The organism is Chryseobacterium sp. MHB01, from assembly GCF_034651565.1.
Lineage (GTDB): Bacteria > Bacteroidota > Bacteroidia > Flavobacteriales > Weeksellaceae > Chryseobacterium > Chryseobacterium nepalense.
In genome coordinates this window covers 1-57,671 of sequence record NZ_JAYEDA010000006.1, presented here as the reverse complement: position 1 = coordinate 57,671, position 57,671 = coordinate 1, and the positions used below count along the sequence as shown (strand labels likewise).

Here is a 57,671-nt window from a genome sequence, read left to right as displayed (position 1 = left end):
AATTTTATTAAAATTTATAATCACTTATTAACTTTTACTTTAAGTATTTACAGACTTTAATTTAAACCAGATTTAAGATAAGACAGGCCCAATAAGGCATCACAGGAATTGAACTATTTTTTTTATTGCACACAGATGTGATTTGATTCGTATTATTTTGATTTTTTAATTCTAAAATCTTATTTGCCATTAATTTTCAGAAACCAATATTTTGCTTTTTGCGATTATTTAGAATCATCCCAAAATAGTTTTTTACGATAATTATCATATACATTATAAGAAAGCGTTTTATCAAAAAAAACGTAAATTTGCCACGCTTATGTTACAGTATTCCAACATACATCAGACATCTAATTTTGCCGTACTTTCCATTAGCTATGAAAAAGCTGATGTAGAAACAAGAGGCAAATTTGCATTCTTTGACGAAAATATTAAAAATTTTGTCACCCGTATTCATAATGAAAATTTAGGGGACGCCTTTGTTGTTTCTACCTGTAACAGAACCGAAATTTATACTACCACATCTAATTACCTGCTGGTTGCTGAAGAATATTGTAAAACAATCGGGGTTAATCTGATGGATTTTCTCCAGTTTGCCAACATTCTTACCAAAGAAGAAGCTTTGGCCCATCTTTTCAGAGTAGCGGCCGGACTGGAAAGCCAGATCATCGGTGATTTTGAAATTATCGGGCAGATTAAAAAAGCATACAGCAGATTCAGAAAAGAAAGACAGAATTCCAATCCTTATCTTGAGAGGGCTATCAATGCGGCCATTCAGATTTCAAAAAGGATTAAAAACGAAACCGGAATTTCCAATGGTGCGGCTTCCGTATCATATGCGGCAGTTCATTATATTCTTAACAACCAGAAAAGACTTACCGAAAAAAACATTCTTCTTCTGGGAGTAGGAGAAATAGGCCAGAATACGGTGGAGAATCTCGTAAAGCACGTGTATCAGCCTAAAATAAAAATCGCCAACAGAACACAGGAAACTGCTGAAAAAATTTCAGAGAAATATCACATTCCTCATATTGATTATACTGAATTTGATCAGGAGCTGAAGCAAACAGACATTCTCATTGTAGCAACCGGCGCAAGACATCCTATCGTCAATAAATCTCATTTCCCAAACGGAAAAGAAACACTGGTCATCGATCTGTCTATTCCGAATAATGTGGATAAGGACGTTACGGAAAACAAAAATGTAACCCTGATTGATGTTGATGAACTTTCAAAGCAGATCCAACAGACGATTCAGCAGAGGGAAAAGGAGATTCCGAAAGCTGAAAAAATTATCAAGGAACTGATGAAAGATTTTCTTGAATGGGAAAAAAAGAGAAAGCTGGCTCCCAATATTCATCATTTCAAAGCCGTTCTCAAGAACATGGAACGCAATGAAATGCATAATTTTTACAAAAAAAATAAATACATAAACATCACGGATATGGAACTTTCTGATAAAATGATCCAGAAAATTACCAACCGTTTTGCAAAATATATCATCGATAATCCGTTAAAAGCCGAAGAAATTAGTAAATTAATGCACGAAATATTAGTTGAACAACCAAACAACGAATTCAATGAAAAGCATTAGAATCGGAACCAGGAATTCCGCATTGGCACTTTGGCAGGCAAGAGAAGTTGCGAGACATCTTCAGAACAATAATTATTTAACGGAAATCGTTCCTATTGTATCATCCGGCGACAAAAATCTTACTCAGCCTCTTTATTCACTGGGAATTACCGGCGTTTTTACAAGAGACCTTGATGTTGCCTTATTAAACGATGAGATCGACATTGCTGTACATTCTTTAAAAGATGTTCCCACGAATCTTCCTCAAAATCTTGAGATCGTATCTTATCTGGAAAGGGATTTCCCTCAGGATGTTCTGATCCGTAAAGAATCTGCAAAAAACAAGGAACTTCACGAGCTTAAACTGGCAACAAGCAGCTTGAGAAGAAGAGCTTTTTGGCTTAAAAATTTTCCTAATGCTGAATTTTCAGACATCCGTGGAAATATCCAGACCAGACTCCAGAAACTGGAAGATGGTGATTTTGATGCTACCATTTTATCGTTGGCAGGAATTAAAAGAATGAAAATGGACATCGATTATGAAATGCTTCCGTTTTTAATCCCGGCTCCTTCACAAGGGGTAATTGCAGTTGCGGGTCATGCAGACAAAACAGAAATCAACGAAATCGTAAGACGGTTTACCAATCATACAAACACCCAAATCTGCGTGGAAATGGAAAGAAATTTTCTTAATACACTGGAAGGTGGCTGTACGGCTCCCATCGGAGCTTTTGCCGAAATTTTTGAAGATCAGATCCGTTTTAAAGCGGCACTTTGTTCTTTAGATGGTAAAAATTGTATTTCAACCGATGAAAATTTCGTGTACAACAACGAAGAAAACTTCGGAAAAAATTTCGCTAAAGTTGTTTTGGAAAACGGAGGAAAAGAACTGATGGCAGAAATTAAAAATCAGATTTAAAATTCCATTATTCTTCAGGCTTAAAGCTAAAAAATGAAAATCTTATTTACCAAAAATATAGACCGAACGATTATATCCAAAGAATTAGGAGATGATATCGCGGTTGATTGTATTGAGGTGATAAAAACAACTCCTGTACAAATTCATCCTTTTGACCTGAAAGATTATTCAATCATTTTTACCAGTGTAAACGGCGTGGATTCATTTTTCAGAAATGGCTTTAGACCCGATGAAGATTTTACTGCAAAAAACTACAACAAGATTTACTGTGTAGGGGAAAAGACGAAAAAAGCGGTAAGGAAATACGGCTTCGGAACTTTCAAAGTACTGAAAAATGCAGATACCCTTTCAAAATTTATTACCGCAAAATGCCAGCATGAACGTTTTCTCCACTTCTGCGGAAACCTGGCCATAAGTGTTTTAGACAATGATCTTCCGCTGCAAAATATTAAATATAAAAAAGTTGTCGTTTATAACACCGAAGAAATTAATCCGGTAATAACTGAAAAATATCATGCTGTCGTATTTTTTAGTCCGAGCGGAGTTCGTAGTTTTGCAAAGCAGAATTCACTGGAAAATATAACGCTGATATCCATTGGTGAAACCACATCCCGTGAAATCAGAAAACACAGTTCAGTACCCGTTTTAACGGCTGAAGGTAATACTCTTTTATCTCTTTTTAAGCTGATACGAAAAGAAATTTTAAACAAAAACTGATATACAATTGTTCATTACCGACAATTTTATTTAATAGATTATGATTAAAAACGACCTATATTTAAAAGCGCTTCGCGGAGAAACCGTAGAAAGACCTCCTGTATGGATGATGAGGCAGGCAGGAAGATATTTGCCGGAATTTATTGCCCTTCGCGACAAATATGATTTCTTCACAAGATGTCAGACTCCCGAGCTGGCTTCCGAAATCACCGTACAGCCGATCCGAAGATTTCCGCTGGATGCAGCCATTTTGTTTTCGGATATTTTGGTGGTTCCGCAGGCGATGGGAATCGATTTTAAAATGAAGGAATCAGTAGGTCCGTGGCTTGATACGCCGATCAGAACGATGGAACAGGTTCAGAATGTTGCCGTTCCTGATGTGAATGATACGTTAGGCTATGTTTTTGATGCTATTGAACTGACTTTACAGAAATTAGATAATGAAATTCCGTTGATCGGTTTTGCAGGCTCTCCCTGGACCATCCTTTGCTACTGTGTGGAAGGAAAAGGAAGCAAAGCTTTTGATATTGCCAAATCTTTCTGTTTTACACAGCCGGAAGCAGCCCATTTGTTACTTCAAAAAATTACAGACACTACTATTGCTTACCTGAAAAGAAAAGTTGAAAAAGGAGTGTCTGCCGTTCAGGTTTTCGATTCCTGGGGCGGAATGCTTTCTCCGGCAGATTATCAGGAATTTTCATGGAAATATATCAGCCAGATCGTTGAAGCATTAAGTCCGCTGACGCATGTTGTGGTTTTCGGAAAAGGATGCTGGTTTGCACTGGAAGATATGGTACAGTCTCCGGTTTCCGCGTTAGGCGTTGACTGGACGATTAAACCTGAATTTGCAAGAACGTTAACCAATCACACAATGACGCTACAGGGAAATTTTGATCCTGCAAGATTGCATTCAACTCCTGAAACAATCAAAAAAATGGTGACTGAAATGATCAACCGTTTCGGGAAAGACCGATATATTGCCAATTTAGGCCACGGAATTTTACCAAATATCCCTGTTGAAAATGCAGAAGCGTTTATCAGAGCGGTGGTGGATTGGAAACCAAATGCTGAGTTTTAAACTCCCACAGATTCTCACTGATTAACACAGATTTTACAGTGTTATTCCGGAGAAATTCAAATAATAAATAAAACACCCTTTCAGCAATTGAAAGGGTATTTTTATGAGTAAAATAATTAATAATTAGTTGATTTCTGTAACGAAATCTTCTTTCGATTTTCTTATTTTGGTAAGGTTTACCAGCCAGTCGTTCGAAGGATCTCTATATCCCAAGGCAGTAAGAGAACGCTTTTTAATCCTTTTTCCTGTAGATTTAAAATTTTATCCACTTCTTCCGGAACAAAACCTTCCATTGGTGTAGAATCTACTTCTTCAAAAGCCGCTGCGATAATCGCTGCACCAAACCCGATATAAGCCTGTTTTGCGGCATGCGTAAAGTTTTCTTCAGCAGGTCTTTGCGGATACATTCCCAACAGCATCTGTCTGTAGTTTTCCCACCCTTCGTTTTCAAAACCTCTGATTTCATTTGTCAGATCAAACATCCTGTTGATTCTGTCTTCGGTATAATTATCCCAGGCTGCAAAAACCAAAAGATGTGAGCAATCCGTAATTTGCGGCTGGTTCCATGCATGAGGTTTTATCTGTTCCTTAATTTCCTGATTGGTAATGACAATAATTTCGAAAGGCTGCAGACCGCTTGATGTAGGGGCTAGTCTTGCCGCTTCCAATATTTTATCCACTTTTTCCTGTGGCACTTTCTGACCGTTCATTGCTTTGGTAGCATATCTCCAGTTCAGTTTTTCAATTAATTCCATAAATTAAATTTTAGCAGAACAAAATTAATTCATGTGCCATAAATATGGATAAATGATTTTTAAATTTGAAATATTGCTAATATCTATTAAACAGGACTATTCGTACTTTCTGCCGGACTTGAAATCTGGTCTGCAAAATACTGCTCGAGATCTCTCAACGTTTCCGGATTGGTCTGGATATCTTTTACCAGCTGGCCTTTATTTACCACAACAATTCTGTTGCAGACTTCCGTTGTGTGCGAAAGATCATGACTGGAGATAAGGAAAGTAACACCCTCCTGTTTTGATAATTCTTTAATGAGGTTTTTAAGTTTGATCTGCGTGGAAGGATCCAGGTTGGCAAAAGGCTCATCGAGAATGATGATTTCAGGATTTCCGATAATGGCGCCAACAATTCCCACTTTTTTCTGGTTCCCTTTAGAAAGGTCACGGACATATTTCCCGGAATTTAAAATTTCACCGTTGAAAAGATCATGAAACTGTTTTAAAAACTCATCAACAGAAGCTTTGTTTTGGCCTCTTAGCTCCCCGATAAAGTAGAAATACTCTTCCGGAGTAAGATAACCGATCAGGAAAGAATCGTCCACAAAAGCAGAAACTTTGTTTTTCCACGCTTCAGATTCGTGTACTTTTATTCCGTCGATGCTTACGAATCCTGTTGTTGCCTGAATCAGATCAAGCATCAGGCTGAATAGCGTGGTTTTTCCAGCACCATTATTTCCTACCAAACCGAAAGTTTCACCATTCGGAATTTCAAGATGTTCTATATTTAAAACGGTTGCTTTGCCGTATGTTTTTGTTAAATTATTAATTGTGATCATATTAGTCTTTATTTTTGAATGCTTCTAATGTACTGTATTTTTCTACCTTATAATGTTTTACGATAATATCGAATATTTTTTCTCTTAATAAAAATCCTATTAATCCCAAAACAGCAATGCTTATCACGCCGGCCTCAATTCCGAGAGAATATTTTACGATTGCAAATACAACCATCGGTAAGAATAATTTAGGAATCAGCAGCAGCAAAGATTTCATATTAAAGCTGTTTTTCTGCCCGAACCTCTTTTCTTTTGCATTCAGGTCAATCTGCATTTTGTTGAATGCCCCGGACCAGAGTGTAAACTGAGAATTGACCCCAATATTATAAATTCCTGCCGCAAAAAAAGTAAGGTACATATCCCATCCGAAATAGACGTAACACAACGCCAGAATGATCGAAAAGCCTGTTACGATATTCATCAGCCACCATTTTGCTTTCAAATATTCTTTGTAAGGAACATTCAGGGTCATCATTAATGGATAATATGAACTGTCGAAAGCAGGAACCCGCTGTCCGAACATAAACTGAAATCCTCCCGTTACAAACAATCCCATAAACATCATCATGGCCGGTGTTTTATAAATAGGTGAAGAGAACATCAGTAATCCGTAGAAAAGAAACAGAAAACTGCCCCAAACAATTCCTTTGGTAACTTTATTCCGTTTTAGTAATTTAATATCATTGTTGATGAATGTTCCAATGGCTCCGTATTTATTCAGGAACATGATATTTTCTGTTTTCCCGACCTCTTTTTTAACTTCCAGCCCCTGATCCAGATAAAATACCTCTCGGATATGACTGAAGCAGATTTTCCATAAAGCAGAAAACAATACAACGGAAATTACTACAAAATAAGGTCTTTCGTAAAAATTAAAGAAAAACTTTTCAGAATAATCCAGAACAGGAACAATATTATAATAACCTAATGCTGCCACTCCCGTAAAAATACAGCCGACAACAATGGCAACGATCTCTTTATCATTAAAAAGAATATTGATAAAATTGTTCAGATAAAATAACAGTGAAATTCCTACCAGCCATGCCACGACACCCGATGCATTATATCCATTGAACAATGCGATAATGGCAAAAGTGATCAGAAACAGGGAATTCAGCCAGCTGAAAGCAGACAGAAAAGTTTTACCCATCATATAATTGACCAGCGTTTTCTTAGGAATATTAAGGGTAAGAAAAGGCTTGATGTTTTGTGTGGGTAATTCCTGCCAGATGTATTTCACAATAAGATCTACCGCCCAGGCCACGATCATAAACCTGGAAACCACTTGTATCGGGTTCTGATGCATTTCCTCCTGAATGTAAAAGAATGCACCAAATGCTCCTCCCACCAAACATGCCATAAAATAGAGAATTCCGATAAAGCGAAGAATTTTCATCGCGAGGTTGATTCCTAAAGAACTTCCTCTAAAAAAACTTTTGAACTCTAATTTCAGGAATTTTATAAACATAGTTATCTTTTATTACATTAGTTCTTATAAAGATATAATTGTTACAATTTTTAACTTTTAATCAAGATGTATTTTACAGTAATCAAAATAACCCTGCTTAGAATCACCCGACACCTACGGAAGTTCCCAACAGTCTGCGTAGGTCTTCAGCAGTTCTCCGTTTGTTTAAAACATTTTGCAGGGAACCAACGGAGGTCTCCGGAAGTCTCCCGCAAGTTGCAGGAAACCAAACAACATCTCCGGAGGGTTCAAACATATTGTTTGTAAGCTCAGGAGATTTTAGCTGTATAAAAAGAGATACAGGCTATCATTCTTCAGGAGTTTAAACGTATGATTAAAATGTTGATACTATATTTAGACCCTTTCAGGATGACAAACTAAATTAAAAAAAAGACCTCTGAAAAATTCAGAAGTCCTTATATTTTAAAATAAATTCAAATTTATCCGATTAATTCCTTAGCCTGCGCCAACGCTGCTTCTGTAATTTTACTTCCGGAAAGAAGCTGGGCTATTTCGTTGAGCTTCTCTTCATCACTCAAAGAAACGATGGTGGATTGTGTTCTTCCGGCCACATCCTGCTTCACCACTTTATAGTTGTTGTTTCCTTTTGCAGCCACCTGAGCGAGGTGAGAAATGACGATCAGCTGCATATCGGCAGACATTTCGCGCATCAGGTTTCCGATCTCTTCCGCTACTTTTCCGGAAACGCCGGTATCGATTTCGTCTAAAATTAAGGTCGGAAGCTCATCACTCTCGGCAATAATTTTCTTTACAGCCAGCATCACTCTCGATCTTTCACCACCGGAAATGGCGGTCTGAATAGGTTTTAAAGGAAATCCGGAATTAGCCTGAAACAACAGCTGAATATTTTCTTTCCCGAATTGATTGAAATCAGCGGTATCCTGCAATTCAATATCTACTCTGGCTTTCTCAAGGCCTAATTTTTTGAGTAAAGCTTCTGTTTTCTTAATAAAGACAGGAATATATTTTTTCCTGTTTTTTGACAATGTGCCGGATAACGTCTGAAGTGATTTTTCTTTTTTAGCAATATTCTTCTGAATATCTTCAATCTGGGATTCCAGTTCCGATGCTCCCTGCTGCTCTCCTGACAGCTGATCCCTGATCTCTATTAATCCGGAAACATCTGTAACATTATGCTTTATAAAAAGGCTGTTGATCCTGTTATTTAACTCAATTAATAAGACCAGATTTTCCGGGTTCACTTCAATGTTTTCTGCTTCATCCTCCAGTTCGGAAATGATATCTTTTAATTCCACGAAGGAAGTTTCCAGCCTTTCATTAAGCTCGTTAAAACTTCCTGACACTTCCGCAATCCTGGAGAGTTTGTTTTTAGCTTCATTAAAAAATGAGAGAATTCCTACTTCTTCCTGATGAAATCTTGATAACACCTGCGCAAGATTATCGGAGATCATTTCTGCATTTTCCTGGATGGAAAGCTGGTTCTGAAGCTCTTCATAATCAACATCGTCCAGGTGGAGCTCTTCAAGCTCATTCAGTAAAAATGTTTTATAGTCGCTTTCCTTATTAGCCTCTGAAAGTTGTGTCTGAAGTTTTTTAAGCTGTATTTTAAGACTTTGAAAATCCGAAAATTCATTCTGATAATCCTGAATGGTCTGTTTGTTTTCAGAAAGTCCGTCAATAATTTTGAATTGATATTCTGCGGTAAAAAGATTTGAAGTTTCAAATTGGGAATGAATATCGATCAATTGGGAAGACAATTCCCTTAAAACATCCAGTGTTACCGGAACATCATTAATAAAAGCCCTGGATTTTCCTGAAGGCAGAATTTCTCTTCGGATAATGGTCTGATGTTCATAATCCAGATCATTTTCGATAAAGAATTTTTTAAACTGATTATTTAAAGCAAATTCGGTCTCAACAATACTTTTTTCTTCTGCTTTTGAGATCGATTTTACATCTGCCCTTTCTCCAAGGATCAGTCGCAAAGCACCCAAAATGATAGATTTTCCGGCACCAGTTTCCCCGGTAATCACCTGAAGACCGTTATTTAAAGACACTTCAAGGGTGTCGATAAGGGCAAAGTTTTTAATGTATATTCTCGAAAGCATTGATAATAGCGGTTACTTTAGCTATTGCAAATATAGAACATTAGATTTCAGGATTCAAGTGAAGATTACTGTTTCCATTTGTTCCAGCGGGATTCTGTGCTTTTAGGAGAAAGTATGATCAATTCGTTTTTAAGATCTGCCAAAACGATCCCTCCATTGTTCCCGGAATTAAAAATATTAAAGATCTCATCAGCCTTCGTATCCATAAAAAGATTAAAAAAATAGGCCTGCTGGAAAGAATTTTCATATTGCCTTAACTGCATTAAAGCATCAAAAATCACTTTTTTAGCTGCAGTCTGGTCCTGATTAAAAAGATTATCAAGTCCTGCTCTGTGATAAGAATAGATGGTTGCACGCAGCTGGTTCCAGTTCGGGCTCATTATTTCTTTGATTAAAATAGAACGGCTTCTCGGTTCATTAATCTGCTTCCAGCCATCGTACGTATTCTGAGATTCTCCGTTCTGGGCAATTTGCTGGGCTTTCTGAAACCATTGCGTTCCTGCCATCGACTGAAAACTGTCTGCATCAACTCCTAGGATTACATAAACATAAAAGCTGATCACATCAATAAGATTTTTCCCGGAAAACTGTCTTTCGTTGAAAATAAGATTTTCATTTTCCACGTAATCAAAAGAAAAACGCTGATCCTGAAGATTGAGAAGCGGAGATTCATAAGTGGTATTATACACCGGGCGAACTGCCTGTACGACAATGCTTCCCCTAAATCTGTTTCCGTCTCTTTCGCTGATAACAATCGCAAAATTTGATTTTATCTTTTCAAAATTCTGAAGCCTTTTTCCTGTCCAGCTTGTATTATTAATGAAATCCCTGAGGCTTTTTTCCAGCGCTTTGTATGCCGACTGGTTACTTCCGCCCAGCTGTTGGGCATTCACCTGCACGGTAGCCAGCAACTCCTGGGAGAAACTTTGGCTGAATAAAAACAGAATTAAAAATATGCTTAAAAATTTTTTCATTTTTATAGTAAAGATTGAGAACGGAAATTTATTAAAATTATTTTAAAATTTGAGCTTCAATACAATCCAGAATATCTTTAGCGACATCTTCTTTAGATTTCAGATCAAATTCTTTCTTTTCCGTTCTGGTAAATATTTTTATTTTATTGGTATCGTTCTTAAATCCGGCGCCTTCATCACGCAAGGAATTCAAAACAATCATATCCAGATTTTTCTTTTCAAATTTTGCTTTGGCGTTTTCTTCTTCATTCTGGGTTTCAAGCGCAAAACCAACTAAAAACTGCCGCGTTTTCTTCTCGCCCATGGTCTTAAGAATATCCGGATTTTTAACCAGCTCTATCGTTAAATATTCATCATTTTTTTTAATTTTTTCCTTAGCAACTTCCTTAGGAGCATAATCTGCAACTGCTGCACTGGCAATTCCAATATCAACAGTATCATAAAATTCAAAAACTTTTGCCAGCATATCTTTTGCCGAAGTCACTTTATGCAGTTCAATACTTTTATTGATCGGTTTCTCAGAACTTGGTCCCGAAATCAAAATGACTTTTGCTCCTCTTTTTGAAGCTTCCTCTGCAAGGGAAAATCCCATTTTTCCCGATGAATGATTCCCGATGAATCTTACGGGATCAATCGCTTCGTAGGTAGGCCCCGCTGTAATTAAAACGGTTTTGCCTTCGAGTGTTTTTTTAGTATTTACATCAAAAAAATCTTCTATTGTCCGGGCAATGGTTTCAGGCTCAGACATTCTTCCCTGTCCGCTCAGTCCACTTGCCAGTTCGCCGGTTTCGGCAGGAATTACAATATGCCCGAAGCTTTCCGCCAGTTCGAGATTTCTTTTGGTTGAAGGGTGTGCATACATATCGAGGTCCATTGCTGGAGCGATAAAAACAGGACATTTCGCTGACATATAAGTCGCAATGACAAGATTATCACACATCCCGTGAACCATTTTGGAAAGAGTACCCGCGGTACAGGGCGCAACAATCATCACGTCTGCCCAAAGTGCCATTTCCACATGGCTGTTCCAGGTTCCGTTGTCACTGTAAAAATCTGAATATACCGGTTTTTTGGAGAGGGTGGAAATGCTAAGCTTGGTTACAAAATGTTCAGCATCAGGTGTTATGATGACCTGTACTTCTGCTCCTTTTTTAATAAAATCCCTGATCAGAAAGTGAATTTTGTACGCTGCAATTCCTCCAGAGACCGCGATGAGAATTTTTTTCCCGGAAAGGCTCATTCAATTTAATTTTAAGAATACTAAATTACTTATTTTTTCTTACAAACCTGTTCGAACAACAAAGGTCATAAAGAAAAGATTTCCTTTATGACCTTTGTTTATAAAAATATACTGATTTTTATTTTCTTTCTTCAGTTTTTCTGAAGTAAATATCTTCGTTCAGCCATTCTTCAATAGCAATGGAAGTTGGCTTCGGAAGCTTTTCGTAATGCTTTGAGATTTCGATCTGCTCTCTGTTTTCGAAAACTTCTTCTAATGTAGAATTGTGAACCGCAAACTCATCAAGCTTATTGTGAAGTTCCGTACGGATTTCAGCATTGATCTGCTCTGCTCTTTTTCCCATGATAACAATCGCTTCGTAGATTGAGCCTACTTTGTCTTCAATCTTATCCTTATCGTAAGTAATGGTATTAACTTCTGCTTTTGTATCTTTTACACTCATTTTGAGAATATTATTTTTATTTAAGTTCGCAAATTTACGAATTATCTTTGAATTTTGAAAGTGGCCGCCGGCGGAGGTGTGTTAATTGCTGCACTATCCCTCTGGATCTGCATTGCTTTCTTCTCTGCCTCTACCTGATCTTTCATCTGCTGCTCTGTTTTTGTCTTTTCATCGTTCTGAGCCTGAAGTTTTTTCTGTCTTTCCGTTAATGCGGCAATTTTTGCTTCGGTTTGCTTTTTAACAACTACGAAATCTTTCTTTTCTTTTTCAAGCTTTTCTCTGATATCAAGTGCTGTTTTGGCAAGTTCCGTATTTGGCATTTCTTTTTCAATCTGTCTTGTAAATGCCAACGCGCTTTCAATTCGCTCATCTTTCAGATCATAAACAGACTTTGTTGCCAACTCATATCTTGATTTTATGATATAATCATAAATCTGCGGACGAAGTTTTGTACTCGGGAAGTCTTCAAGAACATTTTCCAAGGCTACGTTAGCCGCTTTATATTCTCCCATTTTGAAGTACTGTCTTGCATTTTCATAGGCTTTGAATTCAAGCTTATAAGATAGTTCATCAATCAGGGTACTGATATTTTTGGATCTTTCCGAATTCGGGTAATTATTCAGGAATTCCTGAAGTTCTGTGATGGCAGACTGTGTGGTAGACTGATCCAGGTTATAATCCATGGAACCTTCATAATAACACAAAGCGGCCATATATGCTGCTTCTTCAGCTCTCGGATCTTTCGGGAAATTCACCGCAAAGTTTTTAAACTGATTTCCTGCTAATCTGAAATTCTTATCGTAATAATTGGCATAAGCTGTATTAAATGCAACATTTGGAAAGTCATCCGTTCCTGCCACTAAATTGGCAAGCCTGTCATAAAGAGCCAATGCATTTTTCCATTTCTTTTTAGCGAAATTGTCATTGGCGGTTTTTAAGATGAGATTTTTATCCGCGCTTTTCATTGCTCTTTCCTGATTGCTTACGCACGATGCTACTACCGCTACAGCAAAAAGACCTAAAATATATTTTTTCATATAAAAAATTCAACAGTTTTCGGATTATACAGCCGATTTACTAATTTGCAAAAATATAACTTTTTTGTCAATAGATTTTTTTTTATGATTATTTAACGTAAATTTAGTCTGCTGCGTATCCTAAAATTGCAAAAACGCTCATTAAGAGATTCATTCTGACTTTTTTTTCTGCCTCTTTGGAATAGGTTTCCTCACTTTTATTCGGAACATAGAGTTCATAAAAATTCCGGTTCCGGATTACAAATAAAGTGGATCCGATAATGGTGGTGAGAATATCTTCCGGTTTAGGAGTAAAAGTGAATACACCTGAGGTAACTCCTTTCTTTATTACCTCATCCAGTTTTTTGACAAAAAGCTGATAAAAATCCATTAATTCGTCTTTGAGATTTTCCGTATGGCGGAGTTCCTGGGTAACGAATCCGTGAAAGTAATTGTATTTAAACAACTGTGCGACAATGTATTTAATAATTTCTTTCATCTGCATTTCCGGTTTCCCTTCTTTAATAGTATCTGCAAACTCGGAAAAGTTTTCTCTTGTTTTCAGCACCCGATACTGATAAAGATAAGACATCATTTTTTCTTTAGACCCGAAATAATAAGAAATCATCGCAACATTGATATTTGCTTTGGAACAGATGTCTCTTACGGATGTGCCTTCGTAGCCTTTTTTTGCAATCAGCTCTTCGGCAATGTCTAAAATGTGTATTTGTTTTTCTGTAAATTTTTTCTTCATGCAATGCACTTTGAAGTAAAGTTAAGAAATTTTTAACAGATTTTATAAACGTTCGTTTAAGAATTTACGCAAGATGTAAATTAATAGTATTTTTGAATATGGAATTTTTTGATTTTCATCATCATAAGAAAAATATTTCTTTCGGAATTTACAACCTGGACCTGAATAGTGTACCGACTGATATTCCGTACTCCATTGGGATTCATCCTAAAGCTATTAACATCAGAACCCTAGAAGAGCAGTTTCAGTGGATTGAATCTACTATTACAGAAAACTGCATTGCCATTGGAGAATGCGGATTGGATTCTTTTGCAGAAGCTGATCTGAAAATGCAGGAAGATGTTTTTCTGAGGCAGATCAGAATCGCCAATGAGATTAAAAAACCTGTCATTATTCATTGTGTACGAAAATTTTATGAAGTGATTTCTTTTAAAAAGTATGCCGAACAGCCCATGATCATTCATGGTTTCAATAAAAAAGAAAGCATTGCTGAAGATTTGCTTAAAAATAATTTTTACCTGAGTTTTGGAAAAGCGCTTTTGTATAATTTATCTTTGCAAAATACTTTAAGAATTACTCCTTTAGATAAAATCTTTTTAGAAACCGATAATGACGATTTTGATATCAGAGATCTGTATCTAAAAGTTGCAGAAATAAAAGCTATTTCGCCCGAGGATTTACATCAACAAGTTTTAGAAAATTTAGAGACAATAAAAAATGGATAAATACTGGCTGGAAAGAACGGAACTTCTGATCAAAGAAGAAGGTCTGGAAAAGCTAACGAAGGCAAATGTACTGGTTATAGGTTTAGGAGGAGTCGGTTCTTTTGCCGCAGAATTCCTCGCAAGAGCCGGAGTCGGTAATATGACAATTGTAGACGGGGATACGGTAGACATCACGAATATCAACAGACAGCTTCCTGCGTTGCATTCAACCGTAGGAGAACACAAAGTGGAAGTGGTGGCAGAAAGACTTTTAGACATCAATCCCAGGCTTCATTTAACCAAAATCAATGAATTTCTTAACCCGGAAAGAATGGACCAGGTTCTTGATGAAGGAAAATTCGACTATATCCTAGACTGTATCGACAGCGTAACGCCTAAGCTAACCTTGCTAATTGCTGCGAGAAGGAGAAAAATAAAAGTGGTAAGCTCGATGGGAGCCGGTGGAAAAACAGATCCCAGTAAAGTTATGGTGCGGGATATCAGCAAAACCCACAACTGCTACCTTGCAAAACAGGTACGGAAAAGACTGAAAAAGGAGAAAATCAACAAGGGAATCCGTTGTGTTTTTTCAAATGAAATTCAGAATGAGGAAAGTTTAAAGATGACCGACGGAAGCAATTATAAGAGATCTTTTTACGGAACTATCAGCTTTATTCCTGCAATTTTCGGATTGTATGCGGCAGCAGAGGTAATTAATTACCTGGTTAAAAAAGATTAAATTCTCTTATATTTACGTCGTAAATGACAAACTTTAAATATCCCAGAGCTGAAAAGCTTAAAAAAAACACCGAGATTTCTTTACTTTTTGAAAAAGGTAAATGGCGAAGCAATGGGAACCTGAGAATTATTATTCTGAAAGATAAGCCTGCCGCACCTGTTGAACATACGAAGTTTGCGGTATCGGTTTCAAAAAAATATTTTAAAAGAGCAGTACACAGAAACCGGGTGAAAAGGCTTCTCAGAGAATGTTACCGTCTTCATAAAGATCTTTTTAAAGAAAGCTTCGGGAATAAAACAATGGCCATGCTTTTCTGGATATCTCCTGAAATGCCTGAGAAGTTTCAGGATGTTGAAGAGCAGTTTATAAAGCTTTGTCAATCGATGAAAAAAGATTAATAACCGAGAGTAATTCATTATCAGCATAAATAATTGGGGCGGAAATTTTCCGCCCCAATTATTTTATTTTTTTTGTATAATTTCCTACAATAATTCCCAAAGGACCGATTAACGGAAAAAGAATCAATGCCAGATAAGGCAAAATACCGGATCTGTTTTTAAAAAGAACTGCTATGGCTGCTGCATACAATACAGCGAAGAATATAGTAACAGTTAGTATCTGAAAAGCATTTATGGATAGTATATTCATAGATTTATCCTTTGGTTCTGAAGTCTTTTATTTCCTGAATCCTGTTTTCATAATATTCCTTCTTTTCAGGTGTTTTTTTAATGAGGGTTTCGAAAGCCTTAATGGCTTTTGTGTAAAGCTTTTGTTCAAAATAAAGGTTGGCCAGTGTCTCCGTCATCAAATGAGAAATATCGTCTCCTTTTTCCTTTATGATAAAATTACTTTCCTCCTTCAGCTGGCTGATTTTAGGATTATTCTCGATAAAAGTCTCAATGACCTTATTTTTGACTTCTGTTTTATCTTGCTTTGTTTCCGAAGATCTGTCAATCTTAAGCCAGCTTTGCCATGTATTGATGAATCCCGGAACATTGCTGTCAAGAAGACTGGATTTTTTGTTTTCCACTACATTTTCAACAGAAGAGGCTGTTTCTGCTGCTTTCTGTGTATTTTCCTGCTGTATTTCCGATTTTTGTTCTTTCTTTTCAGGCTGAGGAATCGTCCATCCTGAGCTAAAGAATGACACATTCATCACCGGTGCTTCCTCTTTATTCTCCTTCTCCATTTCCACAGCTGTATCTTCTTCTTTCGATTCTGTAAGTTCTTCTGGCTTCGCAGGCATATTTTCAACAGGTTCGATAATTTCCGTTGTCGCTAATGAGCCCGTTTCTTCAGAAATTTCTTTTTGAACAGCTTCTGCTTTGGATTCAGCAGGAATTTCCGGCTGCGGCTGAACATTTTCTACAGGTTTACTTAATAAAGAATCAGGAAGATTGGATTCGAGTGACATTGGCTTCCATGCAGTATTTACTTCCGGAGCCTGTTCAACCGCTGCTTTATTTTCTTCTGAAATTTCTTCCACCTGTTTTTCTGAGGCTTCGGGCTGAACGTTGTTTTCAATAACGCTTTCTTTATCTGCTTCTTCAGATTTCGGTTCTTCAGTTTTTACCTCAAAACTTTGTGTTTCCGAAAAGCTAATGTCGTTTCCTGCATTTTCCGACTCTTCCTCTATTTTAGGAGTTTCGGAAGCTGCTTTCTCTTTCATTTTTTTCTCAACCTCTTCAATCAGTCTGCGCATTTCATCTTCATGCTTGCTGAAACCCGGCTGGGAAATTTCCTTTATTTTTTCATCCGTGTTCGGTTGTATTTTCACATCCGGCAGGAAAGATTCCATTCCGTGGAAGCTTAATTCGGAATCATCATGAAGGGTTTCTTTTTCCTCAGACGATGAAAGCCTGTCTTCATTAACAATTGTTTCCGTAGTGAAGTCGGCTACTTCTTCTGTATTTTCGTATTCATTTTCATTTTCATTTTGAGTGATCTGAACATCCGGAAGAAATGATTCAGTTTCATGGAAACTTAATTCAGAATTGTTTAAAACCTCTTCTTTTTCGGATTCGGACTTTATTTTTTCTTCTTCAATAATGGTTTCCGGTGTAAAATCCTCAGCTTCAATAATTTCAGGATCTTCATCCTCCTGAAGAAATTCCTGATCTTGTAGTATTTCTTCTTTTTTATCAGGTTTTTGAGTAATAATAGAACCGGATTCCAGTGTGGATTCCAGATCAATCACCTCAACATTGTCATCTTCAAGAAAATTCTCTTCTCCTTCAAATAAAATTCTGTTTCTTTCCCCGTTTACAAAAACTTCTTTGGCTTCAGGCTTTGGTTCCGGAGGTATTCCAAAACTATTTTCATCGTCAGCAAGTATTTCTGCCGTCTCTTCAACTGTTTCAGGATGATCTTCCGAAACGGGTTCTTCTTCTCTTTTTAAAGGAAAAACAGAAGCTTTAGACCGCAATAAAAGCTGAAGCGGATTTTCCATAGGAATGATTTTTTCCTGTATCGTTTCCGCAGGAATTTCTGCCTTAGGTTTCTGTTGGATTTTACCGTTAATCAGCTGATAAAGAATTTTTTTATCCGTGGTATATGCTGCTGTGGTAGAGAGCACTTTCTGATAATTTTCTTTATCGTACAGATGAACTCCATACAAGTACAATGCTCTGATATTTTGAATATAGGGAAAAGAATTAATTTCCTCTTTCAGAAGATTGAGATCTTCCGACTGAATGCTTTTTGGGGTCTTTAATAATTCTAAAACTCTATGATTCATCTTACCAGTTCGCTACAATGTCGTTAAATATCTTATTAATAATCCTGTCGGTCGCAATTTTCACCTGAGAGCTTTCGATATCAGATTGCGATAAATTACTGTTGAATACCGCTTCATCAGAATATGACCTGTCGAAGCTTAGTTCAGGATGAAGTCTGTTTTCATAATGCACTTTCACTGTAATGGTGAGTTTATTCTGTGACTCCTGAATTACTCCTCCCGTATTTTGATTGGTTACGGTATTAGAGCTGATCGTTGTAGGTGTGATTGAATAATCCGTAATTTCACCTTCCACCAGAATATCTGGGTTTTCTTTTGTTCCTTTTAACGTTGTTCTTTGTAAAAACCTGTTCTGAATGTCTGTAGAAAACTGCTGCGAAAGCGTAGGATTTACTAAGGGTGCGTTGTTCGGGAACTCATTAATCTGAATGGTCTTTTCATCTTTAAGAGATGAGCCCGTGAAAGTGTAGCACGAATTCAGCACCGACAAACACAACAGCAAAAGCCAAAATTTTGGCTGCCCGATTTTAATATTTTTAATTTTAAAGTTCATTTTTAATTCCAATTTCCTGAATTTCATCATAGGTAACCTGCTTCAAAGCATCTTCATACGCAAAGTAATGCGCAGCATACAAAAAAGGCATGGTAAAAATCAAACCAATAAAGCATGCAATAATCCCCAACTGCGATAAGACTCCTACAGCCAGTGAGTATAAAAAGATTGACAATAGATTTCCTTTAGTCATTACGGAAGAGATCTTCCATGCTTCTTTAATATCTATAATTCTTCCTAGAGAAATTAAAGCTGGCATATAGAATCCTTTCAGACAAACGATTAAGATCGCTATATAAACGAAGATCATATAAATAATAAAAAGAGCTGGCGGACCTGCGGAAGGATCTCTGTCTGCCAGCATCGGGATCATAAACAGCATCGGAATATAGATTACCATCATCCCGCCCAGCAAAACCAGTTGTATCAGAAAGTAAGGCGTAAAATCATCAAAATTGAAAATATCCCCTGCACTTACATTTCTTCCGGCTCTTAAATCGCGGCAATATTTATAAAAATTCCCTATCGCCAAAAGCCCGCAGAAAGGGATAATGGACATGATCATGGCAAGCAGAAAAGCTCCCAGCAAACTTCCGAAATTTGCTTTGTAAAACTCATATCCGTTGCTGATGTATTCTCCTATTTTAAAGTTGACCGGTTTTGCGTTAAGTTTAATCATGATTATTATTCTTCTAAGTTATATTGTTTTATTTTCCTGTACAGGGTTCTTTGGGAAATCCCCAATTCATCTGCCGCTTTGTTTCTTCTGCCTTTATGTTTTTCCAATGCTTTAATAATGAGATCCTTTTCATTGTTCTGAAGTGATAAGGATTCCGGTCTGTGCTCTTCAATTTCTATATCTTCCACATCTTCATAGCTGTCGTCCTGCCCGGAAATGATGGTAGGATTCTGGATTACCGGTGCATCATTATTTTTATTTTCAAAATACAGCAATGAATTTGGCGCTACATTTTGCTGGCTTTCAGGGGTATAAATCCTATTGATCAGATTTTTTTCATGATTGCTCAGATCAGATGTACCGCGGTTTTTAATCAATTCCGAAGTTAAGGATTTTAAATCATTAATATCGTTTCTCATATCAAAGAGAATTTTGTACATGATTTCCCTTTCACTGCCGAAATCACTTTGTTTTTGAGCATTCGGTGTATTTACAACCATCGGAAGATGAGACTCCATCGGAATATACTCTGCCAGTTTCTCCGGGGTAACATGCCTGTTCCTCTCTACAACAGTCATCTGCTCAACAAGATTCCTGAGCTGACGTACATTTCCGGGGAATGTATAATTTTCGACATAATGCACCGCTCCCGGCTCAAGTTCCAGTTCCGGCATTCTGTATTTTTCGGCAAAATCGATAGCAAATTTTCTGAATAGTAAATGAATATCCCCTTTTCTTTCTCTCAAAGGCGGCATATCGATCTGCACTGTATTTAAACGATAATAAAGATCTTCCCGGAATCTTCCGTCCTGGATGGCCTTCATCATATTAACATTGGTTGCTGCAACAATTCTCACATTGGTTTTCTGGACCTGTGAAGATCCTACTTTCATGAATTCCCCGCTTTCCAGCACTCTTAATAAACGAACCTGAGTTTGCAAAGGCAATTCCCCTACCTCATCAAGGAATATGGTTCCGCCGTCTGCCACCTCGAAATATCCTTTTCTGGTTGCCGTAGCTCCGGTAAAGGCTCCTTTTTCATGCCCGAATAATTCTGAGTCGATGGTTCCCTCCGGAATCGCTCCGCAGTTTACCACAATATAAGGCTGGTGTTTTCTTTTGGATTCTGAATGAATAATTTTAGGAATAAATTCTTTCCCGACACCACTTTCCCCAATGACAAGGACCGAAATATCTGTGGGTGCTACCTGGATGGCTTTTTCCAAAGCACGGTTTAAGGCCGGAAAATTCCCGATAATTCCGAAACGGTTTTTTATATTTTGAAGCTCATTGCTCATACGTAAAGTTTTTAGATTATTTTTTTACAGTTTTTGCTGTAAGTTTAGTTAAATGTTTGACTCGTCTGAATAATTAACCAATTGTACTTAAATAATCTTTGTTCCTGACTTTTGAAACTTTAGTTTTAAAATATAAATTGATGGTAAAGAGGTTTTCTTTACTGTTTTTTTCAAAATTTTTAAGGAGCAGCTGATGTTTTTGCTTTTCGGCAATATCTGCTCCGGACTTATTTTTAAAAGAAAATTTTTGATCCTGATCAGGATAGCTTCGCCCAATAAGATCAGCAGCATTTTCTTTATGACTGATTGCAAAATTCCGTACGGATCTTTTAAGAACACTTAATTCTTTAGAAACTCCATGATCCTGCTGCAAAATCTTGCTGTATAGCCTGTACAATTGTTGGCAATCGGTGTTTTCCACAGAGCCATTGCTGACCTGCGCCGAGATGTTAGTACAGATGATTACTAACAATACACTTAGGCAATATTTATGAAGTTTCTCCATTGTCTGAGTTTAAAATGTTAATAAAATCTTGTTTTCAGTTTCATAGAATTTTCTTTCATTAGAATCTTTTATCCTCATTAACTTTAAATAGTGCGACCATGAAAGATTGAAATTAACAGAAGTTGTCTGTTGAATTATATTTGATGAATTCGTCAACACTGTTGACGAAATTTGTTCAGAATAAGTTTTATAGAAAAACCTCATTCTATCAAGATTTTCTACTGAGAATCCTTTTCCAAATTTTTCAGTAAGGCGCAAAGACAAATCTTTAAGAACAGCTTTACCATATTCTGCTCTATTTCCCCCATTCTGCTCATCCTCCACAATCATTCTTCCTATTTCGTAATAGGTAAGCACGATGGTTTGATTTACAGCTACAGCAACTTTTTTTCTTGCATTATCGAGTAATGAAGAAATATTTTGCAGAAGTTGTGTATTTTGTAAATCTTTCATTGAAAGAATATATTCTAAATTTTATTTTATCATTGAATTGCACGCAGCCCGACTTGAGTGGAGCTCTTTTTATTTTTCAAAAAATAAAAAAGCGGGAACGGAAGGCGGAAAAGCTGCCCAAATAATCTACTTTACTGTTTCCCCTAAAAGTGTACCCTGGGTGTTGTCAAAAACAAAAACATCCACCAGGTCACCAATTTTCTGGCCCTCCAGCTTATCGAATACACAAACCGCATTCTGGGAATTCCTTCCTTTCCATTGGTTTTCATTCTTTTTGGAAGTTCCTTCGATTAAAACCTGATGCACTTTTCCGACATAAGACTTCATTCTATTCCTTGACAGTTCTCCCTGTAAAGCAATTACTTCCGCAAGACGTCGCTGTTTAACATCTGCAGGAATATTGTCCTCCATTTTCTTGTGAGCAGGCGTTCCCGGTCTTTCTGAATAAGCAAACATATAACCGTAATCATATTCCACTTCTCTCATTAAGCTTAACGTATCCTGGTGATCTTCCTCTGTTTCATTGCAGAAACCAACGATCATGTCCTGAGAAAAAGCGACTTCCGGAACGATTTCCTTGGCTTTTTTAATTAAATCTAAATATTCTTCACGGGTATGTTGTCTGTTCATTGCTTCCAGCATATTGTTGCTTCCGCTCTGAACCGGTAAATGAACATATTTGCAGATATTTTCGTGCTTTGCCATCATTCTGAAGACATCAAGGCTCATATCCTGAGGATTTGAGGTTGAAAAGCGGATTCTCATCTGAGGAACTGCTTTCGCTACTAAATCCAGCAATTGGGCAAAATTCACAGCAGTTGCTTTCTGCATTTCAGATGCTTTGATAAAGTCTTTTTTCGGGCCGCCTCCGTACCAAAGGTAAGAGTCTACATTTTGCCCCAAAAGTGTTATTTCCTTATATCCGTTTTCCCAAAGACCTTTACATTCTTCTAAAATTGAATGCGGATCACGGCTTCTTTCGCGACCTCTGGTGAAAGGAACTACGCAGAATGTACACATATTATCGCATCCTCTGGTAATGGTAACATAAGCCGTAACACCGTTTCCTCCCAAACGAACAGGATTGATGTCTGCATACGTTTCTTCTTTAGAAAGAATGACGTTGATGGCATCTCTTCCATCTTCGGTTTCTTTTAAAAGATTCGGTAAATCACGGTACGCATCGGGACCTACTACAAGATCTACCAATTGTTCTTCTTCCAGGAATTTTGTTTTCAGCCTTTCAGCCATACAACCCAAAACTCCAACTGTCATATTGGGTTTTCCTTTTTTCAAATTTTTGAACTGGGAAAGACGCATTCTTACGGTCTGTTCTGCTTTTTCACGGATAGAACATGTATTCAGAAGGATAAGATCTGCTTCTTCTACCTTAAGCGTGGTATTGTATCCCTGCTCATTAAGGATGGATGCAACGATCTCTGAGTCGGAGAAATTCATCTGACATCCATAGCTCTCAAGAAACAATTTCTTTGAGTTACCATCTTTTTCGGCAATAGCAAAAGCTTCTCCCTGTTTTGTTTCGTCTATATATTTTTCCTGCACGATAATCTTATTTAAGGTTTAAAATTTAAGGTTTGTAGCTCTACACATACAGATTTGAACTCAAAACATTAAATACTTAACTTATTGAATTTGCAAAGATACAAAATTGTGACAGAATGTCAGGATTATCTTTCACGGAAAGTTGTCGAAAAATTAAACGGATAAATTATTTTTTCTTTGATTGGAATGTTAGAGTACAAAGCCGGCTTCCATACTTTCTTAAGTCTCGAAAGTGTCAGTAAAAAGCTGACATTAAAATTTCTATCATTTATCTGCGGGTAAATTCTCGGATTGGTAATATGACCTTCTTTATCAACATAAAACTCAAGATTAATATCTCCGTTGATGTGGTAATCCATAAACAAACTCATGAATTCATCATGAAAATCTTTCTTAAGCTTCTCATAGCCACCAGGATATTGAGCAGCAATTTTAAATTTTAATGCATTATATCCTTCCTTGTAATTACTCATCACATCTTTCGGGTAGAAAATAAATTCTGTAAGCGCACCAAATTTCCCGCCTTTTACTTGCGCAGCCTTCCAATTTTTAAGATTTTTTAAAAGCATTAAAGAAATATCGTAAGCACATTTATTCTTTGAAATATTTGCAGTATCTGAATCTTTAATCAATTTAATCGTACCTTCTTTAGTCACAATAAACCTGGGCTGGTAAATTTCTTCCGCATTACACTCTTTCACATTATTTTTTACCAGATAATCATGGCTTTCTTTGTAAAAGCTGATCAGGCCTCCTTCATAAAAATCCTGCTTTTCGGGATATTCGTCTAAAATCTGAGATTTCAAGAAGGAAAAGAATACCATTGTAAGAGAAATAAAAGTTTTTTTAATCATAATTATATGTGTTATTGATGAAAATTATTGTCGCTTTTTTGAAGGAACCTTTTACAACTCAAAATTAATAAGGGCAGCATGATTTCATAGTCAAAAGCACAGCTAAACATCAGTTGCGATGGTAGATAAATTCATTTTGATTTTGATTTGTGAGGTCACCGGTTTTCCATTGCAGACAGCAGGAATCCAGTTTTTCTTTATTCTTCTTACGATATATTTCATATCATCAAAGAATATACGGCTGTTGGCAACTTTGGGAGACCCTTCAATATCGGTAACTTTCCCATTTTGATCTACCGTAATGGTAAATGTAAAATCTCCGTTCAGAACATAAAAATCGGTATTGAGATATACATACATATATTTTCTAAGAATTTCTTTATAAGCTGGAATTCCACCTTCAAAAGTAGCGGCCTGAAAATCACTGCAGTTCTTTACGGCAACCTGAAGCAAGGGTTCTTTAATATCTATTTTTAAAATACTCTTGTTATTTTCCGTAATAAAATTATCGTCCCTGTCTTCTACATCAAACTGAGCAGATGCAAAGCCTGAAATCAAAAGTGCTGATAAAAACAAAATAGCTTTCATAGGATATTTAGAATTAATAAACAAAGATAATACTTCTTCTGTTGAAAGAAAACAGCTCCATACAAAGTAAAGTATGAAGCTGCTTTTTTACAATATGTCTTTTATGTGTTTATAATTGCTTTTCACGGTGTCTAACGCTTCTTCCATTTTTCCGCCGAGCATCAGCTGAGCCATTGATTTCGTCATCCCGAGAACCTGGTCGAATTCAATTTTCGGAGGCAAGGCCAGCGCATTAGGATTGGTAAAAATATTCAGAAGATAAGGTCCGTTGTAATCGAGGCATTCTTTAATAGCAGTCTCCACTTCTTCAGGTTTGTGAACATTTTTTCCGGGATATCCCATGGCGTGAGCAATCATTGCAAAATCCGGGTTCACCATATCCGTTTCATTATCCGGCATACCTCCTACTTCCATCTCCAGCTTTACCATTCCCAGAGATCTGTTATTGTATACAATAATCTTTACGGGAAGTTTATATTGAAAAATGGTTGCCATATCTCCCAAAAGCATTGAAAGTCCCCCATCTCCACACATCGCGATAACCTGTCTTCCCGGATATGCCAGGGAAGCACCAATTGCCATCGGCATAGCATTCGCCATAGAACCATGATTAAAAGAACCCAGCATTTTTCTTGCGCCCGTTCCGGTAATATATCTGGCTCCCCAAACACAACACATTCCTGTATCTACTGTGAAAACCGCATCTTTTTTTGCTAATTTATCTAAAGTATAGGTAACAAACTCCGGCTGAATTCCGTTTTCCGTTCCGGGGTCTTTTACATAGGTCAACTGATCTTCTTTAACCTTTTCATAGAATTCCAGTTGCTGCTTCAGGAAATTTGCATCTGTTTTTTCTTTTAACAAAGGCAATAAAGCCTTGATCGTTTCCTTTACATCTCCCGCCAATCCAAGTTCAAGCTTGGCTCTTCGTCCTAATCTCTCAGGACTTTCATCAATCTGAACAATTTTATTTTTAACGGGCATGAATTTCTCATATGGAAAATCGGTACCTAAAAGAAGTAACAGATCCGCTTCATGCATTGCGTGATAAGCAGAAGGCAACCCTAAAAGCCCGGTAAGCCCTACTTCATTTGGGTTATTCGGCTGGATGGCCATTTTTCCACGGAAAGAATACCCCACCGGTGCTTTTAGATGTTTTGATAATTCCACAACTTCCGGATTGGCATCTTCTGCGCCGATACCGCAATAAACCGTTACTTTTTCGCTTTCGTTGATCAAACTGGCCAACTGGTTTAATTCTTCATCTGACGGACGAATTATAGGATTTGTCTTAAAAATCTTGTTAGATGTTGTTGCCTCTTCCGCATCCAGCTCAGATACATCGCCGGGAAGACCGACTACCGCTACTCCTTTTTTGGAAATTGCATGCTGAATGGCTGTCTGCACCGTTCTCTGTACCTGCTCCGGCCTTGTGATCATCTGGTTGTAATGACTGCAGTCATCAAAAAGTTTTATGGTGTTTGTTTCCTGGAAATAATCCATTCCCATTTCATTGCTCGGAATCGTGGAGGCAATCACCAGCATCGGAACGTGCGAACGATGGGCTTCATAGACTCCGTTGATGAGATGCACATGTCCCGGGCCACAACTTCCGGCACATACAGCAAACCCGTCCAGTTCAGCTTCGGCGGCAGCGGCATATGCTCCGGCTTCTTCATGCCTTACGTGGATCCATTCGATACTGCTTTTTTTAACAGCGATATTTAGATGATTGAGACTGTCTCCGGTAACAGCGTAGATTCTTTTAACATTGGCTTCTTCGAGCATTTCTACAATCTGCTCTGCGATGTTTTTGGCCATAATTAATATTTTTTGGTGTTATTATTTGAACGTGAAGTGGAATGGATCAAAAAGCTTAATCCTGTAAAGATTATGCCATTAACAAATGTAAGGATTATAAAATCTGAATAAGAATAATCAGGTTGATACATCAGCACAAATAAAAAACTCTACATTTCTGTAGAGTTTTATATAAATATTAAATTACTTCAATCTGATTTTTGAGAAGATCTTCAAATTCATCTCTTTTTCTGATGAGATGCGCTTTTCCGTCTAAGAATAATACCTCGGCAGGCTTAAGTCTCGAATTAAAATTAGAACTCATTTCAAAGCCGTAAGCTCCCGCATTGTGGAATGCCAGAATATCTCCTTCTCTTACTTCATTCAGTTTTCTGTCCCAGGCAAAAGTATCGGTTTCACAGATATTTCCTACGACGGTATAAATCCTTTCCGCACCTTTTGGATTGGATAAATTTTCGATCACGTGGTAAGAATCATAGAACATCGGGCGGATCAGGTGGTTAAAACCGGAATTTACCCCAACAAAAACCGTTGCCGTAGTCTGTTTAATAACATTGGCTTTCACCAAAAGATAACCGCTCTTTCCTACCAGAAATTTCCCCGGTTCAAACCAAAGCTCAAACTTCTTTCCAGTGGATTTTGAAAATTCGGCAATTACCTTTTCTACTTTTTTACCCAGCGTTTTTACATCCGTTTCTTCTTCGGTATCCTGATATGGAATTTTAAAACCGCTTCCCATGTCCAGATATTTTAAATTCGGGAAGTGTTCAGACAATTCCAACATGATGTCCAAAGCCTGAAGAAATACATCCGGATCTTTGATCTCGCTTCCGGTGTGCATGTGCAGCCCTTCTACATTCAGGTTGGTAGACTTCATCACTCTTTCGATATGGCGTACCTGATGAATGGAAATTCCGAATTTGCTGTCGATATGCCCTGTTGAAATTTTATAGTTTCCTCCAGCGAAAATATGCGGATTGATTCTTACTAAAATCGGATAGGTATTTCCGTATTTGTTGCCAAACTGCTCAAGAATGGAAATATTATCAATATTAATGTGTACCCCGAATGTCATTGCCTCTTCAATTTCGGCAAGATCTACACAATTCGGGGTGAACAATATTTTTTCTTTGGTAAACCCAGCCTTTAGCCCGAGTTTCACTTCATTAATTGATACACAATCCAAAGAAGCACCCAGGTTCTTGACATACTTAAGAATATTGATATTGGTCAACGCCTTTGCAGCATAGAAGAACTTCGTGTGTTTAAGAAAAGATGATGTAAGTTTTTCGTATTGGGTTTTAATCGATTCAGCATCGTAAACATACACCGGTGTACCAAACTCATTGGCAATCTTCAGTAATTCTTTTGGATTCATAATTAATTAAGTAAAACTTATTTGTGTTATTAAGAAAGTACAAAGGTAATAAGAAATTGTTTACCATTTAAAATCAAATACATAGAACATTATTCTTTTGTTTTAATTTTAAAAGAATAAAAAACTTAAAAACCGCGATAAAAAAGCATTTTTCACTTTGGAAAAATCTACAAGCTTTAAACATATTACTGAAAGATCAGACAGCAGTAGAGCGCACACATCTCCGAAACTCCCATTGTTAACGGAAAATATGCGTGTTTTATCTTTTTAAATCTTGCTAAATTATTGATAAGTAAAAATCAGTTACTTAGGTAACGGCAGTGTTTCAAAATCTCCCCGCAAAAGCGCAAGTTGCAGTTCATTTACCAAATCTCCTGACTGGTATTGCAGATCGATTTTTAATTTTGAAATTTTACTCAGCGTCTGGATCTGTGTAAAAAGCTCGTAAAATCCATAGGAAGTCACCTTTCCGTTTTCAACAAGAAGAAAAAGTTTTTCACCCAGTCTTCTGCCGGATCCCAGCCAAAGCTCATTACGTTTTTTAAAATCAATTTTCTTTTTAAAAACTTCAACATCCGTATATTCTTCCAGTTTACTGATGAATTCAACAGCCTTTGCACCCTGGGTAAAAGACCTAAATTTCAGGATTGGCTTTTCAGCTTTGTTAAGCTTATTTTTTTCAACCACATATTTTTGATTTCTGTGATAAAGCCCGAAAGGTAATATTTCCTTTTTTCTGATGCCTTTTGAATTCAGGATCAGTTTGGCAATAATATCGGTTCCGGTAAGTTCATAATTGATCTGCTCAACCGCTTTCTGAATTTCTTCCCATCTTTTGGATTTGGAATTGAAAACCTTTTTGGAAAACTTGTTGATATCCTGAACGTAATCTGAAAGAATAATTTTACCCTCTTCATTCTGGAAATACACAAAGCCTTTATCGTTCGGAAGATCCTGAGTAAGCACCTTTATCTTATTGATATAGGTTTTTGCGTTAGATTCCTCGTGCTGCTTCTGAATAATCTCGTTTTCAGTATCTTTTGAAATCAAGAGTTTGAAAAGCTCAAGCGTCGCACGTGCATCTCCATCCGCTCTGTGGTGGTTTGTAAGAGGAATACCTAAAGATTTTACCAACTTCCCAAGCGAATAGCTGACCTCATCCGGAATGAGCTTTTTAGCCAGCGGAATAGTATCTAAAGTATTGATTTTAAAATCATAACCTAATCTTTGAAATGACTGGCGAAGCATTCTGTAATCAAAATCAATATTATGCCCCACCAAAGTAGTATTGGCCGTAATTTCCACAATTCTGCGTGCAATTTCATGGAATTTCGGAGCTGTTTTTACCATTTTGGGAGTTATATTGGTGAGTTTCTGCACAAAAGGCGTGATATCGCTTTCGGGATTTACAAGAGAGATGAACTGGTCAATAATTTTTTGCCCATCATACCTGTAAATAGCAATATCTATAATGCATTCTTTTCTGTAACCTGCACCATTGCTTTCTATATCAATAATTGAATACATTTAAACTTTATACAACTTTCTTTTAGATTAATTATAACGTGTACAGACTGTACTTATCTTAAATAACACAATACATGCCATATCTTCATTAAGACAATCCTGCTAAAATAGGAAAAATTCTATCAATCTTATCAAAATTGTGCATGAATACCCTACAATAGTATTACAAAAAACATCGATTATCTTCTCCTACCGCCGAGACCCAGCATCCCTAAGATGGCCTTTGCTCCTTCCCGCATCAGCGTCCCGGTAAAAGTGCGTGCTGCTTTACTTTGCAAAATCTGCTCAACCATTCCCGGCTCTTCTTTTGCAGGCTTTGTTTTTTGATTTACAGGAGTTTCCGCTGCTGCCTGCTCCATTCTTCTTACCAGCATTTCGTACGCCGAATCACGATCAACCACGTTTTCATATTTAATAACCAAAGCAGATTGGCCTGTCAGTTCCGAAATTTCCGCATCATTAAGAACATCCATTCTTGATTCGGGAGAAATTAAATAGGTATGTACCAAAGGGGTAGGAATTCCTTTTTCGTCCAGAGCAGTCACAAAAGCCTCCCCAATTCCGAGATTCTGAATTAAAGTAGCAGCATCATAAAATTCCGTTGTGGGATAATTTCCCACTGCCTTTGTAATTTCTTTTTTATCTTTTGCTGTAAACCCCCTCAGCGCATGCTGAATTTTTAGCCCTAATTGCGAGAGCACAGCCTCCGGAACATCTCCGGGTATCTGGGTAATAAAGTAAATTCCGACACCTTTGGAACGGATCAGTTTTACCATTGTTTCAATCTGCGAAACCAGGGCTTTGGAAGATTCATCAAAAATAAGATGCGCCTCGTCTATAAATAATACCAGTTTCGGCTTGCCGGTATCGCCTTCCTCAGGGAATGTCATATAAATCTCTGCAAAAAGCGAAAGCATAAATGTAGAAAATAATTGAGGTTTGCTCTGAATATCTGCTACCCTTAAAATATTAACCACTCCTTTCCCGTCTCTTGTCTGCAGCAAATCATGTACATCAAAACTTAATTCACCGAAAAACTTTGATGCTTCCTGCTGTTCCAGTGCTACGATAGACCTCAGAATTGCTCCCAATGAAGATGATGCGATTGAACCATAATCAGCCGAGAGTTCCGCCTTTCCCTGCGGGTTTTCGGTAACATACTGAAGAACCTTTTTAAGATCATTCAGATCAATGAGAGGCAGTCCTTTGTCATCACAATATTTAAAAACAATGGCCATGATACTTTGCTGTGTATCGTTCAGCTGAAGGATCTTACTCAGCAGTACCGGCCCGAATTCCGTTACGGTAGCCCTCAGCTTTACGCCTCTTTCTCCCGAAATCGTCATTAATTCTACCGGAAAAGGCTGCGGACTGTACGGAAGCTGTGTTTTGGCATAACGTTCCTGAATAACCGGATTTTCTGTTCCTGCTTCTGCAATTCCCGAGAAATCTCCTTTTATATCCAGAACCAAGGAAGGAATTCCTTTGTGGGAAAGCTGCTCAGCAAACACCTGTAAGGTTTTGGTTTTCCCGGTTCCCGTAGCTCCTGCAATAAGTCCGTGACGGTTGATCGTCTTTAAAGGAATCGCAACATTTACTTCAGGAACCACTTCTCCGTCCAGCATGCCTTTGCCTAAAATAATATATTCTCCTTTTGATGTATACTTTGCACTCAGTTCTTCAATAAATTGTGTTTTGTCTGCCATTTGATTTTTTACATAAATATAATTTTTTTTAAAATATGAACCGGCTAAGTTTTCATTATGATTAATTTCATCCGCAAAATATTAACAAATATGCCTAACTTAGTACCACAGAATCATGTATGACTATGATAACTACCGCATATCGAGAAGGTCTGGACTTTATAGATTTATTCTATTGGCATAGATTTTTTTATTTTGCCTTTTTTCAGAAAATAAACACGATTTTTGCAGATATTAAAAAAAACTTAAAAAGTTACACCACATAATGAAAGTCGAACAAATATACACCGGATGTCTGGCTCAGGGTGCCTATTATATCGTATCCGAAAACGAGGCAGCTATTATTGATCCTTTAAGAGAAGTAAAGCCCTACCTTGATCGTCTGGAAAAAGACAATGTAACGCTAAAATATATTTTTGAAACCCATTTCCATGCAGATTTCGTTTCAGGCCATCTGGATCTGAGCAAAGCAACAGGCGCTCCTATCGTCTATGGGCCTACAGCGCAACCTGAATTTGACGCTATTATCGCGGAAGACAATCAGATTTTTGAGATCGGAAAGGTAAAAATTAAAGTTCTCCATACGCCCGGCCACACGATGGAAAGCAGCACCTATCTCCTAATTGACGAAAACGGAGTGGAAACTGCTATTTTCACTGGTGACACTTTATTCCTCGGAGATGTTGGCAGACCTGATCTTGCACAGAAAGCAACCAGCCTCACCCAGGAAGATCTCGCAGGAATTCTATATGAAAGCCTTCAAACGAAAATTATGCCGCTTGATGACAGCATTACCGTATATCCTGCACATGGAGCAGGTTCTGCCTGTGGAAAGAATATGCAGAAAGAAACCGTTGATCTATTAGGAAATCAGAAAAAAACAAATTACGCACTCAATCAGCCGGATAAGGAATCTTTTGTAAAGGAAGTTCTTGACGGGCTTACAGCGCCTCCCAAATATTTCGGGATGAACGTTGCCATGAATAAAGGGGGTTATGAAAGCCTTGACGTAGTAATGAATAAAGGATTGACCGCAATTCCTGCTGAAGATTTTGAAGCATATGCCGAAGAAACCGGTGCCTTGATTTTAGATACGAGAAGTCCGGCAGAGTTTCATAAAGGATTTATCCCTAATTCTATAAACATCGGACTCAAAGGAGATTTTGCACCTTGGGTGGGGGCATTAATTGTTGATGTAAAACATCCTTTATTATTGGTAGTAGAAAAAGGTACTGAGGAAGAAGCCATCACCAGATTAAGCAGAGTTGGATTTGATCATGTTGTAGGCTATCTGAAAGGAGGTTTCGAATCATGGAAGAACAACAGTAAAGAAACCGACGAAATAAAAAGAATTTCTCCGGAAGAATTTGCAGAGCAGTTTGATAAAACCTCTAAAGTGATCGATGTCCGTAAAATTTCGGAATATTCTGCCGAACATATTGACAACGCCTACAACAGGCCTCTGGATGAAATCAGTGAGTGGATAAATACTATTGATGATGCTGAGCATTTTTTCCTGCATTGTGCGGGAGGCTACAGAAGCATGATCGCCGCAAGCATTCTTAATTCACATGGAATCAGGAATTTCACTGAAGTGGAAGGAGGTTTTAACGGAATTAAAAAAACAGGAAAGCTTCCTACTTCTGATTTTGTATGCCAGTCTAAAACCCTGTAAATAATGAAAAGCTTCTACGGATTTTTTATTGTATTAATTTTTATATTGAACTCATGCAAAACACGCTCTTCTGCAACGCTTCCTGATAAAAATATCAAAGACGTGGTGAACAGCCCGAATGTAGTTCTTGTAGATGTAAGAGTTGCTGAACAGTATGAAGAAGGATCGGCAAAAAATGCGATTAACATTCCTTTAGCTGAACTATCTGAAAACACACAATCTCTGAAAGGAAAAAAAGTAGTTGTTTTCTGTAACAAAGGAATTCAGGCAGATCAGGCAATGGAAATCTTAAAGAAAGAAGGTATTGAAGTTTATGATGGTACAACGTGGAAAAATGTAAAAGCCATCCAGGACGAAAAACCTTCTAAAAACACTAATTTAGATTAATAAAACCAAAACAATGTCACAAAAATTCCAGGAAATCATCAATTCTGAAAGACCTGTTTTAATAGATTTTTTTGCAACGTGGTGTCAACCCTGCAAAGTACAGTCTTCAGTTCTTAATACCGTTAAAGAAAATGTAGGCGAAAGCGCGAGAATCATTAAGGTGGATGTAGATCAATATCCTGCTTTAGCGGCACAATATGGTGTGCGCGGCGTTCCTACGCTGGCCGTTTTCAAAAACGGGGAAATGCTCTGGAAGGAGAGCGGCGTTCATGATGTGAATACGCTGACACAGCTTTTAAAACAATATGCTTAAGATTAAGGCTAAGGTTGAGACCAAGATTAATACAATGTGCCTCGACCTTAACTTTAGCCTTCATAACTCAATTTCAAAAGAATCGCGGTCATTTAAAAACTGAAAATGGCCCCTGAAATCTTTTAATTCTTCTAAATGCAATTCTGCAGTAACAAGATTTCCTTCTTTTATAGAAATTTCCTTCCCGTCAGCAAAAAAACAATGGGAACTTTCCTTATAGAAAAGATGATTTCCATCTGTCCCGACCCTGTTTAGCCCGAAAACAAAGGAAAGATTTTCGATAGCCCGCGCTTTCAACAGATGCTCCCAGGCGTCCACTCTTTTTTCAGGCCAGTTGGCGACATACAAAACCATATCATAATCGTCATTATTTCTTGCAAAAACGGGAAACCTGAGATCATAGCAGACCTGCAGCAAGATTCTAAAACCCTGATAATTAACAATGATCCGTTTCTTTCCCGGCGTATAAACCTTATCCTCTCCCGAAAAGGAAAACAGATGACGTTTGTCGTAAAAATCCACATTTCCCTCCGGATGAACAAAATACATCCTGTTGTAAAACTTACCATCTTCTTGCACAGAAGCACTTCCGCAGAAAGCCGCATTTTTATTCTTTGCCATTTCTTTCAGGAATGCAAGAGATTCCAGATTCCTGTCTGCCACTTCTGAAGCATCCATACAAAATCCTGTAGAAAACATTTCCGGTAAAAGAAAAAGATCCGCTTCCTGAAGATGCAGTTCATTTTTGATCATTTGAAAATTCTTTTCTTTATTTTTCCAGACGATATCTAAATTCAGTGCTGTAATTTTCATAAACTATGTTAAAAAACTTCACTAAAAATACGATTTTCGGATGATTTCGGTTCTATCTTTGTTGCAGATATTTTTTAAATAATAACATAAAAAGATAACTATATGAAGAAATTGTGTTTTGTGCTGATGCTTATTTTTGCAGGAGCAACTGCCAGTGCGCAGGCCTGGACAGGGAAAGGAGATCAGAAAATCAATGCAGGACTAAGCGCATGGGGCTACGGAACAGGAATTACAGGAACGTATGATTACGGACTGAACCAGCTTATTTCTGTAGGCGCCGGAATCAACGGCTATTTCAGTAATTACAAAGACAATGATGACGACAACCGTGTTTTCGTTTTTGGAAGACTGAACTTTCACTTAAAAGACGCACTGCAACTTCCCGAAAAACTGGATATCTATCCGGGAATTGATGTAGGCGTTGTAGGAAGAGATTTCGGGCTGGGAGCACATATCGGAGCCAGGTATTTCTTTACGGAGAGAATCGGGGTTTTTGCGGAAGTCGGCAACAATGGCAGTCTTGGTGTTTCTATTAATTTATAATAAATCATCATATTATATGACAAAGCTTCTCGTTTCGGGAAGCTTTTTTATTTGGCATAGTTTTGAGAATTGTTACCTTTGCAAATTAACATACAAAAGCATTAATGGAAATAGCAATCAAACTGTTTCAATTTATATTGAGCATTTCTATCTTAGTCCTTCTTCATGAGCTTGGGCATTTCTTACCCGCAAAGTGGTTCAAAACCAGAGCAGAGAAATTTTTCCTGTTTTTTGACCCGTGGTTCTCAATTTTTTCAATGAAAAAAATCAATGGAAAATGGCAGTATAAATTTCTTTCCAAAAACCTTCCGGATACCGAAATCATTGAAGTGAACGGCGAAAAGAAAGAAGTTCCCATCGATATATCAAAACTTCCGGACAGTGACTGGAGAAAACATCCCGAACAGACAAAATACGGTATCGGCTGGCTGCCTTTCGGAGGATATGTAAAAATTGCCGGAATGGTTGATGAAAGCATGGATATCGAACAACTGAAGAAGCCGGCACAGCCTTGGGAATTCAGATCGAAACCGGCATGGCAGAGACTGATTATCATGTTGGGAGGTGTTACCGTGAATTTTTTCCTAGCCTGGCTCATCTACACCTGCCTTTCTCTTTTTAATGGTGAAACATACACCGACCTTACGAAATTCAACAGCGGAATTGGCGTAACGGAAGCCGGGAAAAAAATGGGATTCCAGAATGGCGATAAAATCATAAACATCGACGGAAAACCTGCCGAAAGGCTGGAAAATGCTTCCATCAATATTTTATTGGGAGACCATGTAACCGTTTTAAGAGATGGAAAAGAAACCACTTTCCCGATTAATAAAGACGGTGTTGCGGATGTTCTGAAGCAGAAAGAAGCGAAATTATACATCCTACCAAGATTCCCAATGATTATTGATTCATTGGCAACACCATCAGCAAAAGCTTCCGGACTGGTAAAAGGAGACAAAGTAATTGCTATTAACGGACAGCCAACGCAGTATTTTGATGAGGTAGGAACTGTTCTGAATCAAAATAAAGGAAAAACAGTACAAATTGAGGTTCTTAGAAACGGCAATTCTGAAACGGTTTCTGCAGCAGTTGATAAAAATGGTAAATTAGGAATAAAAACTGCTCAAAAGACCCTTTCGAATGTTACTACCAATAAAAAATATTCTTTCGGAGAAGCGATTCCAAGAGGTTTTGTAAGAACCATTGAAGCGCTTACCATGCAGGTAAAGCAGTTTAAAATCATGTTTAATTCAAAAATTCAGGGATATAAAAACGTGGGCGGACCGATTGCCATCGTTAAAAATATGCCTGTTGACAAAGATGCGAACGGTAATATTTCTGTTAACTGGGTTGCATTCTGGAGTTTTACGGCCATGTTTTCGGTTTGGCTGGCTTTCCTGAATTTAATTCCGATTCCGGGGTTAGATGGTGGCCATGTGCTTTTCACTTTATATGAAATTATTGTTGGAAAACCGGTGCCTCAAAAAGTTCTTGAAAACGCCCAGATGATTGGTGTAATCTTCCTTTTAGGCTTAATGATCCTGATTTTCGGAAGCGATATTTTCAAAATATTTGCAGGGAAATTGTAATATGTAAAATTTTTAAAAAAATATTTGCAGGGTATAAATATTCGTCCTATATTTGCACCACTTAAAACAAAGGACATTCCTCCTTAGCTCAGTTGGTTAGAGCATCTGACTGTTAATCAGAGGGTCGCTGGTTCGAGCCCAGCAGGAGGAGCCATTGAAAATCAAACACTTACATCAATGTAGGTGTTTTTATTTTTGTCAAGGTCAAGGTTTGAGTCAAGGCTTTTATCAAAAAATAGTAAAATGAAGTCAAGGTTTCGGTCAAGGTAACTAAAAATTCAAGCTCATTTCTAACAAAAACTGTTACCATTCTATAAAATTTTAGAACTTTTTTTTACAAATCTTATCAAAATCATTTTTCAAGACCAAAATCTGGAGTTTTTAGGGGAGTACACACAAAATCAAAAATCATGGGTGGGGCTGTTTTCTATATAGGTACTTGCACGATACATAAAAAGAGGTTTTCACATTCTGGAAAAAACCAAAGTTCTCAACATATAATTTTCATAATAACTTTAAATTAAATTTTAATGTGACACGTTTTGTCGTTACCCTATTCTACATTTGGAGAAAAGTAATTAAATGGAAATAAAGATAAAATGAAAAGCTCAATTTATTGGAATATCAAAAAAATCTTTAAGTTCAATTTTTAAAGCTTTACAAAGTACAATAGCTGTCTTGAAAGTAATGTTGGTTCTGCCATTTTCAATTCTGGAAATAGCAGTTTTCTCCAAATCACACAGAGAAGCCAAATCGGTTAAGGAATACCCCTGAGATTCCCTGATAGTTTTCAGTCTCTCTCCAAGATTCTTTTGATAGGATATAAATTTGTTAGGGTCTATTGACATTGATGTCAATATTATCTTTTATATTTGCTCAGTGGGTAAACATTAATGTCTACATTGGCTTTGTGATTTTCACAGCTCAATGAATTTTTGTAACATTGTAAACCTTCTAATGCACAAGAAAAATTATTATTTATGATGAAAAAATTACAGTTTTTGCCTTTGCTGTGTGTAAGTATATGGGGACTGGGGCAGATACCTAATTTTCCCACTTCCCAAGCTCCCAATCCAAGTAATCTGGGCATTTTTTCCAATTCAAATTATGGAAGTCCAGCACGGTCTGTTGTTCCATCGGTTCCTCATGGTGGCTTATCCAGGCAAAGAAGTTCAAAGATAGAACAGCAAAACCAAAGAATGTTTCAGGATGACTTTAAAAGGATTGCTCAGGAACAGGAACTCACAAACAGAAAAGAAGAATACAACAGGCAACAAGCCTTAGAACATTCATTTTACAATCTTCCTTCTTTATCAGGAAAGGCAGGAACACAAGCCTATTACGATGCTTACAACAAATTAGCATCACTCAATACTGAAAACTACCCTATAAGCGAAGCCAATTTCATTGTAGAAAATGCTTATTATGGAGGTAAACAAAATCTCAATCAGTTTAAATCTGGAATTCAGAAAACAGCAAAACAGCTCTTACAGAAAATGAAAGACAGAAAGCAGGATACTGAAAGCAATACGGACAAAAACCTGATGATTTTTGAGTATCTGTCTAAAGGTATGAAGCTTGGAGGTGTTCAGAATAAATCTATCAAATACGATTTTGAGGACTATATGGGTGCAAAGGATTGGAGCAAAATGTTTGTTTCAAAACTTCTAAAAACAGGTTCAGGGCAATGCCACTCAATGCCCTTACTATATCTGATGTTAGCAGAAGAGATGAATACCGAAGCCTATTTAGCTTATGCCCCTAATCATACTTATATCAAGTTTTTGGATGGTGAGGGAGAATGGCAAAATGCAGAACTTACCAATGGTATTTTTACAGCCAATTCTTTAATTCTGGAATCTGGATATATCAAATCTGAGGCTTTACAGAATGATATTTATATGAAAAACCTTAGCAAAAAGGAACTTTTAGCACAGTTTTATGCTGATTTAGCCAATGGGTACATTCATAAATACGGAATGGATGAGTTTGTTGGAAATACATTAGACAAAGCATTGGAATACTCACCTAACAATATTTATGCTAATCAGCTTAAATCTATGTACCAACAAGCAAGATTAGCTTATGTAGCTGGTCAGTTAGGTGTTACAGATTTAGAAAATCCAGAAGACCTTAAAAAGATAAGATTTTACCCTAAGGCAGTAGCCATATTGCAGGAAACCAAAGCCCAGTTTAATAATATTGATAATCTGGGATTTGTAATGATGCCAGAAGGAGCTTATGAGCAGTGGTTAGGTAATATGAAAGGAGAATCTAACAGGCAGAAAAGTGAAGAAATTGCTGAAAGAATGAGACAGGTTAATGCTGAAAAGCAAAAACAACAGGAAGCTTTGAAACAAGCTCAGGAACAAAAGAGAAGAGAATCCGAGCAATCAAAAGAGAAGGCTCAATATTTTAAGATAGACCCCAAACATTTTTAATGAAAAAATATTTACAAACTAAAACAACTTTGCTTTTAATGCTCTTGTGGCTTTGCTGTGGGATGGTTAAAGCCCAAAGTAATCAATTTTACGATGATGCTTATCAGACCATTGACAACATGGTGAATGATAAACAGAAATACAGTTTTAAAGATGCTGTATTTAGTGTAGAGAATGCCTATTTTCAGGGAAAATTAGACACAGTTCAACTGAATAATCAAGTCAGGTTTTTGACAAGATTTGCAAAGGCAATCATTGCAAACAGGGAGTTAACCTATAAACAATCTGATAAAGACAAAGTAAGCAAATATGCAGCAGTGTATTCTATTATGTGCCAGTCTTTACCCATTGCTGTTAAAGATACCGTAGTTCAATACAAGCCCTTTAACTATGACTTTAAAGATGTTTTCGGGCATAATGATATAACAAACCTTTTTGTCTCAAAATTACTAATGACTAAAGAAGGAAATTGTAATTCAATGCCTTATCTATACAAGATTTTAGCTGAGGAATTGGGAGTAGATGCAAATCTGGCATTAGCACCGAATCATGTTTATATCAAGCATCAAATCAAATCTGATGGTTGGTATAATACGGAACTTACAAGTGGTATATTTCCACAGGATTCATGGCTAATGGCTTCTGGATACATTCACTTAGATGCCATCAAAAATGGTGTGTTTATGAAAGCCCTGAGCAATAAAGAAAGCCTTGCTTTATGTTTGTTTGATTTAGCACAGGCATACAACAGGAATTTTCCTGACAATGATGGAGGTTTTGTATTAAAGGCTGTAAATAGGGCAATAGAGATTTACCCCAACTTTGCCAAAGCCTTAATCCTAAGAGCTGAAACTCACAAAGCACAGTTTGAAAAATTGATGGATAAACAGAATTTGAGTTCTACCAATCCTGAAAACATAAAAAAGGCTCAACAAGACCCAAAAGCTAAAGAAATCATGGAGTTAATGACTAAAGAATATACTCATATCTATGAGCTGGGATACAGACAGATGCCAGAGGAAATGTATTTAGACTGGCTGGTGTCACTAAAAACAGAAAGAGAAAAATACGAGAATAAAAAATTATTAAATAACTTTACGAAATAACAAATGACTATGAAAAGAATTGTATTGACTGGCTTTGTTCTTATAGCAGGATTTACACATGCACAAGAAAAAAGCAAAACCCAGACTAAGCCCAAAGCAGAGAAACCATATATTAACCCTGTAAAGCTTACCAAAGAGGAAAGAAACAGACCTTACATGGATGAGGTTTTGAAATCGAGAGACCCATTAACTCCAGAGGAAGCAGAAAGAAGGAGAAAAAATATTGAGGCTGGAAATCCCTTTAAGAAATATGGTTATTACCCTAAAGTAGCTACACTCAGTAAAGGAAAATATTTAGAATTTCATGATAAGGATTCCATCGTAAGTATTGGTTCAGTAAGGTTCAACAAAAAGACAAAAGAGATTGTTGAGTTCCGAGAGATAGATTTAAGTGACCCAGATGCACAACCTTATTTGGATACAGCAGGGAGATGGTTTTCACCTGACCCTTTGAGTGAAGAGTATTCAAGTTGGTCTCCTTACAATATGGTTATGAATAACCCAATAAAAAACATTGACCCTGATGGTAGAGGTGTTCTTGATAACTTTCAATTACTTCAAAATGGTCAAGTAAAGCTTATAGAAAAAACTGATGATAAAACTGATACTTTGTTTGCTTCTGATAAAAAAGGGAACGTGGACAAAAGCAATAGTGTTACGGTTCAAAAAGGAATAGTTGGACAGTTACAATATTATAGAGATGGGAATACATCAGATAGCTATCCAGCATATCACCAAGCCATAAAAGAAAGTACAGAATCTACCCAAAATGACATGTCTAAATTGTTTGATTTCTCAGCCAAAAACTCTACAGTTGAATTTTCACTGACTGATTTTAAGATAAATGATAAAAAATTCATATCTCTACAAACTTATAATTCAGATGAAAGGTCACCAGGTATGAACCAAATCGGTGTCAAAGATGGCAGTGAAATAAAATTGAAACATAATCATCCAAGCAAAGATACTTATGATAGTACTTTTACAGAAATAAACTCTATGGGGTATAAATCACAAAATGGAAGAACAAAAATTTCTGGGGATTATTACAATGTAAGAGGAAATGGTACTGGTAAACCAATCAATTACAAGTATCAAACTTATTTTCCAAAATCAGGAAATCTATATAATATTACCCCTACAGGAATTAAACTCGTTAGATAAATTAACAATAATCTAAGATTCAGAATAATGAAAGTCACAATAATTTCAGCTTTTGCTTTTTTCCTATTTACTTCATGTGAAAAGAAAAAAAACAATACAGATTTAAATGATAATTTGTATAATGTTTTAATTGATTATCAGAAAAAAAATCCATTTAAAGAAACTCCCGAGAATTCGATTTATGTTTATGAAGTTTATTTTTATCAAGACAGCACTCTATCTGTTACTCTTAGTCCTATTGGAGTAAATCGTGAGGAGAAAAATCTCTATGGTATCTATAAAGATGAAACTTTAAAAGCTACTTACATTATAGACAATAACAGAATTGGAAAAAATTTTGTGAAAAAATATTTTCAAAAAAACTTAGAAAAATTTACTCAAAAAGATTTTGTAATTAACGATGCTATGTATCCAGAATATATTTATAAAATTAATGGAAAAAATCTCATATTGAAAGACTCTGTAAGAGGAAATATTAATAGATAAAGATATTCTCAAAAGTTAAATCTAATTTCAGTCATGCAAATTAAGGATGTGAAAATTTATATTATAGCATTTATTTTATTTTTTAATAATGCTATTTCACAAACAAAAAAGAGTGATTGTTTTTCCCTAAATCCTTTTATAAATGTTTTTATAGAAAACCTGATTAGCAAAGAAGTTAATTTGGATAAAAATTATTTAACCTTAATAAGCTTGAAGGATAAAGAAGGAAACTATAATATTGATTTTGAACTCACTTCTGGTGATATAAAAACTTTTAAGATTATATCATCCAAAGAAATTAAAAAAACATATGGCAACATAACAATCTTGTTAGTGGGTAAAACTGATGAGGATTTGAAGTTTTTAAAAAAATCAATTGGAAAATCTAAAAAAATATTTCTAAATAAAGATAAATCTAAGAATAATACATCTTTTTATGATGAGGATTATGTTTGGAGTACATTTTTTGACAACAAAAAAGAGTTAATAAACTTTTATATACCAGAAGAAAAAGAATCTGCTAATAAAATCTTCGATGATGTAAAAAATAATATTCGTATTAGTCCAAACTTTAAAAAAATAGATTGTAATTGTCTTTAACATTTCGTTTTTTATTTAAAAAAAATCAGATAAAATACATGTAAAAATCCAATCTGCCTTTTGGTTTTAATAAATAATTGATAATCAGTATTTTAACATATAAAATAATCCAAGCTTGTGTTACCTATATATTATAGCCAAACAAAATCCCCTCTAAAACGGAGGGGATTATTTCTTTCTAAAACCTCGTAAAAGGTCTATGCCTATTGTTTGATTTATAAAGAATTTCTTTCAGTAACAACAGCTTTGTAATTTGGATAGATTTTGGTAAACTTTACTAACTCCTCAAAATATCTGTCATATCTCCTGTTCAATGGAGTCAACTTTATAAATAATGAAGAAAACAGTATTAATATTATTTGTATTGGGATTCGTAGTTTCAATTTTTGTAGGAATAGATTTTTGGATAACTAAAACTAACTCTTTTAGCTATCAATTTAAGATAATTCCCAATTTCTCGCTTTTAGATATTGCTTTTTTAAATTCTACTGAAAAATATATAAATCTCATTTTATTAGTAACGTCGTTTATTTATTTTTTGCATTGTCAGTAATATCGTATAAGAAAAATTCTTCTACGTATCTTTTACTTGGGTTAATTCTATTCCAACTTTTGTATGATTTTCTTTGTATTTATAATGTTTACATCGGAAAATATCACGGAGAGCATTTTAGAATTGACATTTTAATATTTGTTTATGGTCTCATTATATGGCGTAAATTATCCTCACTCCACAAACAAACATAAAGAAAAAAATTAAAATGGTTCGATCCCCAAAATGAGTCGTGTTTTGATGGAACTATTTAATAATCAAAAGCAATCGGTTCGATAATCGCACAGTAGGGGGAGCTAAAAGACTTACAGAAATGTAAGTCTTTTTTTATTTAACTGTTCTGAAATAATATTTTCCGGTAAGATAAATTTAATCTCCTGAAAAATAATTATATAGCTTGCATCGCCCGCTGTTACAGGAAAATTCTCATTATTTTTAAACCAAAAATTTGTTTGATATTAATATTCCTTTTATATTTGCACCACTAAAACAACAGGAAATTCCTCCTTAGCTCAGTTGGTTAGAGCATCTGACTGTTAATCAGAGGGTCGCTGGTTCGAGCCCAGCAGGAGGAGCAAAAAGACTTACAGCAATGTAGGTCTTTTTTTATTTTATTAACCACCAATCACTTTAACAAAATAATAACAGCACAGCAACTTATCAATCATGTTATTTCCTTACATTTGCAGTTTTGTATTTATTTACTTGAAAAATTAAATATTATTGAACCATTACAATAAATCTGCATACTTTTTGTTTATGCAATAGCTTGAAGAACAACAAATGTTAATTAACAGACCGCGATATTATCCCTTTTTAATTTTTATCCTCCTTTCCCATTTTGTATATGCCCAAAATGCTGCCAGCGGAAAAATTACAGACGCCAAAACCAATAAAGAAATCAGCGGTGTCGATATCTTTATTAATGAAAGCAATAAGGCTGCATTAACAACAACTTCGGGAAACTTTGCCGTTCAGTCGGACAGCATTATTTACAAGCTGAAGTTTTTAAGAAAAAATTACGCTCTAGAAAGCGTAGATGTTACTCCTGAGAATGCCAACAATATTTTTGTAAAACTTTCGCAGGAAAAAGTAAGCAACATCGAAGAAGTAGTGATCCACAACGAAAAACCGAAATATAAAAATAAAAAGGAAAACCCGGCGTATGCCATCATGCAGAAAGTCTGGGCCAGAAAAAGAAATAACGGATTGGATAAATTCGATACGTACACCTATAAAGAGTACGAAAAAATCCAGTTTGACGCAAACAACCTTGACAGCGCCTTTATGAAGAGAAAAATTTTCAATAAACTTGAATTTATTTTCGATTATAAAGATTCTACCGCCAGTGGTAAAATAGGACTTCCTGTATTTCTTAATGAAGCGGTGTATGAAAATTACGGCGAAAACAGACCTTCAAAAAAAACAAAAAGACTGTTGGTCGCACAAAAAACATCCGGGTTTCAGGACAACCAGATCGTAACGCTTACCGCCAAAAACCTTTACCGGGATATTAATATCTATGATAATACTTTAAATTATTTCGATATCGGTTTTCCAAGTCCTGTGGGAGAAACAGGTTTCAGCACGTATGATTATAATTTAATTGACACCGTTTCCGTTCGGGGAGAAAATGCTTTTAAGATCAGGTATCAGCCGAAAAGAACGGAAGTTCTGGCTTTTCAGGGTTATCTGTATATTGATACAGACAGTTATGCCGTGCTGGGAGCCACTTTAAAATCCACCCAGAAAATCAATGTTAATTTCATCAACGGGATTTCTACCGAACTGGAGTATGATAATCCCGACGAAAATACTTTTTTACCGAGAAAATTTGTTACCGAAATTGAAATGACGCCGTTTTCCAAAAAGAAAACCGCAAAAAGTATTGTTGCCAAACGGTCGGTCGATTATTCCGAATATGAATTTAACAAACCTTTGGAAGATCAGGTTTTCAAACGAAAAGAAGAAGAATATTCTGATAGCTTCACAGACAAAGATGATGCCTACTGGCTTAAAGCAAGGCCCGATTCTTTATCTAAAACCGAACAGGGAATCTACGACATGTTGGATAAACTTCAGCAGACTCCGAAATTCAACAGAATAGTAAAACTGTATGAAACGTTGGGTTCCGGTTATTATAATGTGAAAAAATTAGGCATTGATATCGGTCCTATTTTCTCTGTTTACGGTAAAAATGAGGTAGAAGGAGACAGAATACGTTTGGGCGCAAGAACTTATTTCACGAGAAATGATCCGTGGAGGGTTCAGTTTTATACGGCTTACGGTTTCAAAGACCAGCAGGTAAAATACGGAGCCGAAGCAAGATTCATGTTCAACAGGGTAAACAGGTTTACCGTAGGAGCCGGAACCCGGAGAGATATACTTCAGCTGGGAGTACAGCTTACCAATGATGACGGGATTATGGCCAGGACTTTTGCCTCTTCAACCATTTTTGCAAGAGGAGAAAATGCATCTTTAAGCTCGCTTAATCAGACAAACGTCTTTACCTCAATCGAACCTTGGAAGAACTTCCAGATCAGGCTCGACGGAACGATGCAGAGCATTAAATCTGCCAATCCCGATGGTTTCAGCCTGATGTACTATAAAGATGGTGCTTTAAGGAAAACCACAAACGATTCGCACTTTACGCTTAGCCTGATCGCAAGACCGGGAGCGAAATTTTCCCAGACCGGGATTGATCGTTATGAGCATGGAACTCTGGCTCCGACCATTGTCTTAAAATACACAAAAGGAGTGGAAGGATTATTCGGATCTGATTTTAATTATAATAAACTACAGTTCCTTTTCTACAAGCCGTTTTTAATTGGAAGCTGGGGAAAACTGCAGGTCAACTTTGAAGCCGGAAAGAACTTCGACACTGTTCCTTTGGCGCTGCAGAATGTGATTCCCGGAAATCAGTCGTACAGTCTTGCACAGAATACTTTTGCACAGCTGAATTATTATGAATTTGTAGCAGACACTTACACAACACTTCATCTGGAACATCATTTTAACGGTAAGATTCTTTCCTTTATTCCGTTAATTAAAAAACTGAAATTAAGAGAAATAGCCTTTATCAGAGGAGCATACGGTACATTGAGCGACGCTTCTAAAGCCATTAACGTGGAAGGCTTTAAATACTCTGCTCCTACTGATCATATTTATTACGAATATGGTTTCGGAATCGAGAATATAGGTTTTGGAAACCTGAGAATTTTCAGGGTAGACTTTAACTGGCGAGGAAATTATCTTGACCGACCTGATATTTCAACCTTTGGCATAAAAGCCGGATTCCAGGTAAACTTTTAGCAGGAAAAATAAATCTCCTTCGTGAAGGAGATTTTTGTTTCTTAGGACTCTACAGGATAATCTTTACATCCGTTGCAATGTGCTACAATATAAACAATATTACACGGAGGCCTTTCTCCTTCCGGAATACTGCAATAAATATTGCATGGTAAACATTCTTTTACAGGAGCGATACCTCCCGTAACTTCTTTAAGATCCTGTCTTGTGATTTTCTTTAAATTTTTCATATCAGTTAAATTTTGTTTGATTTGATGTTAAATATAAGAAATATATTCATTCGTGATTGTAATTTGATAAAATAAAAAACCTCAGCAAATTGCTGAGGTTTTAATTTTTATGAAACGCTTAAATTATGCGTTTGCTTCTACAGATACGAAAGATCTGTTGTTTGCTTTCTTTCTGAAAACTACTTTACCGTCTACCAGAGCGAACAAAGTGTGATCTTTACCAATTCCCACGTTTGCACCTGGGTGGTGTTGTGTACCTCTTTGTCTAACAATAATGTTTCCGGCAATAGCTTCCTGACCACCGAAAATCTTTACCCCTAATCTTTTAGAGTGAGATTCTCTACCGTTTTTGGAACTACCAACTCCTTTCTTATGTGCCATTTTATTTTAAGGTTTTTTGGTTTAACAATTATTCTGCACTTTCAGCAGCTTCAGCATCTGCCTTTTTTGTTGTTTTTTTAGCAGGTTTTTCTGCTTTCTTAGCTCCTTCAAATCCTGTAATACCAGTGATCTGAATTTGAGTTAATGATTGTCTGTGACCGTTTTTCACTTTGTAACCTTTTCTTCTTTTCTTTTTGAAAATGATTACTTTATCAGCTTTTACGTGGTCTAGGATCTCTGCTTCTACAGTGATTCCGCTTACAGCTGGGGCGCCTACAGTGATTGCTCCGTTTACAGTAAGAAGTACTTTATCGAAAGATACTTTACCTCCTTTGTCTCCTGATAAACGGTTTACAAACAACTTCTGGTCTTGCTCAACTTTGTATTGAAGCCCTGCTATTTCTACAATTGCAAACATTGTTTATAAAATTTTTAGTTATTTCGAGGTGCAAATATAAGAAATATTTTCTAATCTCCTCAAATTCAATCCAATCTTTTTTAATTAAATTTTAACTATGTTTTGAATAATTTATCACAATAAAGTGATATTATTTCCCGTTAAATAATATATCTTCGCTAAACCAAAATATTTTATATGAAAAGAAACTTTAATTTCCGCATCCTGGCGGGAGCAATTGCTGCACTTTCTTTGTCAGCATGTAACGACGACACACTGGAAACTCCGGTACAGCCAGAACAACAAACCGAAAGTCAAAGAATCGAACAACCCAATGCTTTAGAGAAAGTATGTTATTATGTAGACCAAAACTGGAGCTCTTCTGCCGTTTTACTGACATCTTTACAGAATTCTACAGATACTAACTTTATGAATTCGCAAATGACAAAAATTGCGAGTCTTTGGGGAAGAAGCAATCCTACGCTTCGTTTTGTAAACGATCCGTCGAATTATAATTCTACATATAATGCGATTTCGTATTCAACGGGTAAAATTTATTACGGATATGCCATTTATTATGATGCCAAATCCAAAGGCGGAGATATTGTTAACGCTATGATTTTAGCCCATGAATATGGACACCAGCTGCAATACATCTTCGGACTTCCTTCAGTAAACGAATCTACGGCAAGACCTAATGAACTGGAAGCAGACGGATTTGCAGGATATTATTTAAGAAGACCGAACGGTTATAACCAAACAAGTTTTACACAAATCGCAGCGGCCTATGAATTTGCACAAAGCATCGGAGATTACCAGACGAACAGTCCGGGTCATCACGGAACACCGCCACAAAGAAGATCTGCTGTACGTTTAGGTTTCCTTTTAGGACAATATGATCTTACCGCATCTGCATTTGATTATAATTTCTTCTATTATTATCAGGGCGTTTTAAACGGAACTTATAAAACTGCAAAAAATGCTCAATATCCTGAGCTTGATGCTTACATGAGCCAATATCTTGATGAATTGAAAAAAATTCAGACGGGAGAAATCTCTGCTGAAGATTTCAAAAATTTAAAGTAACATTCATTTTCGATATATCTTTCTTAGAGACAGGCCAATATTCCTGTCTCTTTTCTTTTTAAAAATATTTCATAAAGTTTATTTACTTTTGATGCATTATCTATATATAATGAAAAGAGATCTCTATATTGATTTTGCAAAAGGGCTGGCAACACTCTCTATCATATTTATTCATACGGCATTTTGGTCCGGACAATTTTATATCCCGGCAGAAGTGAGAGTATTTTCTCTGGTTTTTGATGTGGCTCTATTTTATGCTTTAAGTGGAATAACCTCGGGCTCCAATATCGAAAAAACATTTTACAGATTACTGAAACTACAGATCACATACATGATTTTTGTGACCTTTCTGTTTTTTATGGATTATTTCTTTAAAATTTTTGGCCTGAATTTTTTTTCTCTTGAATGGCTAAAGAACTTTTATTCCACCTTTGGATCGAAATATACAATTAATAGTATTTCAACATCGCCACAATGGGAAAATCTTGGAAATTGGTACCTGCATCAATATACCAATGCCGACACTTTCCCGGTAGTCATGGGAAGTTTCTGGTATCTGAAAGTATATTTTATTCTGACGGTTTTCGGAGTCTTGATTTTACGGTTTTTTCCTAAACATATCAATTGGTTTATCGCTCTATGTGTTGTTTTAACACTGCTGTTTAATATTTTTCCTGAAATATATCCGGACGGACAAGTAGGATACGTAGCATTTTATCTTGCAATTTTTCTGATCGGAAATAGAATGAAAGGCAAAAAAATACCTGATAAAATGATTCCGGCTTTGTATACTTTGGTAGCTGCAGCGTTAATATGGATGTTTTGGTATTATGGAAATGAGATCTTTTATAAGATCAACAGAAATAAATTTCCACCTAAAATTCCGTACATCATCTGGGCGATGTTTTCTCTGGTAACATTATTCGTATTTTATAACCGGTTAAAAATTTCGGCAGAAAGCTTTGTAACATACATTGGTAAAAATGCCATCTTTTTTTATTTCGCCCAGGGAATAAGTTCTTCGCTCGTTTATTTTTTGGTAGTTCCCTTAAAAGAAAAAATGCCTTGGTGGATTCTAATGATATTAATTTATATCATTAATGTTTTTCTGGCATTTGGGATTTCAGCTGTATTAAAGAAAGTAGACAGCATTGGATGGAATATCCTGGAAATATTGCGAAAAAAAACTGCTATTAAATAGCAGTTTTTTATTTTTTATTAGTCTCTTCTTCCGCTCCTCGCTATCAATGCTATAATGATAATGAGAACAATAGCCCCTCCAATAATATACACCGGATTGGCATACCATTCTGTGGTGGTTGTGGTATTGTTTTCTGTAGTAACTACCCCACCGGCAGTATCTTGTGCAAACGAAAAAATAGACATGAATACTGAAAATGCAAATGCAAGTAAGGCATTCATTTTACTTTTAATAGCTGTAATTGTTTCCATAATGTTTATATTTTTAATTGGTTTTAAAACAATAACAAAAAAAGTACCATCAAGTTTACATAATTCATAAAAAACATGAATTTAAATGAAAATTTTCAAACAAAATAAAACTTCTGTCATATCACAAAATATTTTAATTTTACACAAAATTTGAAACATGTTTAAGTTGAAACTTCCTACCGATCCCAGGTGGGCAAATATTGCAGAAGGAAACATTGAAGAAATTTTAACGGATCATGCCTGGTGTGAGCAAAAAGCGGCTACCAACGCTATCGGGCTGATCACAATGCTTCCTGAATATCCTGAAATCGTAACCGAACTTCTTGCCATCGCGCAGGAAGAGCTGGAACATTTCAGACAGGTTCATGAGATTATTAAAAAGAGAGGATATATATTCGGCCGTACCCGAAAAGATGATTATGTGAACGAATTGGTCAACTTCATCCAGAAAGGAGGCAACAGAGATGATCTTATTGTTGATAAGATGCTTTTTGCGGCCATGATCGAAGCAAGGAGCTGTGAACGATTCAAAGTGCTTACAGAGAACATCAAAGATGAAGAGCTTAAAACGTTCTACAGAGAATTAATGATCTCCGAAGCCAATCATTACACCACATTCATAGGATTTGCAAGACAATTGGGCGATGAGCAGAAAGTAAATGCAAGATGGGAAGAATGGCTGGAATATGAAGCAAAAATTATCCAGTCTTACGGAAAAGGAGAAACCATCCACGGATAAAACTATATTTTAAAATTGAAAAAGCTGACGTTTGAAAATATTGCCAATTTTTTCCTGAAAAACTTCTTTCAGGGACTTGTCATTATTGGTCCTATCGGACTGACGATGTTTGTCATCTGGTATGTAGTGACCTCCATTGACAATATTATTCCTTCGGTAGCCAAAGAGATTCCCGGGCTGGTTTTTATTTCAACCATCGTATTTACAGCAATTTTAGGATATTTAGGAAACAAATTTGTAGTCGGACGGTTCTTTTTTGATGCCATGGATCGTCTTCTTGAAAAAACTCCGGGCGTTAAGCACATTTATACCCCTACAAAAGATGTCATGTCTTCATTCGTAGGAGATAAGAAAAAATTCAACGATCCTGTCTGGGTAAAAACCAATGAAAATCCTGAAATCTGGAGAATAGGCTTTCTCACCCAGAAGGAAATGGCAGACGTGGAAAAACATAATTATGTAGCGGTTTACCTGCCGCATTCTTACGCCATTTCAGGATGGGTAATTGTTACGGAAGAAAAAAACATCAAACCGGTAGTGGGCATGACAGCGGCTTCTGCAATGAAATTTGCGGTGAGCGGTGGCGTTGCAGGATTCCACTCCGATGATAATATCTTTAAAGCTCCGGAGTAGTAAAGCTTTAAACACATTATCCTTTGATGAATTTGAAATTATTTCAAATAAAAATTCTTACAAACAATCTAATAAATACTATCATGAATTTACCGTACGCGGAACCTTTCCGCATTAAAATGATTGAGGAAATCCGTCAGTCAACAAGAGAAGAAAGAGAACAGTGGCTTAAAGAAGCAAACTATAATTTATTTAATCTAAAATCTTCACAGGTTTTTATCGACCTTCTTACCGATTCCGGAACGGGAGCAATGTCTGACAGACAGTGGGGCGCTTTAATGATGGGGGATGAAAGCTATGCCGGATCACGTTCTTTTGAGCAGCTTCACCAGACTGTACAGAATATCACAGGCTTTAAATATCTTTTACCAACTCACCAGGGAAGAGCTGCAGAAAATGTTCTGTTTTCCGTTTTGGTAAAAGAAGGAGATGTAATACCCGGAAACTCTCATTTTGACACCACAAAAGGGCATATTGAATTCAGAAAAGCTCACGCTATCGACTGTACGATCGATGAAGCTTTTGACATTAATGATCTTCATCCATTCAAAGGAAATATCAATATTGAAAAACTTGAAGAAGTTTATAAAAAGTATCCAAAAGAAAATATCCCTTTCTGCCTGATTACCATTACCTGCAATTCATCCGGAGGACAGCCTGTATCCCTGGAAAACATGAAAGCGGTAAAAGAGCTTTCTGATAAATATGGAGTACCTGTATTTTTCGATTCAGCGAGATTTGCTGAGAATGCCTATTTCATCAAAAAAAGAGAAGCCGGACAGGAAAACAGAAGCATCAAAGAAATCTGTAAAGAAATTTTCTCTTACGGTGACGGGATGACGATGAGTTCTAAAAAAGACGGATTGGTAAATATCGGAGGTTTTATCGCTTTAAATGATGAAGAAGTTTTCAGAAAAGCTTCTAATTTTACCATTATTTATGAAGGTTTCATTACCTACGGTGGAATGGCCGGAAGAGACATGGCTGCTTTAGCTGTTGGTCTTGATGAAGCGACAGAATTCGCTTATTTAGAAAGCCGAATTTCCCAGGTGGAATATCTTGGAAATAAATTAATCGAATACGGAATTCCGGTTCAGAAACCTATCGGCGGACACGCTGTTTTCATTGATTCTTTGAATTTCCTTCCAAAAGTTGACCGCTCGGAATATCCTGCACAAACATTGGGACTTGAAATCTATAAAGAAGCCGGAATCAGAACCGTAGAAATCGGGACATTATTGGCCGACAGAGATCCTGAAACAAGAGAAAACCGTTATCCGAAGCTGGAACTTGTACGTCTGGCCATCCCAAGAAGAACGTATACGAACAACCATATGGATTATATTGCCGCTGCTATCAAAAACGTTTATGAAAGACGTGATGAGATTGCAAAAGGCTATAAGATAACCTGGGAACCGGATCTGTTAAGACATTTTACGGTTCAGCTTGAGGAAGCTTAAAATCGGTTCGGGCTCAAAACTTCGTTTTGAGCCCGAACCTTTATATAAAAGACTACAATAAGATTATTTTTTTGAAATTCTGTATAGTTTTCCGCTGTCGGTTACCGCATACAAATTGCCGTCACTTCCGTTCAGCACATCACGAAAACGTTCTTTCTCGTCCGACAAAAGCCTTTCTTCCCCCACTACTTTATTATCCTTCATCACAATTCTGTTGATATGTTCTCCGCTGAGACATCCGATCATCAGGTTTCCTTTCCATTCATCAATATTTCCGGTGTAAAAAGTAACACCACTTGGAGAGATTACCGGATCCCAGTAATATACAGGCTGCTCAGTTCCTGCTTTTTGAGTCGTTCCGTTATTTATTTTTTCACCGGAATATTCAATTCCGTAGGTTACATCACCCCATCCGTAATTTTTTCCGGCTTTAATTAAATTAATTTCGTCACCACCTCTCGGTCCCATTTCCACATCCCAGAGATTTCCGTTGGGATCAATGGCCATTCCCTGAGGATTTCTGATTCCATATGCATAAATTTCGGGTTTAAACCCTGCTTTACCGATAAATGGATTACCGGGAGCAGGCTTTCCTTCTTTTGTAATTTTTAGTATTTTACCTAAATAATTATCTGTTCGCTGTGCGTACACTCTTGTCTGCTTATCGGACCGTTCTCCTGTGCTCACAAATAAATTTCCATCTTTATCGAAAGCCAGTCTGCTTCCGTAATGCTTATCTCCATCATAGGTTGGAGTTGCTCTGAATATAACTTTCACTTCAGAAATAGTTTTAAAATCAGGAGACAATTTTCCTTTCCCTACCGCCGTATGATTTCCCTTTTCATAAGGTTCTGAAAAACTAAAGTAAATAATATTGTTGGTGGCGAAATCCGGATCTAAAGCGACATCAAGCATTCCGCCCTGACCTTTGGAATCAACTTTCGGGAATCCATCAATTTTTGAGATTTGCTTTCCGTCAGTGGAAACAATATTCATATATCCCCTTTTATCCGTAATCAGAAGTCTTCCGTCCGGAAGGTTAATAATTCCCCAGGGCTTCCCTAAATCTTTACTCAAGACTTCAACCTTGTAAGGTGTTGAAGTTTTTACTGCTTTAATTCTCGTCTGTCCGGTAAAGGCAGGTTTATATTCCGGAGAATTCGGTGCTTTTGTTTCAACACTTCCGTCGCTTCCCGCCTGCTGAGCATTAACTTTGCCTTCTTTACATGATGCCAGAATAAGAAACAAACTGACCGCTGAAATATAAAATTTATTGGTTTTCATATGATTAAGATGGATTATTTTGCTGAAGAATGGAAAAATAGTGCCACAAAAACTTGCCGGTTTAAATTTTTATTCTACATTTGTAGAAACAATTACAAATCTGTAGAATATGAAAGAAATAAAACTAACCGATTCTGAAAAAGATCTTATGGAAATACTCTGGGAAAAAGAAAAGGTTTTCATGAAAGATATTTTAGAATCTTATCCGGACCCTAAACCTGCCACAACAACAATCGCGACACTCCTGAAAAGAATGCAGAATAAAGATTTTGTGGGGTATACACTGTATGGAAATTCCCGCGAATATTATCCGAAAGTCGCAAAGGGAGAATATTTTAAGGAAGAAATGTCTTCCATGATTGACCGTTTTTTTAATAATTCCGTGACGCAGTTTGCCTCTTTTTTCACGTCTAATGCTAAACTTTCACAAGAAGAATTGAAAGAACTCAGAGAAATTATTGACAAGCAAATTGACGAAAAATGATGATTATTTTAAAAATAATTTTAGGGTCTTCTATGCTTCTGGCCGTATACTATGTGTTGTTACAGAAGGAAAAAATGTATAGGTTCAATAGGTTTTACCTAATGTTTTCTATTCTGTTTTCTTATGCCGTTCCATTTATTTCTATTCAATCGGAAAACTTAAAACCGAGTAATCGAATTCAAACGACCGTTGAGACAACACAACAGGTTTTAGACATTACTAAGGGACAGGAAAATTTTAACTTAATTAACTGGCTCTGGATTATTTACGGAACTGTTACCCTGATTTTTTTAATAAAGTTGATCCATTCATTTTTAGTAATTAAAAAGATGAAGGGCAAGAGGATAAAGTATCACAACCAAAATATCCTGATTACCAAAGAGTATACCTCTCCTTTTAGCTTTTGGAATACTATTTATTTAGGGGAAAATTATCTCATTGACAGTAAAATAGATCCACGGATTTTTCTGCATGAAAAAAGTCACCTCGAACAGAAGCACAGCGTCGATGTTATAATTATTGAAATCCTGAAAGCCTTTACCTGGTTCAATCCTTCGATATTTTTTTACCGAAAAGCCATTATTACCAATCATGAATTTCTGGCAGATGAATCTGTCTTAAAAAATGATTTCAACATAAAAGATTATCAGAATTTAATTCTGGACGAAATTATTTTAAATCAAAACTATAACCTTACCCATACATTCAATTTTAATAACACCAAAAAAAGATTTATTATGATGAACACTAAAAAGTCTAAAATGACCATCATCAAAAAAGTAATCAGCATTCCTGTATTACTTATCGCTTTCGGATTATTTGTACAGAAAACATATGCCGGAAACGTAGAAAGTGCAGCCAAAATATTCCCGGAAATACCAGGAAAAGATTCTGAAAACAAAGAAGAAAATTTTGCAGAAGAACACATAAAATCTTCAGCGAAAGATGGTTCAACAGTCGAAAAAACAAAAGATAATCCTGCCAATAACTTTCTTCCTTCAGGCAAAATGAGCCGGGAAAAAGAGAAAAGCACCGATAAATCTTCGGAAATACAACCGAAAATCGACAGCAATTTACAAACTACTACTACTGTTGCGGAATATCCCGGAGGCCAAAATGAGCTAAGAAATAAAGTAGCCAGCTTATTTGACGCATCTAAAATCACACATGGAAAAGAACAAAAAATGATGAAAACAGACATTACTTACACGGTTGATGGAAATGGACGTGTTACCAATATCAACGCTGCCGGCAATAACAAAACCTTTAATGATGAAGCAGTTTCTGCATTTAAGAAAGCCAATGAAAATGTGGTCTGGAAACCTGCAGAAAAAGATGGAAAAGCTGTTCCATACGGAATGAAAATGCCACTAACAATGTCTTTCGAGTAAATTAAAAAAAGCACTCCTTGGGGGTGCTTTTGTATTTTACAATATTTCTGTAATTAAAAACATTTTTCAGTGAGTGAATACTTTAAATGACAAATATATCTTTCGTATTTTTGTTAGATAAGATCACAATTATCTATGCAATTCAAACTTCAATCAGAATATAAACCTACCGGAGACCAGCCACAAGCTATTGAAAAACTTACCGAAGGTATTAAAATTGGTGAAAAATACCAGACCCTTTTAGGAGTTACCGGATCCGGGAAAACTTTTACGGTAGCGAACGTCGTTCAGAATGTTCAGAAACCAACGCTTGTCCTGGCCCATAATAAAACACTGGCGGCACAGCTTTTCATGGAATTTAAAGAATTTTTTCCTGAGAATGCCGTTGAATATTTCGTCAGCTACTACGACTATTATCAGCCGGAAGCCTACATAGCCACTACCGGAACTTATATTGAGAAAGATCTCAGCATCAATGAAGAAGTCGAAAAATTAAGACTTTCTGCTACGGCAAGTCTGCTTTCGGGAAGAAGAGATGTTTTAATTGTAGCTTCGGTGTCATGTATTTACGGTATCGGTAATCCTACGGAATTTCATAAATCTCTTATTTCGATTGCTATCGGAGAGAAAGTAACACGCACGGCACTTCTTCATTCTTTAGTTAACGCTTTATATTCCAGGACACTGAATGAGTTTCAAAGAGGAACATTTCGTGTAAAAGGAGATGTTATTGATGTTTTCCCGGCGTATGCCGATAATGCGGTGAGAATTCAGTTTTTCGGAGATGAGATTGAAAAAATTCAAAGCTTCGACCCTGTTTCCGGAAATGTAACTTCCAGTTTTGAACAGATTCAGATTTATCCTGCCAATCTTTTCGTAACCTCAAAAGAAACATTGAATGGCGCCATCCGGAATATTCAGGATGATCTTGTAAAACAGGTTGATTTTTTTAATTCAGTAGAAAAACCTCTCGAAGCCAAAAGATTGCAGGAACGTACCGAACTGGATCTTGAAATGATTAAGGAATTAGGCTATTGCTCGGGAATTGAAAATTATTCGAGATATCTTGACGGAAGATTACCGGGAACAAGGCCTTTCTGCCTTCTCGACTATTTTCCAAAAGATTATCTGATGGTAATTGATGAAAGCCACGTTACGGTTCCCCAGGTACATGCGATGTACGGCGGAGACCGAAGCAGGAAAGAATCTCTGGTGGAGTATGGTTTCAGGCTTCCTGCCGCAATGGACAACCGACCTTTAAAGTTTGAAGAGTTTGAAGCGATTCAGAACCAGGTTATTTATGTTTCCGCCACGCCTGCAGACTATGAACTTGAAAAAACCGGCGGAGCATATATTGAGCAGATTATTCGTCCGACCGGTCTTTTGGATCCCATTATTGAAATCAGACCTACAATTAATCAGATTGATGATTTAATGGAGGAAATCCAGAAAAGAGCTGATCTTGACGAAAGAGTTCTGGTAACGACCCTCACGAAGAAGATGGCCGAAGAATTAACTAAATATTTTACAAAATTCGGAATCAGAACAAGATACATCCACTCTGATGTTGAAACCCTTGAGCGTATTCAGATCATGCAGGACCTGAGAGTCGGTCTTTTTGACGTTCTTATTGGAGTTAATCTATTAAGAGAAGGGCTTGATTTACCGGAAGTTTCACTAGTTGCCATTCTAGACGCTGATAAAGAAGGAATGCTCAGAAGCCGCCGGTCTATGATCCAAACAGTAGGCCGTGCCGCAAGGAACCTTAATGGTAGAGCTATTATGTATGCCGATAAGATCACCAAATCCATGCAGGCCACCCTGGATGAAACCGAATATCGTAGAGCTAAGCAAATGGAATACAACCAACAACACGGAAAAGTGCCTGTTGCTTTAAATAAAAAGATTTCTGAAAGCTTAGTGGGAAGAACGAAAGATTTCCCCGATGAAAAGTATACCCAAAAAGAGATCCTTCAGAAAGTTGCAGAGGCCAAAGCAAGCTATACCAATGAAGATATTGAAAAGGTAATCGCCCAAAAACAGAAAGAAATGGAATCTGCGGCGAAAAACCTGGATTTCATTAAAGCCGCAAAATTAAGAGATGAAATTGCTGCTTTGAAAGGATAAAAGTTTCGGGGGGGGGGGGGGGGGGGGGGGGCCCCCCCCCCCAACAAAAAAAAAAAAAAAAAAAAAAAAAAAAGAA

Annotated in this window: 55 protein-coding genes, 2 tRNA genes and 2 pseudogenes; 28 read left to right on the top strand and 31 right to left on the bottom strand. The window is 36.6% G+C overall.

The window, feature by feature from the left end; translation table 11 throughout:
* Nucleotides 1–319 precede the first annotated feature (319 nt).
* The 4 genes from hemA to hemE are packed head-to-tail and all read left to right on the top strand — an operon-like array spanning nucleotide 320 to nucleotide 4,287.
* The gene (hemA, locus tag U9K52_RS11240) at nucleotides 320–1,594 is read left to right on the top strand and encodes a glutamyl-tRNA reductase (protein ID WP_248389564.1); all 1,275 of its coding nucleotides are present in this window, start codon (nucleotides 320–322) and stop codon (nucleotides 1,592–1,594) included.
* On the top strand, nucleotides 1,581–2,492 hold the full coding sequence (gene hemC / locus U9K52_RS11235) for a hydroxymethylbilane synthase (protein ID WP_248389562.1): 912 nt from the start codon (nucleotides 1,581–1,583) through the stop codon (nucleotides 2,490–2,492). Before hemA ends, hemC begins: the two co-directional genes overlap by 14 nt.
* 33 nt (nucleotides 2,493–2,525) lie before the next feature.
* On the top strand, nucleotides 2,526–3,209 hold the full coding sequence (locus tag U9K52_RS11230) for a uroporphyrinogen-III synthase (protein ID WP_322926545.1): 684 nt from the start codon (nucleotides 2,526–2,528) through the stop codon (nucleotides 3,207–3,209).
* A 40-nt stretch (nucleotides 3,210–3,249) separates the two neighbouring features.
* Nucleotides 3,250–4,287: a uroporphyrinogen decarboxylase gene (hemE, locus tag U9K52_RS11225; protein ID WP_263601795.1), complete on the top strand. Its 1,038-nt coding sequence runs from the start codon at nucleotides 3,250–3,252 to the stop codon at nucleotides 4,285–4,287.
* A 123-nt stretch (nucleotides 4,288–4,410) separates the two neighbouring features.
* On the opposite strand, the pseudogene U9K52_RS11220 reads toward hemE, so the two are convergent.
* The 10 genes and pseudogenes from U9K52_RS11220 to U9K52_RS11175 form a co-directional block, all read right to left on the bottom strand.
* Nucleotides 4,411–5,042, bottom strand: a pseudogene (locus U9K52_RS11220) (nitroreductase family protein).
* Between the two features lie 86 nt (nucleotides 5,043–5,128).
* Entirely contained in the window at nucleotides 5,129–5,863 is a 735-nt protein-coding gene (locus tag U9K52_RS11215; RefSeq protein WP_322926543.1) for an ABC transporter ATP-binding protein, read from the bottom strand.
* Between the two features lies 1 nt (nucleotide 5,864).
* Nucleotides 5,865–7,331 carry a DUF5687 family protein gene (locus U9K52_RS11210; RefSeq protein ID WP_322926542.1) on the bottom strand — a complete coding sequence of 489 codons (1,467 nt, stop codon included), beginning with the start codon at nucleotides 7,329–7,331 and terminating at the stop codon, nucleotides 5,865–5,867.
* Nucleotides 7,332–7,434: 103 nt separating this feature from the next.
* Nucleotides 7,435–7,587 carry a hypothetical protein gene (locus tag U9K52_RS11205; protein WP_322926541.1) on the bottom strand — a complete coding sequence of 51 codons (153 nt, stop codon included), beginning with the start codon at nucleotides 7,585–7,587 and terminating at the stop codon, nucleotides 7,435–7,437.
* Nucleotides 7,588–7,771: 184 nt separating this feature from the next.
* A complete protein-coding gene (locus U9K52_RS11200) occupies nucleotides 7,772–9,421 on the bottom strand; it encodes a DNA repair protein RecN (protein WP_322926540.1) in 1,650 nt (549 codons plus the stop codon).
* A 65-nt stretch (nucleotides 9,422–9,486) separates the two neighbouring features.
* On the bottom strand, nucleotides 9,487–10,395 hold the full coding sequence (locus tag U9K52_RS11195) for a DUF4835 family protein (protein ID WP_248389548.1): 909 nt from the start codon (nucleotides 10,393–10,395) through the stop codon (nucleotides 9,487–9,489).
* A gap of 37 nt (nucleotides 10,396–10,432) precedes the next feature.
* A complete protein-coding gene (coaBC, locus tag U9K52_RS11190) occupies nucleotides 10,433–11,635 on the bottom strand; it encodes a bifunctional phosphopantothenoylcysteine decarboxylase/phosphopantothenate--cysteine ligase CoaBC (RefSeq protein ID WP_322926538.1) in 1,203 nt (400 codons plus the stop codon).
* Between the two features lie 118 nt (nucleotides 11,636–11,753).
* On the bottom strand, nucleotides 11,754–12,077 hold the full coding sequence (locus U9K52_RS11185) for a DNA-directed RNA polymerase subunit omega (RefSeq protein WP_027378789.1): 324 nt from the start codon (nucleotides 12,075–12,077) through the stop codon (nucleotides 11,754–11,756).
* Nucleotides 12,078–12,118: 41 nt separating this feature from the next.
* Nucleotides 12,119–13,114, bottom strand: a complete 996-nt coding sequence (locus U9K52_RS11180) for an outer membrane protein assembly factor BamD (RefSeq protein ID WP_263601801.1) — start codon at nucleotides 13,112–13,114, stop codon at nucleotides 12,119–12,121.
* A gap of 103 nt (nucleotides 13,115–13,217) precedes the next feature.
* Complete coding sequence (locus U9K52_RS11175) at nucleotides 13,218–13,847, bottom strand: TetR/AcrR family transcriptional regulator (protein WP_248389542.1); 630 nt, start codon at nucleotides 13,845–13,847, stop codon at nucleotides 13,218–13,220.
* 98 nt (nucleotides 13,848–13,945) lie between these two features.
* On the opposite strand from U9K52_RS11175, the gene U9K52_RS11170 reads away from it, so the two are divergent.
* From U9K52_RS11170 to rnpA, 3 genes are read left to right on the top strand one after another with little or no spacing between them, the layout of a single operon-like run.
* A complete protein-coding gene (locus U9K52_RS11170) occupies nucleotides 13,946–14,572 on the top strand; it encodes a TatD family hydrolase (protein ID WP_312176523.1) in 627 nt (208 codons plus the stop codon).
* The gene (locus U9K52_RS11165; protein ID WP_263601803.1) at nucleotides 14,565–15,290 is read left to right on the top strand and encodes a tRNA threonylcarbamoyladenosine dehydratase; all 726 of its coding nucleotides are present in this window, start codon (nucleotides 14,565–14,567) and stop codon (nucleotides 15,288–15,290) included. The genes U9K52_RS11170 and U9K52_RS11165 overlap by 8 nt, the downstream gene beginning before the upstream one ends.
* 23 nt (nucleotides 15,291–15,313) lie before the next feature.
* Complete coding sequence (rnpA, locus tag U9K52_RS11160; protein ID WP_263601804.1) at nucleotides 15,314–15,688, top strand: ribonuclease P protein component; 375 nt, start codon at nucleotides 15,314–15,316, stop codon at nucleotides 15,686–15,688.
* Nucleotides 15,689–15,746: 58 nt separating this feature from the next.
* On the opposite strand, the gene U9K52_RS11155 is transcribed toward rnpA, so the two are convergent.
* From U9K52_RS11155 to U9K52_RS11090, 14 genes are all read right to left on the bottom strand, one after another.
* Complete coding sequence (locus U9K52_RS11155) at nucleotides 15,747–15,938, bottom strand: hypothetical protein (protein ID WP_322926530.1); 192 nt, start codon at nucleotides 15,936–15,938, stop codon at nucleotides 15,747–15,749.
* Between the two features lie 4 nt (nucleotides 15,939–15,942).
* Nucleotides 15,943–18,027: a hypothetical protein gene (locus U9K52_RS11150; protein ID WP_322926528.1), complete on the bottom strand. Its 2,085-nt coding sequence runs from the start codon at nucleotides 18,025–18,027 to the stop codon at nucleotides 15,943–15,945.
* Between the two features lies 1 nt (nucleotide 18,028).
* Nucleotides 18,029–18,580, bottom strand: coding sequence for an LptE family protein (locus U9K52_RS11145; RefSeq protein WP_248389529.1), 552 nt, complete (start codon nucleotides 18,578–18,580; stop codon nucleotides 18,029–18,031).
* Complete coding sequence (locus tag U9K52_RS11140) at nucleotides 18,570–19,259, bottom strand: hypothetical protein (RefSeq protein ID WP_322926526.1); 690 nt, start codon at nucleotides 19,257–19,259, stop codon at nucleotides 18,570–18,572. Before U9K52_RS11140 ends, U9K52_RS11145 begins: the two co-directional genes overlap by 11 nt.
* Before the next feature lie 5 nt (nucleotides 19,260–19,264).
* A complete protein-coding gene (locus U9K52_RS11135; protein WP_248389525.1) occupies nucleotides 19,265–20,557 on the bottom strand; it encodes a sigma-54 interaction domain-containing protein in 1,293 nt (430 codons plus the stop codon).
* A 73-nt stretch (nucleotides 20,558–20,630) separates the two neighbouring features.
* Nucleotides 20,631–21,062, bottom strand: coding sequence for a hypothetical protein (locus U9K52_RS11130; RefSeq protein WP_322926523.1), 432 nt, complete (start codon nucleotides 21,060–21,062; stop codon nucleotides 20,631–20,633).
* 9 nt (nucleotides 21,063–21,071) lie between these two features.
* A complete protein-coding gene (locus U9K52_RS11125) occupies nucleotides 21,072–21,515 on the bottom strand; it encodes a DUF1016 N-terminal domain-containing protein (protein WP_263601810.1) in 444 nt (147 codons plus the stop codon).
* Nucleotides 21,516–21,641: 126 nt separating this feature from the next.
* Entirely contained in the window at nucleotides 21,642–23,078 is a 1,437-nt protein-coding gene (miaB, locus tag U9K52_RS11120) for a tRNA (N6-isopentenyl adenosine(37)-C2)-methylthiotransferase MiaB (protein ID WP_322926522.1), read from the bottom strand.
* A gap of 125 nt (nucleotides 23,079–23,203) precedes the next feature.
* Nucleotides 23,204–23,932, bottom strand: a complete 729-nt coding sequence (locus U9K52_RS11115; RefSeq protein WP_322926520.1) for a hypothetical protein — start codon at nucleotides 23,930–23,932, stop codon at nucleotides 23,204–23,206.
* A 102-nt stretch (nucleotides 23,933–24,034) separates the two neighbouring features.
* Nucleotides 24,035–24,520, bottom strand: coding sequence for a hypothetical protein (locus U9K52_RS11110; RefSeq protein WP_322926519.1), 486 nt, complete (start codon nucleotides 24,518–24,520; stop codon nucleotides 24,035–24,037).
* 87 nt (nucleotides 24,521–24,607) lie between these two features.
* A complete protein-coding gene (locus U9K52_RS11105; protein ID WP_322926517.1) occupies nucleotides 24,608–26,341 on the bottom strand; it encodes a thiamine pyrophosphate-dependent enzyme in 1,734 nt (577 codons plus the stop codon).
* 178 nt (nucleotides 26,342–26,519) lie between these two features.
* The gene (lysA, locus tag U9K52_RS11100) at nucleotides 26,520–27,719 is read right to left on the bottom strand and encodes a diaminopimelate decarboxylase (protein ID WP_248389516.1); all 1,200 of its coding nucleotides are present in this window, start codon (nucleotides 27,717–27,719) and stop codon (nucleotides 26,520–26,522) included.
* A gap of 303 nt (nucleotides 27,720–28,022) precedes the next feature.
* Entirely contained in the window at nucleotides 28,023–29,246 is a 1,224-nt protein-coding gene (locus U9K52_RS11095; protein ID WP_248389506.1) for a PolC-type DNA polymerase III, read from the bottom strand.
* A gap of 179 nt (nucleotides 29,247–29,425) precedes the next feature.
* Entirely contained in the window at nucleotides 29,426–30,952 is a 1,527-nt protein-coding gene (locus U9K52_RS11090; RefSeq protein WP_322926515.1) for a helicase HerA-like domain-containing protein, read from the bottom strand.
* Nucleotides 30,953–31,217: 265 nt separating this feature from the next.
* Here U9K52_RS11090 and U9K52_RS11085 point away from each other — a divergent pair, with 265 nt between their 5' ends.
* The 3 genes from U9K52_RS11085 to U9K52_RS11075 are packed head-to-tail and all read left to right on the top strand — an operon-like array spanning nucleotide 31,218 to nucleotide 33,327.
* The gene (locus U9K52_RS11085; RefSeq protein ID WP_263601816.1) at nucleotides 31,218–32,627 is read left to right on the top strand and encodes an MBL fold metallo-hydrolase; all 1,410 of its coding nucleotides are present in this window, start codon (nucleotides 31,218–31,220) and stop codon (nucleotides 32,625–32,627) included.
* 3 nt (nucleotides 32,628–32,630) lie between these two features.
* Nucleotides 32,631–33,014 (top strand): rhodanese-like domain-containing protein, encoded by a 384-nt coding sequence (locus tag U9K52_RS11080; RefSeq protein ID WP_248389501.1) that lies wholly within the window; start codon nucleotides 32,631–32,633, stop codon nucleotides 33,012–33,014.
* A 13-nt stretch (nucleotides 33,015–33,027) separates the two neighbouring features.
* On the top strand, nucleotides 33,028–33,327 hold the full coding sequence (locus tag U9K52_RS11075; protein WP_066438885.1) for a thioredoxin family protein: 300 nt from the start codon (nucleotides 33,028–33,030) through the stop codon (nucleotides 33,325–33,327).
* A 60-nt stretch (nucleotides 33,328–33,387) separates the two neighbouring features.
* On the opposite strand, the gene U9K52_RS11070 is transcribed toward U9K52_RS11075, so the two are convergent.
* Nucleotides 33,388–34,140 carry a nitrilase-related carbon-nitrogen hydrolase gene (locus U9K52_RS11070; protein WP_322926510.1) on the bottom strand — a complete coding sequence of 251 codons (753 nt, stop codon included), beginning with the start codon at nucleotides 34,138–34,140 and terminating at the stop codon, nucleotides 33,388–33,390.
* Between the two features lie 102 nt (nucleotides 34,141–34,242).
* Here U9K52_RS11070 and U9K52_RS11065 point away from each other — a divergent pair, with 102 nt between their 5' ends.
* From U9K52_RS11065 to U9K52_RS11055, 3 genes are all read left to right on the top strand, one after another.
* Nucleotides 34,243–34,683: a DUF6646 family protein gene (locus U9K52_RS11065; protein ID WP_248389497.1), complete on the top strand. Its 441-nt coding sequence runs from the start codon at nucleotides 34,243–34,245 to the stop codon at nucleotides 34,681–34,683.
* Nucleotides 34,684–34,787: 104 nt separating this feature from the next.
* Complete coding sequence (gene rseP / locus U9K52_RS11060) at nucleotides 34,788–36,272, top strand: RIP metalloprotease RseP (RefSeq protein WP_263601819.1); 1,485 nt, start codon at nucleotides 34,788–34,790, stop codon at nucleotides 36,270–36,272.
* 77 nt (nucleotides 36,273–36,349) lie between these two features.
* Nucleotides 36,350–36,426, top strand: a tRNA-Asn gene (locus tag U9K52_RS11055).
* A gap of 454 nt (nucleotides 36,427–36,880) precedes the next feature.
* Here U9K52_RS11055 and U9K52_RS11050 read toward each other — a convergent pair.
* Nucleotides 36,881–37,120, bottom strand: coding sequence for a helix-turn-helix domain-containing protein (locus U9K52_RS11050; RefSeq protein WP_263601820.1), 240 nt, complete (start codon nucleotides 37,118–37,120; stop codon nucleotides 36,881–36,883).
* Nucleotides 37,121–37,252: 132 nt separating this feature from the next.
* Between U9K52_RS11050 and U9K52_RS11045 the strand changes: the two genes are divergently transcribed.
* From U9K52_RS11045 to U9K52_RS11015, 7 genes are all read left to right on the top strand, one after another.
* On the top strand, nucleotides 37,253–38,713 hold the full coding sequence (locus tag U9K52_RS11045; protein WP_322926507.1) for a hypothetical protein: 1,461 nt from the start codon (nucleotides 37,253–37,255) through the stop codon (nucleotides 38,711–38,713).
* Nucleotides 38,713–39,819: a hypothetical protein gene (locus tag U9K52_RS11040; protein ID WP_322926506.1), complete on the top strand. Its 1,107-nt coding sequence runs from the start codon at nucleotides 38,713–38,715 to the stop codon at nucleotides 39,817–39,819. The genes U9K52_RS11045 and U9K52_RS11040 overlap by 1 nt, the downstream gene beginning before the upstream one ends.
* 9 nt (nucleotides 39,820–39,828) lie before the next feature.
* Complete coding sequence (locus U9K52_RS11035; protein ID WP_322926504.1) at nucleotides 39,829–40,983, top strand: RHS repeat-associated core domain-containing protein; 1,155 nt, start codon at nucleotides 39,829–39,831, stop codon at nucleotides 40,981–40,983.
* A gap of 27 nt (nucleotides 40,984–41,010) precedes the next feature.
* Entirely contained in the window at nucleotides 41,011–41,469 is a 459-nt protein-coding gene (locus U9K52_RS11030) for a hypothetical protein (protein WP_322926502.1), read from the top strand.
* A 33-nt stretch (nucleotides 41,470–41,502) separates the two neighbouring features.
* Nucleotides 41,503–42,069: a hypothetical protein gene (locus U9K52_RS11025; RefSeq protein WP_322926501.1), complete on the top strand. Its 567-nt coding sequence runs from the start codon at nucleotides 41,503–41,505 to the stop codon at nucleotides 42,067–42,069.
* Between the two features lie 1,054 nt (nucleotides 42,070–43,123).
* Nucleotides 43,124–43,197 (top strand) — tRNA-Asn (locus U9K52_RS11020).
* A gap of 208 nt (nucleotides 43,198–43,405) precedes the next feature.
* The gene (locus U9K52_RS11015) at nucleotides 43,406–45,934 is read left to right on the top strand and encodes a DUF5686 family protein (protein WP_322926500.1); all 2,529 of its coding nucleotides are present in this window, start codon (nucleotides 43,406–43,408) and stop codon (nucleotides 45,932–45,934) included.
* 41 nt (nucleotides 45,935–45,975) lie between these two features.
* Here the strand turns inward: U9K52_RS11015 and U9K52_RS11010 are convergent, their stop codons facing one another.
* The 3 genes and pseudogenes from U9K52_RS11010 to rplU all read right to left on the bottom strand — a co-directional run.
* Nucleotides 45,976–46,161: a bacteriocin-like protein gene (locus U9K52_RS11010; RefSeq protein ID WP_263601826.1), complete on the bottom strand. Its 186-nt coding sequence runs from the start codon at nucleotides 46,159–46,161 to the stop codon at nucleotides 45,976–45,978.
* 123 nt (nucleotides 46,162–46,284) lie between these two features.
* Nucleotides 46,285–46,542, bottom strand: coding sequence for a 50S ribosomal protein L27 (rpmA, locus tag U9K52_RS11005; RefSeq protein ID WP_100076262.1), 258 nt, complete (start codon nucleotides 46,540–46,542; stop codon nucleotides 46,285–46,287).
* A 55-nt stretch (nucleotides 46,543–46,597) separates the two neighbouring features.
* Nucleotides 46,598–46,960, bottom strand: a pseudogene (rplU, locus tag U9K52_RS11000) (50S ribosomal protein L21); the annotation flags it as partial.
* 177 nt (nucleotides 46,961–47,137) lie between these two features.
* On the opposite strand from rplU, the gene U9K52_RS10995 reads away from it, so the two are divergent.
* Both U9K52_RS10995 and U9K52_RS10990 read left to right on the top strand, forming a co-directional pair.
* The gene (locus U9K52_RS10995) at nucleotides 47,138–48,025 is read left to right on the top strand and encodes a metalloprotease (RefSeq protein WP_263601827.1); all 888 of its coding nucleotides are present in this window, start codon (nucleotides 47,138–47,140) and stop codon (nucleotides 48,023–48,025) included.
* A 109-nt stretch (nucleotides 48,026–48,134) separates the two neighbouring features.
* Nucleotides 48,135–49,226 carry an acyltransferase family protein gene (locus tag U9K52_RS10990; RefSeq protein ID WP_322926496.1) on the top strand — a complete coding sequence of 364 codons (1,092 nt, stop codon included), beginning with the start codon at nucleotides 48,135–48,137 and terminating at the stop codon, nucleotides 49,224–49,226.
* A 17-nt stretch (nucleotides 49,227–49,243) separates the two neighbouring features.
* On the opposite strand, the gene U9K52_RS10985 is transcribed toward U9K52_RS10990, so the two are convergent.
* Nucleotides 49,244–49,477 (bottom strand): hypothetical protein, encoded by a 234-nt coding sequence (locus U9K52_RS10985; RefSeq protein ID WP_263601829.1) that lies wholly within the window; start codon nucleotides 49,475–49,477, stop codon nucleotides 49,244–49,246.
* 157 nt (nucleotides 49,478–49,634) lie between these two features.
* On the opposite strand from U9K52_RS10985, the gene U9K52_RS10980 reads away from it, so the two are divergent.
* From U9K52_RS10980 to U9K52_RS10970, 3 genes are all read left to right on the top strand, one after another.
* A complete protein-coding gene (locus tag U9K52_RS10980) occupies nucleotides 49,635–50,216 on the top strand; it encodes a tRNA-(ms[2]io[6]A)-hydroxylase (protein WP_248389485.1) in 582 nt (193 codons plus the stop codon).
* Nucleotides 50,217–50,231: 15 nt separating this feature from the next.
* The gene (locus U9K52_RS10975; protein ID WP_263601830.1) at nucleotides 50,232–50,849 is read left to right on the top strand and encodes a DUF502 domain-containing protein; all 618 of its coding nucleotides are present in this window, start codon (nucleotides 50,232–50,234) and stop codon (nucleotides 50,847–50,849) included.
* An 83-nt stretch (nucleotides 50,850–50,932) separates the two neighbouring features.
* On the top strand, nucleotides 50,933–52,309 hold the full coding sequence (locus tag U9K52_RS10970; RefSeq protein WP_263601831.1) for a tryptophanase: 1,377 nt from the start codon (nucleotides 50,933–50,935) through the stop codon (nucleotides 52,307–52,309).
* Between the two features lie 63 nt (nucleotides 52,310–52,372).
* Here the strand turns inward: U9K52_RS10970 and U9K52_RS10965 are convergent, their stop codons facing one another.
* Nucleotides 52,373–53,593, bottom strand: a complete 1,221-nt coding sequence (locus tag U9K52_RS10965; protein WP_322926493.1) for a PQQ-dependent sugar dehydrogenase — start codon at nucleotides 53,591–53,593, stop codon at nucleotides 52,373–52,375.
* Between the two features lie 109 nt (nucleotides 53,594–53,702).
* Between U9K52_RS10965 and U9K52_RS10960 the strand changes: the two genes are divergently transcribed.
* The 3 genes from U9K52_RS10960 (at nucleotide 53,703) to uvrB (ending at nucleotide 57,595) form a co-directional block, all read left to right on the top strand.
* Nucleotides 53,703–54,077: a BlaI/MecI/CopY family transcriptional regulator gene (locus U9K52_RS10960; protein ID WP_248389480.1), complete on the top strand. Its 375-nt coding sequence runs from the start codon at nucleotides 53,703–53,705 to the stop codon at nucleotides 54,075–54,077.
* A complete protein-coding gene (locus U9K52_RS10955) occupies nucleotides 54,074–55,468 on the top strand; it encodes a M56 family metallopeptidase (protein ID WP_322926491.1) in 1,395 nt (464 codons plus the stop codon). Before U9K52_RS10960 ends, U9K52_RS10955 begins: the two co-directional genes overlap by 4 nt.
* A gap of 135 nt (nucleotides 55,469–55,603) precedes the next feature.
* The gene (gene uvrB, locus U9K52_RS10950; RefSeq protein ID WP_248389478.1) at nucleotides 55,604–57,595 is read left to right on the top strand and encodes an excinuclease ABC subunit UvrB; all 1,992 of its coding nucleotides are present in this window, start codon (nucleotides 55,604–55,606) and stop codon (nucleotides 57,593–57,595) included.
* Nucleotides 57,596–57,671 lie beyond the last annotated feature (76 nt).

Excerpts from the sequence above, each read along its gene's own strand:
- U9K52_RS11195 (WP_248389548.1), bottom strand. The coding sequence starts at position 10,395 with ATGAAAAAATTTTTAAGCATATTTTTAATTCTGTTTTTATTCAGCCAA.
- uvrB (WP_248389478.1), top strand. The coding sequence starts at position 55,604 with ATGCAATTCAAACTTCAATCAGAATATAAACCTACCGGAGACCAGCCA.
- U9K52_RS11130 (WP_322926523.1), bottom strand. The coding sequence starts at position 21,062 with ATGGAGAAACTTCATAAATATTGCCTAAGTGTATTGTTAGTAATCATC.
- U9K52_RS11085 (WP_263601816.1), top strand. The coding sequence starts at position 31,218 with ATGAAAGTCGAACAAATATACACCGGATGTCTGGCTCAGGGTGCCTAT.
- U9K52_RS10960 (WP_248389480.1), top strand. The coding sequence starts at position 53,703 with ATGAAAGAAATAAAACTAACCGATTCTGAAAAAGATCTTATGGAAATA.
- U9K52_RS11170 (WP_312176523.1), top strand. The coding sequence starts at position 13,946 with ATGGAATTTTTTGATTTTCATCATCATAAGAAAAATATTTCTTTCGGA.
- U9K52_RS11080 (WP_248389501.1), top strand. The coding sequence starts at position 32,631 with ATGAAAAGCTTCTACGGATTTTTTATTGTATTAATTTTTATATTGAAC.
- rnpA (WP_263601804.1), top strand. The coding sequence starts at position 15,314 with ATGACAAACTTTAAATATCCCAGAGCTGAAAAGCTTAAAAAAAACACC.
- U9K52_RS11065 (WP_248389497.1), top strand. The coding sequence starts at position 34,243 with ATGAAGAAATTGTGTTTTGTGCTGATGCTTATTTTTGCAGGAGCAACT.
- U9K52_RS11070 (WP_322926510.1), bottom strand. The coding sequence starts at position 34,140 with ATGAAAATTACAGCACTGAATTTAGATATCGTCTGGAAAAATAAAGAA.
- U9K52_RS10970 (WP_263601831.1), top strand. The coding sequence starts at position 50,933 with ATGAATTTACCGTACGCGGAACCTTTCCGCATTAAAATGATTGAGGAA.
- U9K52_RS11090 (WP_322926515.1), bottom strand. The coding sequence starts at position 30,952 with ATGGCAGACAAAACACAATTTATTGAAGAACTGAGTGCAAAGTATACA.
- U9K52_RS11075 (WP_066438885.1), top strand. The coding sequence starts at position 33,028 with ATGTCACAAAAATTCCAGGAAATCATCAATTCTGAAAGACCTGTTTTA.
- U9K52_RS11050 (WP_263601820.1), bottom strand. The coding sequence starts at position 37,120 with ATGTCAATAGACCCTAACAAATTTATATCCTATCAAAAGAATCTTGGA.
- U9K52_RS11210 (WP_322926542.1), bottom strand. The coding sequence starts at position 7,331 with ATGTTTATAAAATTCCTGAAATTAGAGTTCAAAAGTTTTTTTAGAGGA.
- U9K52_RS11095 (WP_248389506.1), bottom strand. The coding sequence starts at position 29,246 with ATGTATTCAATTATTGATATAGAAAGCAATGGTGCAGGTTACAGAAAA.
- U9K52_RS11215 (WP_322926543.1), bottom strand. The coding sequence starts at position 5,863 with ATGATCACAATTAATAATTTAACAAAAACATACGGCAAAGCAACCGTT.
- U9K52_RS11180 (WP_263601801.1), bottom strand. The coding sequence starts at position 13,114 with ATGAAAAAATATATTTTAGGTCTTTTTGCTGTAGCGGTAGTAGCATCG.
- U9K52_RS11175 (WP_248389542.1), bottom strand. The coding sequence starts at position 13,847 with ATGAAGAAAAAATTTACAGAAAAACAAATACACATTTTAGACATTGCC.
- U9K52_RS11185 (WP_027378789.1), bottom strand. The coding sequence starts at position 12,077 with ATGAGTGTAAAAGATACAAAAGCAGAAGTTAATACCATTACTTACGAT.
- U9K52_RS11150 (WP_322926528.1), bottom strand. The coding sequence starts at position 18,027 with ATGAATCATAGAGTTTTAGAATTATTAAAGACCCCAAAAAGCATTCAG.
- U9K52_RS11140 (WP_322926526.1), bottom strand. The coding sequence starts at position 19,259 with ATGATTAAACTTAACGCAAAACCGGTCAACTTTAAAATAGGAGAATAC.
- U9K52_RS11155 (WP_322926530.1), bottom strand. The coding sequence starts at position 15,938 with ATGAATATACTATCCATAAATGCTTTTCAGATACTAACTGTTACTATA.
- U9K52_RS11030 (WP_322926502.1), top strand. The coding sequence starts at position 41,011 with ATGAAAGTCACAATAATTTCAGCTTTTGCTTTTTTCCTATTTACTTCA.
- U9K52_RS11145 (WP_248389529.1), bottom strand. The coding sequence starts at position 18,580 with ATGAACTTTAAAATTAAAAATATTAAAATCGGGCAGCCAAAATTTTGG.
- U9K52_RS11035 (WP_322926504.1), top strand. The coding sequence starts at position 39,829 with ATGAAAAGAATTGTATTGACTGGCTTTGTTCTTATAGCAGGATTTACA.
- U9K52_RS10980 (WP_248389485.1), top strand. The coding sequence starts at position 49,635 with ATGTTTAAGTTGAAACTTCCTACCGATCCCAGGTGGGCAAATATTGCA.
- U9K52_RS11115 (WP_322926520.1), bottom strand. The coding sequence starts at position 23,932 with ATGATTAAAAAAACTTTTATTTCTCTTACAATGGTATTCTTTTCCTTC.
- U9K52_RS11200 (WP_322926540.1), bottom strand. The coding sequence starts at position 9,421 with ATGCTTTCGAGAATATACATTAAAAACTTTGCCCTTATCGACACCCTT.
- U9K52_RS11230 (WP_322926545.1), top strand. The coding sequence starts at position 2,526 with ATGAAAATCTTATTTACCAAAAATATAGACCGAACGATTATATCCAAA.
- lysA (WP_248389516.1), bottom strand. The coding sequence starts at position 27,719 with ATGAATCCAAAAGAATTACTGAAGATTGCCAATGAGTTTGGTACACCG.
- rseP (WP_263601819.1), top strand. The coding sequence starts at position 34,788 with ATGGAAATAGCAATCAAACTGTTTCAATTTATATTGAGCATTTCTATC.
- coaBC (WP_322926538.1), bottom strand. The coding sequence starts at position 11,635 with ATGAGCCTTTCCGGGAAAAAAATTCTCATCGCGGTCTCTGGAGGAATT.
- U9K52_RS11045 (WP_322926507.1), top strand. The coding sequence starts at position 37,253 with ATGATGAAAAAATTACAGTTTTTGCCTTTGCTGTGTGTAAGTATATGG.
- U9K52_RS11165 (WP_263601803.1), top strand. The coding sequence starts at position 14,565 with ATGGATAAATACTGGCTGGAAAGAACGGAACTTCTGATCAAAGAAGAA.
- U9K52_RS11135 (WP_248389525.1), bottom strand. The coding sequence starts at position 20,557 with ATGAGCAATGAGCTTCAAAATATAAAAAACCGTTTCGGAATTATCGGG.
- hemA (WP_248389564.1), top strand. The coding sequence starts at position 320 with ATGTTACAGTATTCCAACATACATCAGACATCTAATTTTGCCGTACTT.
- hemE (WP_263601795.1), top strand. The coding sequence starts at position 3,250 with ATGATTAAAAACGACCTATATTTAAAAGCGCTTCGCGGAGAAACCGTA.
- U9K52_RS11025 (WP_322926501.1), top strand. The coding sequence starts at position 41,503 with ATGCAAATTAAGGATGTGAAAATTTATATTATAGCATTTATTTTATTT.
- U9K52_RS11105 (WP_322926517.1), bottom strand. The coding sequence starts at position 26,341 with ATGGCCAAAAACATCGCAGAGCAGATTGTAGAAATGCTCGAAGAAGCC.
- U9K52_RS11015 (WP_322926500.1), top strand. The coding sequence starts at position 43,406 with ATGTTAATTAACAGACCGCGATATTATCCCTTTTTAATTTTTATCCTC.
- U9K52_RS11040 (WP_322926506.1), top strand. The coding sequence starts at position 38,713 with ATGAAAAAATATTTACAAACTAAAACAACTTTGCTTTTAATGCTCTTG.
- U9K52_RS10965 (WP_322926493.1), bottom strand. The coding sequence starts at position 53,593 with ATGAAAACCAATAAATTTTATATTTCAGCGGTCAGTTTGTTTCTTATT.
- U9K52_RS10990 (WP_322926496.1), top strand. The coding sequence starts at position 48,135 with ATGAAAAGAGATCTCTATATTGATTTTGCAAAAGGGCTGGCAACACTC.
- U9K52_RS11125 (WP_263601810.1), bottom strand. The coding sequence starts at position 21,515 with ATGAAAGATTTACAAAATACACAACTTCTGCAAAATATTTCTTCATTA.
- hemC (WP_248389562.1), top strand. The coding sequence starts at position 1,581 with ATGAAAAGCATTAGAATCGGAACCAGGAATTCCGCATTGGCACTTTGG.
- U9K52_RS11205 (WP_322926541.1), bottom strand. The coding sequence starts at position 7,587 with ATGTTTGAACCCTCCGGAGATGTTGTTTGGTTTCCTGCAACTTGCGGG.
- U9K52_RS10955 (WP_322926491.1), top strand. The coding sequence starts at position 54,074 with ATGATGATTATTTTAAAAATAATTTTAGGGTCTTCTATGCTTCTGGCC.
- U9K52_RS10985 (WP_263601829.1), bottom strand. The coding sequence starts at position 49,477 with ATGGAAACAATTACAGCTATTAAAAGTAAAATGAATGCCTTACTTGCA.
- U9K52_RS10995 (WP_263601827.1), top strand. The coding sequence starts at position 47,138 with ATGAAAAGAAACTTTAATTTCCGCATCCTGGCGGGAGCAATTGCTGCA.
- U9K52_RS11110 (WP_322926519.1), bottom strand. The coding sequence starts at position 24,520 with ATGAAAGCTATTTTGTTTTTATCAGCACTTTTGATTTCAGGCTTTGCA.
- U9K52_RS11010 (WP_263601826.1), bottom strand. The coding sequence starts at position 46,161 with ATGAAAAATTTAAAGAAAATCACAAGACAGGATCTTAAAGAAGTTACG.
- rpmA (WP_100076262.1), bottom strand. The coding sequence starts at position 46,542 with ATGGCACATAAGAAAGGAGTTGGTAGTTCCAAAAACGGTAGAGAATCT.